This window comes from Streptomyces sp. CA-294286 (assembly GCF_050947155.1).
Lineage (GTDB): Bacteria > Actinomycetota > Actinomycetes > Streptomycetales > Streptomycetaceae > Streptomyces.
In genome coordinates this window covers 510,762-565,314 of sequence record NZ_CP192004.1, presented here as the reverse complement: position 1 = coordinate 565,314, position 54,553 = coordinate 510,762, and the positions used below count along the sequence as shown (strand labels likewise).

Sequence of the window (54,553 nt, the reverse complement as noted above, 5' to 3'; positions counted from 1 at the left end):
CGCCCGGGTGCAGCCTCCGGCCGACGTTGATCACCCGTCATGATGGTCCGCCGAGAAGGCGCGCGCGCCTGGGCGGTCTGGCAAGGAGTGGGCGCGGCGGCTTCCGGCTCCCGGCAACCGGAGGCAGGGATCCGACGTCGGCCGGGCGGCCTCACGCCGCCGCCGATGTTCGGGTCCACTCGCACGTGGCGGGGGCGGTCGTACCGCCGACTCCGGGCCGCAGTGCGGTGGTTGGCCTCGGCCGAAGACGTTTCACGTGAAACGTCAGAAAGGGTGCCGGAGTGCCTCAGACGGGAGGGCGGGGCGAGGACGGTGTGTGCCGTCCTCGCCCCGCCCTCCGGCGCCTGCTCAGTTCCTCAGGCCCTCGCCCAGGTCGGCCTCCGCGTCGTCCGGCACGATGTGCACGGCCGCCTCCTCTGCGGACGCGGCCGCCCCGTCGATGCCGACGTCGTTGGCCAGCATGTCCTTTTCGGCGTCCTCGCGCGCACCCTCGTCCGGTGCCACCAGGCGTCCGGCCCGCCGGTCGCCCACTTCGTCGTCGACGGGCTCGCCCGCTCCGCCCGGCAGGTCGCCGAGGCCGTCGTCGCCCTCGGGGCCGCCCGGGGTGTCGAGCGCGGGATCGGGCACTTCCTGCGCGAGCCGCCCGTCGAGCGACTCGCCCTCCTGCTGCTCCTCCGCCGTGGTGCCGACACGCCCCACGGCGAGCGGCCGCTCGGGCGGCGACCAGCCCTCCTCGTAGGGGTCCGCCTCACGGTCGTTGAGGGTGTCCTCGGGGTCGAGGATGCCGGAGTCCGCCGTCACTTCCTCGGCATCGTCCGGCTGGTAGACGTCGTCTCCCCGCTCGCTGCTCATACGCTCGTTCCTTCCGGGGTCTGCGCGTGCACGTCCGTAACATCCGAAACGTCCGTACGTTGACGTTAGATCCCCGCCTGCCCACGCGCGAGACGGACATACCTCCGGGGTCAGGGTGCGACGGGCAGCTGCCGCTTGTGCTCGGTGAGGCGGTAGCGCTGGACGAGCTTCGTGACGACCTCGTCGCTGACCGGCTTGCCCTCCAGGAAGTCGTCGATCTCGTCGTACGTGACGCCGAGGGCCTCCTCGTCCGGCTTGCCGGGGGCCAGCGTCTCCAGGTCGGCCGTCGGCACCTTGCGCACCAGCTCGGCCGGGGCGCCCAGGGTGTCGGCGAGGGCCCGTACGCGGCGCTTGGTCAGGCCCGTCAGGGGCACGAGGTCGGCGGCGCCGTCGCCGTACTTGGTGAAGAACCCGGTGACCGCCTCCGCCGCGTGGTCGGTGCCGACGACGAGGCCGTCCTGCGCGCCCGCGACCGCGTACTGCGCGATCATCCGCTGCCGGGCCTTGATGTTGCCCTGCACGAAGTCCTGGTGGCTCGCGTCGCGGAAGGCGAGCCCACCGGCGAGGGATGCCTCCAGCGAGGCGTCGCTCGCGGCCTTCACGTCGACGGTCAGCACCCGGTCGGGCTGGATGAAGTCGAGCGCGCGCTGGGCGTCCTTCTCGTCCGCCTGCACGCCGTACGGCAGCCGCATCGCGTAGAAGGTCGCGTCGTGTCCGGCGGCGCGGGCCCGTTCCACGGCGAGCTGACACAGCCGCCCGGCGGCGGTGGAGTCGACGCCGCCGCTGATGCCGAGCACCAGCGCGCGCAGCCCCGTCGTCGTCAGGCGCTCGGCCAGGAAGGCCACCCGCCGCTCGATCTCCTGCTCGGGGTCGAAACTCGCGGGCACCTGGAGGTCCCGCGCGATCTCCTGCTGCACGGTGCTGGACGCCGGGTCGGTCACGACTTGCTCCTCGGGTCGGTCGACGGATACACGATTACTTCGGTACCCGGGTACAGGGGACGAAACCGGAGGCGGACGGGCCTCCGTGCGTCCGACCCTATGCCGCGCGCGGGCCGTACTCGCGGAGGGGCCCCGAGGCCCCGCACCCGTTCCCGCCGCGGCCGGTCCGTGCGAGGGTGGGCGCGTGAATCTGGAGGACCTCGTCCGGTTGCGCCGGGCCCGTGACCTGATGGACCGCAAGTACGCCGAGCCGCTCGACGTCTCCGCGCTGGCGCAGGTCGCGCTGATGTCGACCGGTCATTTCTCCCGGAGCTTCCGCGCCGCGTTCGGGGAGACCCCGTACAGCTATCTGATGACGCGCCGCATCGAACGGGCCAAGGCGCTGCTGCGACGGGGCGACCTGTCGGTGACGGAGGTCTGCTTCGAGGTGGGCTGTACGTCGCTGGGATCGTTCAGCTCACGATTCACCGAACTGGTCGGGATGAGCCCCAGCGTGTACCGGGCACGCGACCACGACGAGGAGGCCGCGCTCCCCGCCTGCGTGGCCAGGATCCACTCGCGACCGGTCAGGAACGGAGAAGCCGGACCGGGCCCCTCGCACCTAACGTGAAGCGCATGGACATCAGCCTCTCGCAAGTCTTCATCGCCGTCGACGACCACGACAAGGCGCTCCCCTTCTACCGCGACGTGCTCGGCCTGGAGGTCCGCAGCGACGTCGGGTACGAGTCCATGCGCTGGGTGACCGTCGGGTCGCCCGCGCAGCCGGACGTGAACATCGTCCTGGAGCCGCCCGTCGCGGATCCGAACGCCTCCCCCGACGACCGGGCCGCCATGTCGGACCTCCTGGCGAGGGGCCTGCTGCGCGGCGTCATCTTCTCCACCGACGACTGCGACGCCACCTTCGAGCAGATCCGCGCCGCGGGCGGCGAGGTGCTCCAGGAGCCGGTCGACCAGCACTACGGCGTCCGCGACTGCGCCTTCCGGGACCCCTGCGGCAACATGATCCGCTTCGCCCAGCCGCTCAAGCGGTAACGCGTCCGCGCGGGCACGTCGCGCCCCGCCGGGACGGGCGGGGCGCGACGCCCGTGTTCCCCGCAGCACGGGGCACGGGGGCGTACGAGGGTCCCTCGGGCCGCCCCGTACGATGCGAGCCGTACCGCAGAGCCGTGTCAGGGGGAACCGCAGATGACCGTGGACGGGGCCACCCCCGCGACCGTACGCGTGTTCATCGCCCTGGCCCCGCCGGACGAGGCGAAGGACGAGCTGGCACGGGAGCTGCGGCCCGCCCGGACCGCGTATCCGGACCTGCGCTGGAACCGCATCGAGGACTGGCACATCACGCTGGCGTTTCTCGGGGAACTGCCGGTCACCACCGTTCCGCTGCTGCGCTGGCCGCTCGGGGACCTGGCGGCGGCGCAAGGTCCCCTGGAGCTGGCGCTGCGCGGCGGCGGGCACTTCGACGAGCGGGTGCTGTGGAGCGGTGTCGGCGGCGACCTGGACGAGCTGCACCGGCTGGCCGACGGGGTGCGCGCGGCGGTGCGGGGCTGCGGCATCGCCTTCGAGAGCCGGCCGCTGCGCCCGCACCTGACCCTGGCCCGCGCCCGCCGCGGCGATGCGGCGCCGGTCGTGGAGACCGCCGACGCCCTGGCGTCCTTCGCGGGCCGCCGGTGGCCGGCGGCCCGCCTGCACCTGGTGGGCAGCAATGTCGGCCGGGGCCCCGGGCCGATCCGCTACCGCGACATCGAGGCGTGGTCGTTCGGCGGCGCCTTTCGCGTGCCGCTCAGCCGCCCTTGACGACCTTGCCCGCGTCGACCTTGTCGCCGGCCGAGTTCTCCGTGACCGTCGGCGGGATCGGCTTGTCCATCCGCAGCGACATCCACAGGAGCTCGGACTGGTCCTTCAGCGGTATGACGCGCTCGGGGTCCTTCGCGTCGTAGTCGATCGGCAGCGTGATCATGTTCATGTCCTTGGAGCCGATGCCGCCCAGACGGTTGCCGAAGGACGCCAGGGACATGACGGAGCCGAGACCGGAGTCGGTGGTGAGGGTCTTCGTCGCCGCGTCCGCGAGGCCGTACAGCTTCTTCGGGTTGAGGACGCCGACGCCCTTGATCTCTTCCATCAGGGCCTTCATGAATGCCTGCTGGAGCTGAATGCGGCCGAGGTCGCTGCTGTCGCCGACGCTCTTTCGCGTGCGCACGAGACCGAGGGCCTGCTCGCCGTCCAGCCGGTGGGTGCCGGCCGCGAGCTTGAGGTGGCTCTTGGGGTCGTCGATCGCCTTGGTGGTGGTGATCGGGACACCGCCGAGCGCGTCGATGAGCGTCTTGAAGCTGCCGAAGTCGACCTCGACGTAGTGGTCCATCCGGAGGCCGGAGAGCTTCTCCGCCGTCTTCACCGCACAGGCGGGCCCGCCCACCTCGTACGCCGTGTTGAACATCTGGCGCTCCGCGGCCGGCCTGATCTTCGACCTGCCCATGCACTGGGGGCGGCTGACCAGGGTGTCGCGCGGGATCGACACGACGCTGGCCTTCTCGTTGCCCGCGTGCACGTGCACGATCATCGCGATGTCGGAGCGCGCGCTGCCCACGTCCTTGCCGTACCGGCCGTTGTCCCCCTGCCGGGAGTCGGAGCCGAGGACGAGGACGTCCATGGACCCGTTGTCGACCTCCGGCGGCCGGTCGGCGCCGAGTTCCGCCTCGATGTCGACGGTCTTGAGGTTGCCGTCGAGCGAGAAGTACACCCAGGCGAAGCCCGCACCCCCCAGGACCAGCAGCGGGAGCAGCACGAAGATCAGGAGGGTCTTGAACCTGCTGCGCGGTCTGCGCTGCCCGCGTCGCCCGCGCGGCGCGCGCCGACTGGCGGCTCGGCCCTCGCCCCTTCCTTCGGCGCTGCCGTCCCCGGGGTGCGCGCCGGGGGAAGGCTGACCGCGGCGCCCGGCGGGCTGCTGTGCGCGCCGTCCGCCACTCTTCTTCCGGCGGCTGCCCGCGGCCCCTATATGGCTGTTCCTGCCCCGCTCGCCCATGTGTGCTCTCTCAGCTCCTCGTGGATGCTCACATACCCCCTGCCGTCGTGGAACGGGGATGGAAATGTCGACAGTTCTCGCACGACTGCGGCCTGACGCTGATGGGTCAGACGTTCGAGCGCGTAGAAGGGTTGTACAACATTCCGTTGCCTCTGTGTAAACGATGAAGATCGGACACAGCACGCAGAAGTCCCCAATTCGGCTTCTCCTGCGGGTCGTTGGACCACCGGGGCGCGGTCAGGAGTGACCGGCGGCACTGCCCGCACCGGCCGCCGCGCAGGCGCACGACCCCGCCCGGCCCACACCGTCGGACCGGTCGCCGCGCGGGCAGGACCGCGTTTCGCACCGCCCGCCGCGCGGGCACACCGTCCCACACCAGCCGCACCACGCGCCGCGCAGGCAGACCGCGCCCCGCCCGCCCACGCATCCCGCACCGCCCGCGCGGGCATCCCGCACCGCCCGCGCGGGCACACCGTCCCGCACGGGCGGCGCTGCCCGCGCTTCCGGACCTCGCGGGCTGCCCGCGCCGCCGGATCGCGCGCACAGGCATGGTCTGCGGCGCGGACGGGCTCAGACGTGCCGGCGAGCCAGCACATAGGCCCGCCGATTCCCCTCGTGGGCGTAGGGGGCGCGCTCCAGCCGCATCTCCACGGCGAACCCGGCCGCTTCGAGCACCTCCGCGATGTGTCCCGGTTCCAGGAGGCGGAATTCGATGTCCACCTCGTGCCCCCACCACTCGTCCAGATGCCGGACTTCCGTCCCGGCCTGGAAGGCGAGGAGCAGCAGCCCGGAGGGCCGAAGCACCCGGGCCGCCTCGTCGAAGGCACGCCGCAGGTCGCCCGGGTCGAGGTGGATGAGCGTGTAGAAGGCGACGGCCGCACCGAACTCGCCGTCCCCGGCCGGCAGTCTCAGCAGGTCCCCCTCCCGGAACTCCACGTCGGGAAACCGCTGTCGCCCGGCCTCCAGCATTCCCGTGGACAGGTCGATCCCGACGGTGCGGGCCCCCTGCCCGGCGAGCCAGGCCGCGACGTGCCCGGGGCCGCAGCCGAGGTCGGCGATCGCGGCGCCGGGCGCGGTCTGTTCCAGGAGTGCGGCGAGCAGCGCCCGGTCGAGGGGCTTGCCGGCGAGCTCGTCGTGCAGACGGGTGGCGTACTCCTCGGCCACGGCGTCGTAGCTGCGGCGCACGGAATCGTGACGTGCATGATCACTCATGCCGTCAGCATGTCATGTGCCGCACAAGAGTCAGAAGCGTTGAATTCTCCCCGCGCGCCCCGGGGTCCGTCACACCGCTCGCTCCCGGCGCAGCCCCGCGTGGGCCTCCAGCAGTGCGAGGTCGGCGGCCGTCGCCCGGAAGACGCCCTGCGGGTGCTGGTTGGCGAGCGCGACGAGAGGGACCGGCTGATCGCACAGGGCGCTCGTCGCATGCGGGTCGAGTGCGACCGCCACCTTCCAGCGGGGCCCGGACTCCCCCGGCAGCTCGTACAGCGCGCTCCGCACCTCGGCCAGCGCGGCGACCTCCCGCACAGGCGTGGCGAAGTAGAACCAGACCCGGTCCCCCGCCTCCATGTAGCGACGGGCGGCCAGGCACAGCTCCCTGTCCGGACGCGTCTCGGAGAGCGCGGACACCCATTCCTTGGTGGCGAGTCCGCCGTCCATCAGGGTCCGCGCCGGCCTCAGACAGTAGATCCAGTTCTGCACGACGGTCACTCGCCTCCTGCGTCGGGGTACGCGGTCGGTACGCACCGCCGGGCATGTACCCCGGAGACACGGTACTCACCGCCGGGGGCCTTCGAGCAGAACGGGGGCGGGCGACGGCACGGACGCCGGGACGTCCTTCCGGTGCCGCCGCCCGGTGGGACGAGGAGGTGCCGGAAGGGACCCCTCGGCGCCGCGCCCGTCACGGAGCGCGGCACTCTCCGTACCTCCGACCGCGACGGAGGTACGCGCCCCGGACCGGACCGCGACGGAGGTACGCGCCCCGGACCGTGACGGAGCGACGCCCCTCCGACCGTTGGCGAGCGATGCACCACCGACCGCCGACGAGGGCGACCTGTCTCCGGCCACCGGCGGGGGCAATGTACCTCCGACCGCTACGGGACGACAGGCCGCCCCGCGGAAGACGGCGAGGGCGACGTGCCCGCCCAGGCCGTACCGGTCCGACGCGCGGCGGCGGCCTGCCTGCCCGGGTTCACCAGGAGGACTTCCTCACCCCCGGCAGGAACCCCGCGTGCGCCTGCTCCCGCAGCCGTACCCGAGAGAGCCCGAACTTGCGCAGGTGGCCGCGCGGGCGGCCGTCCACGCTGTCCCGGTTGCGCACCCGGGTCGCGCTCGCGTCGCGCGGCTGGCGCGCCAGCTCCGCTGCCGCCGAGCGCCGTTGCTCGTCCGTCGCAGAAGGGCTGCGCAGAGTCTTCTTGAGTTCGGCGCGGCGGGCGGCATAGCGCTCGACGATCGCCTTGCGCTTCTCGTTCTGCGCGATCTTGCTCTTCTTCGCCATGTCAGACCTTTCCTCCGCGGGCCCTGATCCGGGCCACCGCCGCTTCGATGCCCATCACGTCGATCGCCTTGATGGCCCTGGCGCTGAGGCTCAGGCGTACGTGCCGCCCCTCACTGGGGAGCCAGTAGCGCTTGTGCTGGATGTTCGGGTCGAAGCGACGCGGGGTGCGCCGGTGGGAGTGGGAAATGTTGTTGCCGAAACCGGGACGGGCTCCGGTCAGCTGGCAGTGCGCGGACACGGGGCTTGCCACCTCTCTTCGGAGAGCTCTCTGGACGGCTCTCTGGACAGCGGGAAACCGTATTGAAAATGGTTCCCGTTTTCAGTATGTTAGCGCCATGGCTCGCAACGAAGTACGCCCGATCATCAAACTCCGCTCCACGGCAGGCACCGGGTTCACCTATGTGACGCGTAAGAACCGCCGCAACGACCCCGACCGGATGGTGCTGCGCAAGTACGACCCGGTGGTCCGGCAGCACGTCGACTTCCGCGAAGAACGCTGACGCCACCCCCGGCGAAGGCCGGGACCGGAGAGAAGCCGCAGGGCCGAAGCACCTGACGCACTCGAAGTACCGACGCACGCGAAGTACCGACGCACGCATAGCGCCCGACGTACTCGGCGCATCCGAAGCACACGCGCGGCAGCACGCGGCGCACCCGAAGAATCAGCAGAACGCGAGGAACCCCATGAAGCCCGGCATCCACCCCGCCTACGGCCCCGTCGTCTTCCGTGACACGGCGGCCGGGCACTCCTTCCTCACCCGCTCCACGGCCACCAGCGACAAGACGGTGGAGTGGGAGGACGGTCACACCTATCCCGTCGTCGACGTCGAGATCTCCTCGGTCAGCCACCCCTTCTACACCGGCACCGCGCGCGTCCTGGACACCGCCGGTCGCGTCGAGCGGTTCGAGCGCCGTTACGGCCGCCGCCCCGAGGCCTCCTGATGCGTCCGGAAGCGGAGGGAGGCGGCAAGGACCGTGGCTCCGCGGCCCGTCCCCTCGCCGTCGTGCTGGTGGGCGGGCTGCACGCCGACGCCCGCCGCGACGCGGTCGAGGGGTTGCTGCGGTCGGTTCCCGCGAGCGTCGCACTGCACCACGACCTCACCGGGGCGGCGGACGGCACGGTACGGCGGACCCTGCGTGACGCCGCGGGCGAGCTGTCCCGCTGGGACCTGCCCCTCGTCAACGACTGCGCCTGCTGCGCCCTGCGCGAGGATCTGATCCCCGAGCTGAGGCGACTGGCCGGGGCCGGACTCACCCGGCTCGCGGTCGTCGAGCTGTGGGACTCGGTCGAGCCCCAGGCCATGGCGGAAGTCGTCGCCCGGCACGGCGGAGGATCCCTCACCCTCACCCATGTCGTCACGGCCGTCGACCCCGCCCTCGTACTGCCGTACCTCGCCAACGGGGACGACCTGGCCGAGGGCGGGCTCGCCGCCGCGCCCACCGACCGGCGCACCGTCGCCGACACGTGGGCACGACAGCTGGAGTACGCGCCCGTTCTGGCACTCGCCGACAGCGCCGACGCCGACGAGGAGGACCGCGCGCTGCTCACGCAGCTTCACCCGACGGCCCGTCAGCTGATGGTTGGCTCAGCGGAGTTGGCGGATGCGGCGTTCGCCGGGTTCGACGTGGACTCGGCGGCGTCGGCGCAGCATCCGGCGTGCGCGCTGCTCCCGCAGGAGGCGGACGAAGCGGGAGTCGGCACCTTCGTGTGGCACCGCCGACGGCCCTTCCACCCGGAGCGTCTCTTCCATGCACTGGAGGACCTGTGCTGTGCCGCCGTACGCAGCCGGGGGCGATTCTGGCTGGCCGACCGGCCCGACACGCTGCTGGCGTGGGACGCCGCCGGGGGCGCGCTAGGCGTGGAGCCGACGGGGCCGTGGCTGGCCACGCTGTCGGACGCCGCCTGGGAGCGGGAGTCGCCGGTGCGCAGGGCCGCCGCGGCGCTGGACTGGCATCCCGAACACGGCGACTGCTGCCAGCACCTCGTGTTCACCTCGCCCGGTCTCGATCGGGAGGCCCTGGAACTGCTGCTGGACTCCTGCCTGCTCACCGACGCCGAGTACGCGGCGGGGCGCCGGGGATGGCAGCGGCTGCCCGCCGCCTTCGACGCGCTGCTCGCGCCGACGGCCTGACGCCCGGCGATCCGACGGAGGGCGACGGACGACGACGGACGGCGACGGACAGGAACGGACGGTGACCGACGGCTCACGGCCGACGGCTCACGGCTGACGACCGGCGGTCCGGCGGCCGAAGGGCCACGGCTGACGCCCGACGGTGCGACCGCTGACGCCCGACGATCCGACGGCTCAAGGCTCACGGTCGGCGGCCCAGGCTCACGGTCGGCGGTCCGACGGCTCAATGCTCACGGTCGGCGGCCGGTGCAGTGTGCCGCGGGGCTCGGCGGCCCGCACGGTACGGGCGTGGTTCAGCCGGTGCCGACCGTCGCCGCTTCGGCGGTGGGGTGCATCGGGAAGATCTGGTCCAGGCCCACCAGGCGCAGGATACGGATGGTGTTGTCGGGCACCGCGGCCAGTGCGATGTCCGCACCGGCGGCCAGTGCGTGGTTGCGGGCGGCGATCAGGGCGGTGATGCCGGTGGAGTCCATGAACTCCAGAGCGGCCAGATCGACGACCAGACGCTGGCCGCTGTGCAGGGCGAGGTCCGCACAGACTTCGCGAAGCCGCCCCGCCGTGTCGTAGTCGAGGTCGCCGGCGATCTCCACGACAGGGCCGGTCGTGGCGTCTCGGCTGGTGATGTTCAGAGCACTCATTCCGGTTCCGGGGTCGTCGTCGCGGTGACAGTGGCGACGGTGGTGGCAGTGGCGGTCGCCGTGGCGACAGTGGCGGTAGTGGCAGACGTTGCGGTGGTGCTTGCGGGTGCACCCAGGGCGAGCAGAGCGGTGTCGTCGTCCAGGCCCGTGCCGAATCCTTCCAGGAGTGCGGTCAGCGCGCCGACCAGGGCCCCGGGTCCGGCGTCGGGGAGGCAGGCGACGAAGTCGCGCAGGGCGTCGTCGCCGTAGAGGGCGCGCTCGGGGCCGGTGCGGGCCTCGGTCAGGCCGTCGGTGTACAGGAGGAGGGTATCGCCGGGGGCGAGGGTGGTGTGCGCGGCGGTGAAGTGCGGCTCGGGCAGGACGCCGACCAGCAGTCCGCCGGGGGTTTCCAGGTACTCGGCCCGGCCGTCCACGCGCCGGATCAGCGCCGGGGGGTGCCCCCCGGAGGCGAGCTGCACGGTGACGTGGCCGGTGTCCGGGTCGGGTTCGACGGTGCCGAAGACGGTGGTGCAGTAGCGGGGGTCGCCGCCGGTGTACCGCTCGTGCAGCACGGTGTTGAGCGTGCTCAGGGCGGCGACCGGGTCGGGGTCGTGCAGAGCGGCGGCGCGCAGCGAGTAGCGGGTCAGCGAGGTGAGCGCCGCCGCCTGGGGGCCCTTGCCGCAGACGTCGCCGAGGAAGAACGCCCAGCGTTTTCCGTCGAGCGGGAACAGGTCGTAGAAGTCGCCGCCGAGGCGCTCGGGCGAAGCCGTGTGGTAGTACGAGGCCGCCTCCAGTCCCGGTACGACGGGCAGGTGGTCGGGCAGCAGGCTCTGCTGGAGCACGCCGAGCGCGTCCTGGAGCCGGGCCCGGTCCGCCTCGGCGTCCCGGCGCGCGGCTTCCGCCTGCCGACGCTCGAACTCGGCCTGCTCGCGGGCGAGTTCGGCCGCCCGGCGGTCCTGCTCGGCGTTCTTCGTGGCCTGTTCCGCCTGTCGGCGGGCCTGCTCCTCCTCCTTGCGCGCCTGCTCGGTCTCCCTGCGCGTCTGCTCCGCCTGCCGGCGGGCCCGCTCCTCCTCCTTGCGCGCCCGCTCTTCCTGCGTACGGGCGTGCTCGGCGGCACTGCGCGCCTCCTCCGCCGCGTTGCGCGCCTCCTCGGCCTCCGCCCGCGCCTGCTCGGCGGCCCGGGTGCTGCGCAGGAGCTCCTCCTCGTACGCACGCCGGTCCCGGGCGTCGGACAGCGTGGTGCGGATCAGCAGGGGCTCGCCCTCGCTGCCGTAGGTGACGACGGACGAGGCCAGGACGGGCATGCGGGTGCCGTCCGTGGCCTTGAGCTCCAGGGCGACACCACTGATCTCGCCCTGCATCCTCAGCACGGGCGCGAAGTGCGTCTCGTGGTAGATCCTGCCGCCCACGGTCAGCAGGTCACTGAAGCGCATACGGCCCACGACCTCCTCCCGTGTCCGGCCGAGCCAGCCGAGCAGGGTGGCGTTCACCTTCGCGATGGTGCCGTCCATCATCGTCGTCAGGTAGCCGCACGGGGCCTGCTCGTACAGGATCTCCGGACTCTCCTCCAGAAGGGCGGGGAAGGCCGCGTCAGCGGTCTCCCCCGCCGGGCGTCCACCGGTGTCGTCGGCCTCGGACCCGCAGGCTCGGCGTATCAACTAAGCGACCCGAGGAAATCGTCCAGCGCCGCGGCGGTCGCCTCCGGCGCGCTGAGCTGCGGGCAGTGCCCGGTGGCCGCCAGGGTCACCAGCCGTGAGCCGGGCACCGCCGCGTGCACGTACGCGCCGACCTCGCGGGGTGCGAGGGCGTCCACGGAGCACTCCAGTACGAGCGTGGGCACCGTCACGCCCTTCAGGTCGTCGCGGGAATCGGAGAGGAACGTGGTGCGGGCGAAGACACGGGCCATGGCGGGATCGGTGGCGCAGAAGCTTCGGGTGAGCTCCGCCCCGAGTTCCGGGCGGTCCGCGTTACCCATGATCACCGGGGCCATGGCGGAGGACCAGCCGAGGTAGTTCGACTCCAGTGACTCCAGCAGTTCGTCGATGTCCGCGGCGTCGAAGCCGCCGCGGTAGCCCGCCGCCTCGTCGTCGATGTAGCACGGGGACGGGCAGACCATGGCCAGTGCGCCGATGCGCCCGGGGACGGACCGGGCCGCCAGGACGCCGACCATGGCGCTGACCGAGTGCCCGACGAACACGGCGTCGCGCAGATCGAGCTCCTCGCAGACCTCCGTGACGTCCGCGGCGTAACCCTCCAGGGAGGAGTAACGACGCGCGTCCCAGGCGGCCGGGTCCGAGCCTCCCGACCCTACGTAGTCGAACAGCACGACCCGGTAGCGGTCGGTGAGGGCGGGCAGGACCAGCCGCCACATGTCCTGGTCGCAGCCGAAGCCGTGCGCGAGGACGACCGCCGGCCCGTCGGGGTGGCCGGTGACCGTGACGTTGTTCCTGCGGCGTACATCCATACGGACCATCCTGCCACTCCTGCCCGGTCCCGCCCTACGGGCGGTCCACGGGGGCCCTGACCAGGGACGCTGTCGTAGTGCTCGGCCGCTGAAAGGACGCGGCGTTGCCCTCCTCCGTACCGCTGACGACGTGTGGCGGCAGTACGCGCTCCGCGCGGAGCAGGACGGCGGCACCGGTCAGGACGGTCAGTGCCAGAACCGTCCACACCTGCCACGGTCCGGCGTCGAGCAGGAAACCCAGCAGCATGGGCGCGAGGGTCCGGCACGCCGACCACGAGAGCTGATGGGTCGCCAGGTACCGCCCTCGCAGCCTCACCGCCATCGTCGACCAGTGGAAACGCGAGCGCCCCGACCTGGACGCGGCACCGATGCTCGTCATCGGGCGGCTCTTCCGGCTCACGGACGCCCTGGACCAACGCCTGCGCCCGCCCTTCCGCGCCGCGGGCCTGGGCGGCGGTGACTTCGACGTACTGGCGGCGCTCCGGCGCTCCGGCGATCCTTACGCGCAGTCGGCGGGCGAACTCAGCCGCACCGTGCTGGTCACCACCGGTGCGATCAGCAAACGGGTGGACCGGCTCCAAACCCGGGGCCTGGTCTTCAGGTCCGTCGCCGAAAGCGACTCCCGTGGACGGCTCATCACCCTCACCTCCGAGGGTGTCGAGCTGACCGACGACCTCATCGCCGCGCACCTGGACAATCAGCGTCGGCTCCTGTCCGGGCTCGGCGCCGACGAGCAGACGCAGCTCGCCGACCTCCTGGCACGGCTCGCGTCGGTACTCCCCGAGGGTGAGGACGGGGGCTAGGCCGACAGGACATCGCCACCGCAGACCGTGTCCGTCCCAGCCGGGGCGGCTCGTCCTGCGCCGGGACCAGCCCCCGTGCGCGCCGTCTGGGACGATGACCCGCATGGACGACGAGGAAATCATCCCCATCCTGTACGTGAAGGACGCCGCGACGGCGGTCGAGTGGTACGGCCGCCTCGGCTTCGCCGAGCAGTGGGTGCACCGCTTCGAACCCGGCTTCCCCGCGTTCGTCGAGGTCGCTCGGGGACGGGTGAAACTGTTCCTGTCGGAGCACGAGGGGGACGCCCGGCCCGACACCCTGATCTACCTGAGGGTGCGTGAGGTCGACGCCGTGGCACGGGAGTTCGGTGTGGACGCGCAGGATCTCCCGTGGGCACGCGAGGTCGAACTGCGCGACCCGGACGGCAACCGGGTGCGGGTCGCGACGCCCACGTCCTGAGCCGTGCGCCGGGCGGCTCCGTGCGCGGGTCACGACTCGGACGCCGTGCGCCAAGCCCGGTGCTCGGAACGCGACGCCCACACCCGCAGCCACCCTCCCGCCGGGCACGGTGCTCGGGCCGAGCACCGTGGCCGCTCGCGTCCTGAGCCTCCACGGCAAGCCCGGTGCTCGGAACGCCACGCCCACGCCGTGAGCCTCCGCACCAAGTCCGGCCCGCGGAACGCGACGCCCACACCCGCAGCCACCCTCCCGCCGGGCACGATGCTCGGGTCGGGTTCGGGGTCGCTCGCGCTTCGTCGTCCGTACGCGGCGACAGCTCCCCGGCCGACGGTTCCCCGGTCGGACGTGGCGAGCGAGCCCTTGCTCAGGGGCCGCCCGACCCCCGTGCTCCGCAGGCCGTCGGCGGAGGTCGCCCCGTCGTCGGTCCGTGTCAGCCCAGTGCGTCGAGCAGTTCGCGTTCGCGTTCCGCGTCGAGGCCCGCGCGGCGGTCCCGGTGCAGGCCCTGGGCGCGTTCCCAGTGGAGGGTGTCGGCCAGCATCTCCGCACGGGGCCGGTGGCGGAGTCCGGCGGCGGCCGCCGCGGCGCCGCTGCGGGCGGCCCAGCCCTCCCAGCCGGGTTCGACCACCCACATCGGCAGGGACCGGGGACCCATGAACTCGGCCACGCCGTGGGCGCGCAACCACGCCGAGTCGGCCGTCACCACCGGGCCGGTGTGTCCGCCGACAGTGCGCGAGACGGCGATCCATTCGCCGAACGGCACGACGGGGCCGACCGCGTTGCAGACGCCGGTGGTGCCCTTCTCCGCCGTGTCGAGCAGCCACGCGGCGAGGTCCCGTACGTCGATCGCCTGGGTCGACAGGTCCGGTTCGTCGGGGACGAGCATCGCTTGCTGCGGGTCGCGTGCGGATCGGGCCACCCAGTAGCCGGAGCGGCCGCTGTGGTCGCCCGGCCCGCCGATCAGGCCGGCGCGGGCGATCAGGAGGCGGTCGCCCACCGCCTGGGCCGCGGCCTCTTCACAGGCGGCCTTCGCCTCGCCGTACGACTCCCTGCCCACCTCGTCCAGTCGGGTCGGCGCGAGGAGCGGATCGGATTCGTCGGCCCCCGGCCGCCCGTGGGAGGCGTAGGCGCTGACGGAGGACACGTAGATCCAGTGCCGGGCCCGCGCGCCCAGGGCGTCGAGGGCTGCGCGGACGAATCCCGGCTGCCACGACACCTCCACGACCGCGTCCCACTCCCGGTCGCGCACCTGGTCGTACGCCGCGGGGTCGCGCCGGTCGGCGGCCACCAGCGTCGCCCCTTCCGCCACCTCGCCGCTCTCACCGCGCGCCAGACACGTCACCCGGTGTCCGCGCCCGATCGCCTGCCGCGACACCTCGCGGCCCACCCACGCCGTCCCACCCAATACCAGGATCTCCATGGCCTCAGGCAATCACCGGCAACGGACGCGCGCCCCCTCTCTTCGCCCTCAGCGGACGCCGCTTCGCCCACGGCGGAAGTGCTTCGCCCACAGAGGACGCGGCTCCGCTCCCCTGCGGGCCCGGCCGGCCGGCCGCCTGGATAGGCTGCCGCCATGACGATCAGGCACAGCGACGACGATCCCCAACTCGCCGTCCGGGCAGCACAGTCCGGGGCCGCGGTCGTCCGCGACATGTACGGTTCCTCCCTCGCCCGGTACGCGAAGGGCGCCGGTGACTTCGCGACTGCGGCGGACGTCGCCGCGGAGCAGGCCATCCTCGACGTGCTGCGCGCCGCACGCCCCGAGGACGCCGTGACCGGCGAGGAGAGCGGAGCGACCGGCGAGGCGGACGCCGGACGCAGATGGCTGGTGGACCCGCTCTGCGGCACGCTGAACTACGCCGTACGCACCCCTTTGGTCGCGGTGAACGTCGCCCTGCGGGTGGGGGCCGGTGTCACGGCAGCCGCCTCGGCCGACCCGTTCTCCGGCGAGGTGTTCTGGACGGACGGCGCTCGCGCGTTCGTCCGGCGGGACGGCAGTGAGGGAAGGAGGAGCAAGGGCGGCAGTGAGGCCACGGACGAGGAGTTGACGCCCTCGGCGGATTCCCGGCTGGTGGACGTCAATCTCGACCCGCCGTTCCCCAACGCCCCGGGCTTCCGTACCGCACAGCTCCTCAACTCCCCCGCTTTCATCGCTGATTACAGGCCGCGCGTGGTCTCCTCCACGATTGCCGTCGCCTGGGTGGCCGCGGGGCGGCGGGCCGCCTACGTCACCGACGGCCACCAGGGCGACAGCGTGCACTTCGCCGCCGGGATCGCCCTGTGCAAGGCGGCGGGATGCGTGGTGACGGGCATTCACGGCCAGCCGGTGGACTCGGGTGCCGGGGGGCTGGTGGTCGCGGCCGACGCGCCGACCCACAGCGCACTTCTCGCCATGATCAGAGCTCAACTCCCCGACAGGCCGTGAGGGTTGACGGCCAAGCGGTTCACGGGGCTGCCGTGACGCTGCCATACGCATGACGTTTGTGATTCCCGGGTGCTTCACTTCCCTGTTCGCACCATCGGGGCGTGACGACGACTCGCAGCACCACGCCGCGCAGTATCCGCAACCACGCGACCGGCCGCCGGACCTTCCTCACCGCCGTGGGCGCCCTGGCCACCACCACCGCCCTCGGCGTCCCCGCCTACGCCTCCGACTCCGCTCGTGACGCCGCCACCGCCGACGAGTACGTCGACGTGCAGCTCCTCAACATCACCGATCTGCACGGGTACTTGCAGGGGCCAACGGGCAGCGACTCCGTCGTCCACGGCAACGGCGGGAAGAAGTACACCGTGGGCGGGGTCGCCGCCATGGGCACGCACCTGGAGCGGCTGCGCGACGGGCGGCGCAACTCGCTGTTCTTCGCGCCCGGCGATCTCTTCTCCGGCTGGGAGTTCGACGCCGCCGCGTTCTCCGACGAGCCGACGATCGAGGCGCTCAACAAGCTCGGGCTGGACTTCGCGACGGCGGGCAACCACGAGTTCGACAAGTCCCCCGCCAACCTGATCCAGCACATGGAACGCGGCCACGCCTACCCGGTGGTGGGCCGCGACACCGGCTTCCGCGACTCCACCGGACGGCGCTTCCGCGGCGCGGACTTCCCGTACTACTCCGCCAACGTGGTGCGGGCGCGGGGCGGTCGCACCGTCCTCCCGCCGTACCACGTCGAATGGGTACGGGGTCCCGGCGGCCGACGCCTGCCGATCGGGTTCATCCATCTCACCGCGGTCGGCAGCGAGTTGTTCCCGAACTCCTTCCACCCCGGGCTCAAGACCCTCGACGACGTGGCGACCGCCGACCGGTACGCGAAGGAACTCAAGCGGCGCGGTGTGCACGCGATCGTGCTGTCGATGCACGACGGCGCGGTCGCGGGCGGCGACTTCAACAGCGGCAGCAACCCGTCCGGGCCCGCCTACGAGCTGGCTCTGAAAGTCTCGCCCGACATCGACGCCATCGTCTGCGGGCACTGGCACACCCGGTTCAACATGATGGTCCCCGACCCGCACGGCAACCCCCGCCCCTTCGTGGAAGCGGGCTTCCACGGGCAGGTCATCAACGAGATCAACCTGCGCCTGGACCCCGGCACGGGCAGGGTGGTGCGCGAGCTGACCGTCTCCACCAGCCACCCCAACACCCGTGACGTCACCCCCCACCCGGACCTCAAGGACATCGCCGACCACTGGGCCGCGAGGGCCGCCGAACGCGAGCGCAGCCCGCTCGGGAAGCAGCGCGGACCCTTCACCCGGACCCGTAACACCGCAGGCCAGAGCACGATGGGTGACCTCGCGGCCGACTGGACGCTGTGGGCTGCGCGCAGAGCCGTCCCCGCGTGGGACGACTCCAACATCCACCGCCACGTCCCCGCTCAGCTCGCGCTCGTCCCCCTGGCGCCGACGGTCGGCCAGTCCTTCGTACGGGGCGACCTGCTGCCGGCGGCGGACGGATCGGTGACCTTCGGGAAGGCGTGGCGGGCCATCGGTTACGGCAGTCCGATCGTCGGCGTGAGGGTGTCGGGGCAACAGCTCCACGACGCCCTCGAACAGCAGTGGTCCACCGGCCCCGAAGGCGAGCTGCGGTTCGCGCCGCTCGCGGTGTCCGGCAACGTCCGCTACTCCTTCGACGCGACGGGCCCGGTCGGCGACCGGGTGGCTCCGGCAGACGTGCTGATCGACGGCGTACCCCTGCGGCTCGACCGGGACTACCGGCTCGCCACCTCCTCGTACACCCTGCTCGGGATGGACGGCTACCCGGCGCTCAGTGCGTACCGCGAGCCCTACCGGCACGAGCGGGACTTCGAGAGCTTCATCGCCTTCGTGCGCGAGCGGCGGGAGTTGACGCCTTCACCGCTGGACCGGGTCAGGCCGAAGAACGTGCACCTGCGGGGCGGGACGGCCAACGCCGGAAAGGTCACCGATCCGCCGGTGCCCCTGCGCGAGGACGGCACCGAGCTGCCGCCCTCGGTCGCCGCCATCGTGACGGCGGGCGGCCCGAGGGCACGCAGGCACGGCGGATTCCGACCGCCCTGCTGACAACTCCGCTTGCGACAGCAGGTGTGGGTGTGGGTGTGGGTGCCGACTTCAGTGCGAGGGGGCGGCGGTGATCACGGCGAACGTGCCCCGGTACTCCGTGCCGTCCTGCGGATGCCAGGGCGCGGTGAGGTGGCCCAGGGTTCCGGCCGGGCGGGGGCCGGATCCCTCCTCGTCCGGGACCAGGGCGCGCACCACGCGCAGAGCGGCGGCCTGAGACGTTCCGACCGTGACGTCGGTACCGTCCGCTCCGTCCCTCACCGTCAGCGGTGCGGCGAGCCCGCCGTCGGGGAGAGCGGAACCGGTGAGGTGCGGGACGACGGTCGGGTCCGGCGTGTCGCTCTCGTTCTGGGCCTGGGGGACGGCACTGCCCTGGAAAAGGGCGAGCAACTGGGCGACGAGAACCGGGTCGTGCGCCCCGTCGTACACCCATCGCGTACCCAGCACCCCGTGCTCGCTCGTACCGATGAGCCCTTGCTCGGCAGCCTCCAGCGGGGCGCCGCGGTAGGTGAGCGGGAGGTGGTACGACACCGGGCGTCCGCCCGAGGTGTCGGTGACCACCATGAACTCCATGCCGACCTCGCCCTGCGGGTCGTCGAGCCGGAACCCGCCGGTCCTGGTCAGCTGCGGAGCGCCGGAGCCTGCGACATACCAGGACTTGCCCGGGAGCCAGCCGGCGAGGAGTTCGACTTTGGTGGGGGACATGGTGGTGCGGTGGATGACAGCCATGACTGATCAACAACGCCCGTCGATGCCGACATTCCCGAGCGGGTGGAGATCTTGCGGGACGTCAGGAACCTGTGCCGCTCGCACTCAGGTACCGGGAGGGTTGCGCGCGCCCGGGTGAGATACGACGCGGGATACGACGCCTTCAGCACGTGGGGTGCGAGAGGCGGGATACGTGGCCCGGTGCATCAAGCCGCACACGAGACGTCGTACATGAGACTCAATACACGATATCGGATACGTGATATACGAAGCACGATACGCGATACGCGGCAGCTCTTTCGCTCTACATGATGCATGAGACACGGCATACGACGACGCAACAACTGCGATGCGCCGTACGCGCCCCTTTGGCAACCTGGGGATCATGAACTCCCCCCTCGACGACCACGACAACTCCCCCACCCCCGGCCTCCTCACCACCCCCCTCACCGCCGACCTCGTACGCGGCGCACTCGATCTGGAGCGCACCGAACACGGCGTCCTGCCGCACCGGCTGCCCGCCCGTGCCCGGAAGCAGATCCCGGACGGACAGCTGGCGATGTCGGAAGCGCAGCCCTCGGGGGTACGGCTGGTGTTCCGTACCCGGGCGACCGTCATCGAGCTGGACGTCCTGCGCACCAGGCTCGTCTACGAGGGCGCCCCGCCGCGCCCCGACGGTGTCTACGACCTGGTCGTCGACGGCCGCCCGGCGGGACGCGCCACCGCGCCCGGCGGCCGCACGCTCGTCGTCGACATGAGGTCCGGGGCCGCGGAGACCCGGCCGGGACCGGTGGGCACGGTGCGGTTCGACGGGCTGCCCGACCGGATGAAGGACGTCGAGATCTGGCTGACGTTCCGTGAGGTGACCGAGCTGGTCGCACTGCGGACGGACGCGCCCGTCGAGCCGGCGGCGGACCACGGGCGTCCGGTGTGGCTGCACCACGGCAGTTCGATCAGCCACGGTTCCGACGCCGAGAGCCCCACCACCACCTGGCCCGCGCTGGCCGCCTCCCTCGGCGGGGCGGAGCTGGTCAACCTGGGCTTCGGCGGCAGCGCCCTGCTGGATCCCTTGACGGCCCGCGCGATGCGGGACACCCCCGCCGACCTGATCAGCGTGAAGATCGGCATCAACCTGGTCAATCTGGACCTGATGCGGCTGCGCGGATTCGGGCCGGCCGTACACGGATTCCTCGACACCATCCGGGACGGGCACCCCACCGCGCCGCTGCTGGTCATCTCGCCGCTCCTGTGCCCCATCCATGAGGACACGCCGGGCCCGGCCGCCCCCGACTTCAGCGAAGCCGCCGAGGGAAAGGTGTCGTTCCGGGCGACGGGCGATCCCTCGGATCCCACTCGTCTCACCCTCACCGTCATCCGCCGTGAGCTCTCCCGCATCGTCGCCGAGCGCGCCGCCGAGGATCCGTACCTCCACCACCTCGACGGCCGCGAACTCTACGGCGAGAAGGACTTCGCCGAACTCCCGCTCCCCGACCAGCTCCACCCCGACGCCGCCGCCCACCGTCGTATCGGCGAACGCTTCGCCGCGCTGGCCTTCGCCGCTGACGGCCCGCTCGCCTCCGCTCCTTCCGGCACACCGGAACGTTGACGGCGTCCGCTCGGGATCCGCGCGGGAGGCCGATTCGATTCGGTAACGGGCGCCCACCCCGTTGCTTGAGCACAGCAACGTTTGCATAGGCTCGGGGCGAAGGACTGGAGCAGGGAAGCCGGTTGCACGCAGCGCACCCGGGAACGACACGGAGGCCGCAAGTGAGCACAGCCGAGGACGGCGGACCCCGTGGTGCCACTACGCGTGCGCTGACCTGGCTGCCGTACGCCGTGATGGCCCTGATCGCCGTCGCCGACGTGGCGGCGGGACCCGCCGTCGGCCTGCTGCCCCTGGTGGCGCTCGGCCCCGCCTTCGCCGGACTCACCGGCGGGCTGCGGCGCACCGCCCTGATCGGGGTGCTCGCGCTCGTCCTGTGCCTCGGGCTCGGCTCGTACAACGACCTCTTCCCCGGCCGGCGCGGTTACACCGCGCTGCTCTCGGTGGCCGGGGTGACGGCGGCCGGGCTGACCGCGGTGGTGCTGCGGCGGCGGCACGAACGGGAGTTGGCAGGGGTGCGGTCGATCGCCGAGGTCGCCCAGCGGGTGCTGCTGCGGCCGGTGCCGCGGACCGCGGGTCCGGTGCGGATAGCCGTCTCGTACACCTCGGCCGTCGCCGAGGCCAGGATCGGCGGCGACCTGTACGAGGTGACGGCGGTGCCGGGTGCGGTACGGCTGATAGTCGGGGACGTCCAGGGCAAGGGACTTGAGGCCGTGGAGACGGCGGCCGACGTCGTGGGGGCGTTCCGGGAGGCCGCGCAGGACGAGGAGGAGCTGACGGGGGTCGGGGCTCGGCTCGCCCGTTCCGTGGACCGGTCGCTGAACGGGGAGAGGTTCGTCACGGCGCTTCTCGTCGAAGTCCGGGACGACGGCACTGCCACGCTCCTCAACTTCGGGCACCCGGCCCCCCTGCGGTTGCGCCTGAACGGTACCGCCGACTTCCTGGAGCCGCCCGAGCACGCGCCGCCGCTCGGACTCGGTCTCCAGGGCGCCGATCTGCCCTGCCCCTACGACGCCGACTTCGCGCTCGGCGACCAACTGCTCATCTACACCGACGGGGTGAGCGAGGCACGCGGCCCCGACGGCGCCTTCTACCCACTGCGCGAACGTGCCCATCTGCTCGGTCACGGCGACCCGGACGACGCACTGGCCGCGCTGCGGGCCGACCTGGGCACGTACACCGACAGCAAGGCCCCGCACGACGACGCGGCGATGATGCTGCTGCGGCGGCGCACGGCGCGCTGAGGTCAGGCGCTGAGGGACGACGGTGTTGAAGGCGGGAGCGCTGCGGACCGGTGGCACCGGAGGGCGCGACGCTGCGGGCCGGGGCAGCGGGAGGGGCGGGGCGCTGCGGGCCGGGACCGCACCCGGAGGGCGGGACGCTGCGGGCCGGGGCACCGCACCCGGGGGGCGGGACGCTGCGGGCCGGGGCACCGCACCCGGGAGGCGGGACGCTGCGGATCAGGGTGACCGGGGGCGGGCGCTGCGGAGGGTTCGCCGCGCTTCTGCGTACCGGGGACCCGGCGGGCTCGGACGAGCGGGCAGGGCAGCGCGCGGGGAGCCCGTCGCCGCCCGCCGACTCGTCGTGGGACAGCCACTGTTCCCCGCGCCGATGACGCCTGACACAGGCGTGGCCCTGTGCAAGGATGCCGTGCGGGGTGCGCCGGTCCATGGTCCCTGGAACGCCGGGAGGCCCGGTCGGCACCGCTTCGCCCGTCCTCCCCACCGCCAGGAGCCGACCACCGTGGACGCCAACGAGACGGCTCTGCCGTGTCCGACGGTCGCCGGAGGGCGGGGCCAGGTCCTGCACCCGCCCGCACCGGCCGGTGAGGTGTCCGGATGACCGCGTCCCGGTGGCGCGCGGGCCGGGCGTACGGTCGTCGCCCTGCCGGTCGTACGCGCCGGACCGCCCGTAACGGCCGCGCCCGCCGCGCCTTCGGTGCGCGCTCTGCCACCCTCCCCGCTGTGCGGGGAGGACTCGCCCCACGAGGTGCCGACGGGCCCCGGCCCGGCGCCGGAACCCGACGCACACTCCCGGCCGGCCGCCCCCGCCCCACCGCCCGCCCAGGCCGTGCCGACGGGCCGCGCTCGGCCGTCACGGGGCCCGCCTCCACCCTCGTCCGGGCCGTCGTGGCCACCGTGCGTGCCGGGCTGCGCCGACTGCTCTGGGGCCCCGCCGCCGGGCACGGACGGCTGCCGCGCTGGCTGTGCCGCGAGGCGTTCGCCGTGGCGCTGCTGTCCACCGCCGCCGTGCTCGGCGCGGGCGCGGCGGCTCCCCTGACCGGCCTCACGGCACTGCACAGTGGGGCCGTGGGCACGGTGTGCGTCGCCGCGACCGTCCTCTATCTCCTCGTCGTCCGGGCCCGCTGGGCGAGCGTGGCGATCGTCGCCACGTTCGGGCTCGCACTCGCCCCGTTCGCCCCGAACACCGCCGTCGACCTGGCCCTCGCCGGACAGGGCGAGCAACGGAGCGCCCTGGTCACCTCCGTCACCCCCGGCCTCGGCACCCCACGCCGTTACTGCACCGTGTCCGGCCCCGACGGCATTCCGCTCGCCCGTCCCATCTGGCGCGGCTGCACCGCCCAGGTCGGGCCCGGCGACCGCATCACCGTGCTCCACGACCCCGAGGGCCGCCTCCCGCCGCGCGGCCTCGACCTCGTCACCTCGCTCACCGAGACCACGGGCCGGGCGGCCGGCTTCGCGGTGGTCACGTTCCTGTCGGTGATCCGCTCCTACAGCGGTACGGCGAGGGTGGCCCTACGGTCGTACGACAGACCGACCACGGGTGCCTGCCCGCCGCGCGCCGAACCGCCGTAGTACGTGGCGCGTGCCTGTCTCGGCGGAGGCGGAAGCGCACCGCGTTGGCACCGCGTCGGCGGCGACGCGATCGCACCGCGCTTTCGGCGAGGGTGGGACCGCACCGCGCTGACGCCACGTCGGCGGGGGCCCGATCGCACCGCGCTGACGCCACGTCGGCAGGGGCGGGGGCAGCAGCGGGATCGCACCGCGCCGGCGCCACTCCCGGCACGGCGGGCGAGCGGCGTGACGGCGACCGGGACGGCCGGGCGCGACCGGAGCCGGTGCCGCGGTCTCCTCAGCGCCTCGCCCGCCGCACCCCGTACACGGCCGCGCCCAGCGCCAGCACCCCGGCCCCCCAGCCGACCGACGCGGCGGGCAGCGTGGCGGCGAGCAGCAGGCAGCCCGCCAGCCCGAGCAGCGGGACCGCGCGCGGCGGCCTGCCCTCGTCGCGGGTGAGGGTGAGGGCCGCCGCGTTGGCGACGGCGTAGTAGGCGAGCACTCCGAACGAGGAGAAGCCGATCGCCCCGCGCACGTCCAGGGTCGCCGCGAGCACGGCGACGACCGCGCCGACCGCCAGCTCGGCCCGCTGCGGCACCTGGTACCGGGGGTGTACGGCGGCCAGGGCGTGCGGCAGGTGCCGGTCGCGGGCCATCGCCAGGGTGGTACGGGAGACCCCGAGGATCAGCGCGAGCAGCGACCCGAGCGCAGCGACGGCCGCCCCCACCCGTACGACCGGCGCCAGCCACTCGACCCCCGCCGCCCGAGCGGCCTCGGCCAACGGGGCTTGGGTACCCGCGAGTTGCTCCGCGCCGAGCACCCCGAGGACGGCGACCGCCACGGCCGCGTACACGACCAGGGTGATACCGAGGGCGAGCGGGACCGCGCGCGGGATGGTCCGTGCGGGGTCGCGTACCTCCTCGCCGAGGGTGGCGATACGGGCATACCCGGCGAACGCGAAGAACAGCAGGCCGGCCGCCTGCGCCACCCCGTACCAGCCGGTGTCCGCACGCCACTCCAGCCGGTCCGCCGCCACGACTCCCGCACCGAAACAGGCGACCACGACGGCGGCCAGCACCGCCAGCACGAGAACCACGATCGTCCGCGTCAGCCAGGCGGACTTCTGGATCCCCGCGCAGTTCACCGCGGTCAGCGCCACCACGGCGGCCACCGCGACCGCGTGCGCCTGCCCCGGCCACACGTACGAGCCGACCGTCAGCGCCATCGCCGCGCACGACGCGGTCTTGCCGACGACGAATCCCCACCCCGCCAAGTACCCCCAGAATTCGCCGAGTCGCTCCCGTCCGTAGACGTACGTTCCCCCGGAGGCCGGATAGCGGGCGGCCAGCCGCGCCGAGGACGTGGCGTTGCAGTACGCGACGACGGCGGCCACGCCGAGTGCGACCAGCAGGCCCGACCCCGCGGCGCCCGCGGCCGGGGCGAGAGCGACGAAGATCCCGGCCCCGAGCATCGCGCCGAGGCCGATCACGACGGCGTCACCGACCCCGAGCCGCCTCCGCAACTGGCCGGCGCCCGCGCTCATCGCGCGACCCGGGGTTCTTCGCGGGCCTGCCGGGCCGGCACGAGGCCGCCCGGGGCCCCGGGGCGGTGGTCGCGGGTGCTGGTGTCTTCGGTGGCCATGCGGTACCCCGGTCGTCGAGCGATGCGTGGTGTCGTGCTGCCGAGGAGGCTATCGGCGTACGGCACGGGTGCGCCGTGCTGCCGAGGAGGCTATCCGCGTACTGCGCGGGCGCGGCAGGCAACCCCCTCGGGAGCGGGAGCGGGACGCCACCTTGATTCACTTGCCGAGGGCAGGGCCGGAACCCGGAGTACGCGGAGCCGACGCGGCTTCTGACGCCGCCGACGCGGCACCCGCGTCGCGCTCCCGTCCGTACGACCCCTTCCCGGGCCGGCCTCCGAGCTCCTGCACCTCCCGCCGCGCAGCCGACAGCATCGGTTCGCTGTCCGACGCGCCGAACTCCACCATCGAACCTCCCCCGCTCCACCCGATACCCGCCCGGTCGGCAGCCTTCCACGAAAGCCACGGGGCCGGAAACAGGATGTATGGTCCCGCATGCTCTCGATACGCCTTGCTCGGGAGCACTGTTGCCCTGGCGCCCTGCCGAAGCGGTGGGGGATGCGTCCGCGGAAAACCCACTGGCTTCCGGGGCGCCCCCTCTGCTTGTATGTGCGCTGCCCCGCCCGGCAGTTGTCAAGGATTGCGAATGCCCGGGTGAGGACTGCGAGAGGACCCGGTCGAGGAGTGCGAGATGCCCGGTTTTTGAGCACGCGCTGACGTCGTAGGTCGTCACCGACCCGTCATCGCGTGCTGCCCCTGTTTCGCCGGTACACCGGTCCTTGGACTTCCGCTCCCCCGACCGGTGAGCCGGTCTGCGGCACAGCGAGCTCTTCCATGCCTCGTTCTGCCGTACAAGGGGTCCCCCGTGTCATCCGCTCCTTCCTCCCCGTTCCGCTCCGCGTCTTTCCGTCGGCTGTGGTGGGGCCAGAGCTTCTCCCAATTCGGTTCCCATGCGGGCCTGTTGCTTCTTCCGCTCCTCGCCGTTCTGGCACTCGACGCCGATGCCGACCACTTGGGGGCGCTGCGTGCCGTGGAGCAGGCCCCGGTCCTGCTGCTCTCCCTCTTCGCCGGTGCGTGGGTGGACCGGCTGCGCCCCCGCGACGTCATGGTGTCGGCGGACGCCGGGCGCGCCCTCGCCCTGGTGTCGGTTGGCGGCGCGTACTGGTTCGGCGTGCTCGGGATGGAGACACTGTTCGTCGTCGCGTTCCTCATGGGCACGCTCACCGTCTTCTTCGACGTGGCGTACCAGTCCTCTCTCGTTCAACTGGTACGACGAGATCAACTCACTGAGGCCAACAGTGCGTTGGAGGGCAGTAGGTCCGTTGCGCAGTTCGGCGGTCCGGCACTCGGCGGAGGGCTGCTTTCGGTTCTCTCCGTGCCGGTCGCCGCGCTCGTGAACGCGGCGTTCTTCGTGCTGTCGTTGCTAGCCCTGCGATCGATCAAGGGTGGCCGACCGGGTGACGAGCAGGGTGGGCAACGTGACGAGCGGGGTCGGCCGCGTGACGGGCGGGGTGGGCCACGTGACGAGCCGGATGGGGCACGTGACGAGCCGGGTGGGCCACGTGACAGGCGGGGTCGGCCGCTCGCACCCGTTCCCGTGCTGCGGCGGATTCGCGACGGGGTGCGGCACGTCGTTGGTGAGGCGTCACTGCGGGCCGTCGCCCTGGCAACGGCACTCTTCCAGTTCTCCTTCGCGGCGCTGATGACCGTCTACCTGGTCTTCCTGCCGCGCGAACTCGGACTCTCCCCGGGGGCCGTGGGACTGGTGCTCGGTGCGCTGGGGCCGGGCGCGGTGGTGGGTTCGCTGCTGGCCGCACGGTTGCCGGGGCGGTACGGCTACGGCCGGGTACTGGTGGGCGCGGCGGTACTGGGCGACGGAATGATGCTGTGCGTGCCTGCCCTGCACGGGAGCGGTGTCGGCACTGTCCTCGCGCTGGCCGGGCTCAACTTCCTGTTCGGCGCACTCGGTCAACTGGTGAACGTCGCCATGATGTCCGTACGGCAGGCGTTGACGCCCGTACGGCTGCAGGGCCGGGTTGTGGCGACGGTCAACTTCGTCGGGATGGGCCTGACTCCGCTCGGTTCGCTGCTCGGCGGATGGCTGGCCGGGCAGTGGGGGCTGCGGACGAGCCTGCTGGTGACGGCCGCATCCCTGGCCCTTTCGCCGCTGTTCATGACGCTGTCTCCGCTGGCCCGCCTGGGCAACGAACTCCCCTCTCGCTCCGAGGGGTCGTAGCCTGCGCCCTACGACTTCCTACCTGAGGCGGATCGAGGCGAGGGGTCCGACGGTCCCCCGCCCGCTCGTTCCCCGTGCGCTCACCGTTCCCCGCGCACTCGGCCACTCCCCTGCGCTCACCTTCCCGTGCGCTCCCCCTCCCATCCGTTCCCCCCTCCCATCCGTCCCCCCTCCCGCGCGTTCCCCCCTCCCTGCGCTCACCACTCCCGTGCCGCGATCAGTTTCTCCACGTCCGCGTCCGCGAAGCCGTACGCGCAGGCCACGAACCAGAAGTCCTCGGCTATCTCCTCCCGGGCGACCGTTTCGATCTGGCTGCCCTCCGCCTCGAACTCGGCTTCCAGATCGTTGAACTGCTCCGTCGCCACCTCCGTGAGCGCGTAGAGAGCCGCGAGGTCGGCGGGCTTCTCCGCCTCGATCCGCGCACACAGTTCCCGCAGGATCGCCCTCCCCTTGTCGAGGACACGGTCCGGGTAGTAGTCCGACCCGTACAGCGCGCGCAGGAACACGCGCTCCTCCACCTGCTGGTTCACGATCGTCGACACAACGGTCCCCTCACTCCTCGTTCTTCCACCCCGGCCACTGGAAGGACCCGATGCACTGATCGTGCACCATGGGTCTGACAATTCCCGGCCCGAGCGCCCGTCAGCACGACAGGCATGATCGAATACCGGCAGCACAGGAATCCGTCGCGAGGCACGACGCGGAGGAAGGCATGCGGAGGAAGACATGTCGAGGGCTTCAGGTCCCCATCCGTTCACGCCCGCTGCCGAGTCGCGCGGCACGGCGCGGACACCCGGCGGATTGATCGTTTTCCTGAACGGCACGTCGAGTTCCGGAAAGTCGAGCATCGCCGGGGAACTCCTCCCGATCCTGGGCGACACCTACTTCTCCATGGCGGTGGACGCCTTCCACGCCATGCGGTCCACTCCGCCGGACCTCTCCCCCGACCAGCTCCGGCGCGTGCTCCTAAGCACCTGGAAGGGCTTCCATCGGGCTGTCGCAGGGATGGCCGCCGGCGGCAACAACGTCGTGGTGGACCACGTCCTGAGCGAACAGTGGCGCTTGTCCGACTGTGTCGACCTGTTCGTCCCGCAGGACGTCGTACTGGTCGGTGTGCACTGCCCCTTGCCCGAACTGGAACGGCGCGAGCAGCAGCGCGGTGACCGTCCGCCCGGTCTGGCCGCCCGCCAGATGACCCGCGTCCATGCCCACGGCCGCTACGACATCGAGGTCGACACCGGCGCCCATGGCCCGCTCGACTGTGCACGGCAGATCAGGGACTTCCTGCCGCACCGCCCGCGGCCCACCGCCTTCGAGCAGTTGCGGAGGGCCGCCGGGGGCGCTCGCGCCGCGCCGAAGACGGTGCCCTAGGCGATCCCGGGTGCGGACGAGCAGCTCCATTGGGGATCCCAGTCCCTCTCAGTCCCTCCACACCACTCAGACCCGCTGTGACCTGCGTCGTTGTGGAAGGACCGAAACAGGGACGCAAGGGACGGGCCCCCGGCACGGGCCTCCCGGACCCGCAACTCAGGGGCTCTCGGGATCAGTTACTCGGACCGATTTGCCCGGTTCGCCCCATCTGATTGCTCTGCCGAGGCCGTCGGCGCCACCTTCTCCCACACCGACACATGCTGGCCGCTCTCGTTCGTGAACGGCTCGCGCCCCCAGCCCTCCCAGCGGTCGCGCAACCGCATCCCGGCGAGCTGGGCCATCAGGTCCAGTTCGGCGGGCCAGACGTACCGGAAGGGGATCGAGCGGTACGAGCCACGGCCGTCGACGACCTCGACGTAGTTCGAACTCATCGCCTGGGTGGCGACGTCGTAGTGGTCGAACGCCCAACGGTTGGCGGTGACCCGGAAGGGCACGGCGGTCTGCCCCGGCGGGAGCAGGCGCAGCTCCGGCACTCCGACCTCGATGACGAAGGTGCCGCCGGGAGCGAGATGGGCGGCGGCGTTGCGGAAGCAGGCGACCTGCTCGGCCTGCGTCGTCAGGTTCATGATCGTGTTGAAGACGAGGTACGCGACGGCGAACCCGCCCCGCCCCGGCACCTCGGTGCTCGCGAAGTCGCCGATCGTCACGTCGATCGCGTCACCGCCCGGCTTGGCCCGCAGCTTCTCCACCATGGCGCGGGACAGGTCGATGCCGTGGACGGGAACGCCGCGGCGGGCGAGCGGGAGGGCGATGCGCCCGGTGCCGATGCCGAATTCGAGCGCCGGGCCACCGGCGGCGAGACCGGCGAGCAGGTCGGCGGCGGGCTCGACCGCCGCCGGGGCGAACACGTCGGACGCGGGATCGTCATAGTTCTCCGCGACCGATGCGCCGAAGTAGCCGTCCTCCGGCGCGTCCGTGACGACGCCGTGCCGCTGCCCTCCGTCCTGCTCCGCGGTCGGGAGTTCTGATGCCGACGGCCCTGTGTCCCGCTCCGTGGTCGAGGGTCCTGATGCCGACGGCCCTGTGTCCGGTTCCGCGTGCGGTTCCTGGGAGGAGTCCATTCACCGGACCGTACTGCGCCCACTGGCCGCACGCATCCACTTTTCGGCGCCCCCGCCCCGCCGCATCCGCACTTCGCTGCGTCCGCTCACTGCGTAGAAGTCACTGCGCAGGAGGTCGCCGCAGCTCGCCGCTCGCCGTTCGGGCGCCGGGGGAGGAGATCCTACGGGTTCGCCCCCGGCTGGTTGAGGGAGCCGAGCGGTTTCACCCGGCCGGCGGCCTTGAAGCCCCAGTCGAGGAGGGCACGGGCCTCGCGGTAGACAGTGAGTCCGTTGCCGCGCTGGGGGTTCAGGACGGCGACGACCAGCGTGCGGTCGCCCCGGCGGGCCGCCGCGAGGAGGGTGTTGCCGGCCTTGCTGGTGTATCCGTTCTTGACACCGATGATGCCGGGGTACCGGCCGATCCCGTTGGCGCCGGTGAGCAGCCGGTTGGTGTTCTGGATCGGATACGCGGCGGTGGCTGTGCCGTCGGCGCGGGTGGCGCTGGGGAAACGGGCGTACGCGGTCGCCGCGTACTTGGCGAACTGTTCGTTCCTCAGCCCGGCCCGGACGATGAGCGCCAGATCGTAGGCGGAGGAGTACTGGCCCTTGGCGTCGTAGCCATCGGCGGTGACGACCTTGGTATTGCGGGCGCCGAGCGCACGGGCCTTGGCCTGCATCTGGCCGACGGTCGACTTCCAGCCGCCGTTCATGGCCGCCAGCACGTGCACGGCATCGTTGCCGGAGCGCAGGAAGGTGCCCCGCCACAGATCGGCCGCCCGGTACGTCCGCCCGGCCGTCACCCCCACCACGCTGCTGCCCTCCCCCACCCCCGCCAGGTCCTTCTTGCTGACCTTGCGCAGACTGTCGCCGGGAACACGGGGCAGGGCGGTGACGGCGAACAACGCCTTGAGCGTACTGGCGGGGGGCAGCCTTCGGTGCGGGTTGTGCGCGGCGAGCACCTCGCCGGTACCGGCGTCCGCGACGATCCAGGCCAGGGCGGAAACGGTGCGGTTGGCCGGGGCCTCGCCGGCGCGCGTGGAATCTTCAGTGGGCCCCGCTGCCGCAGGGGGCACGGGCAGCGCGAGAAGCAGGACGGACGCGGTGATGACGATCCGGCAGGTTGTGCCGCGTGACGCTGAGGTGACGGTCATTCAGCCACGGTAGGGACGATCCGGACGTTCGGCCGACCGGTGATGCGCCACCCGAGTCACCAGGACCGAAAGCAGGTCCGCAAAAGGACCGAACAGGCAGCTTTCCACCGGGTCGAGTTCCGTTAGCCACCCTTCCCCTCCGGGTACGGACGTACGGGTACGGACGCCGTCGGCTCCCCACCGGAATGTACGAGGTCTGATGCACCAGATCCGATACATCAGATCGAGCACGCCGCATACGACAGGCACGCACCTCGGACCGCAGACATCGCGGCGTCATCAGGCACCTCGGACGGCAGCCCCTCGGCATGCAGGAGACCTCTCGGACACGTCAGACCCGGCGTCCGGGAGCGGTCCATGAGGAGGAGAACGTGCCGCTGCTACGGCAGTCCGGAGCGGACGCCGTGATCACCAGCGCGAGCGCGGCATCCGCATCCGACGCCCACAGTCGTCCGACGTTCGGTTGCCGCATTCGAGACCGACAACCACTCCCGACACCGGCTGCCACCTCCGACACCGACAGCCACCCCTGGTGCCGGCGGCACCACATCCGACGCAGGCTCCCCCCACCGCAGCGGCGGGCCAGGACCTCCCGCAGGATGCACCGGGAGGAGGCCCTCCGCCGCGTATCGCGCACGCGGTCACCGCAGCCACTCCGTCACTCCGGGTCGGCGACGACCTCGGTCTCGTAGAAGCAGAAGTGCCCCTTGATTCCCGCCACCTGGGGAAGCGGTTCCGCGTACGACCACACCAGATCGTCCCTTTCGGGCACCGACCAGTACGACGCGTCGCCCTTGAAGGGGCAGTGGGTGGTGGTGTCGGACGGGGTCAGCAGCTCGGTGTGCACGTCGTCGGGCGGTAGGTAGTAGCGGACGGGGAGCCCGGTCTCACGCAGCAGGAGTGGGCGACGGCTCTCCGCGAGGAGTTGGCCGTCACGTACCACCCGTACGTGCGTCGTGCCCTGCTCGACGGTGATCCGGTGACCTACTGGAGGAGGAGTCATATCCGATACAGCGCACCTGACGGATGGATTCTTCCCGAGCGCTGGAAGTACGACGGGGCGGGCCGGCGGTGCCGCTCGGTGCCGCTCGGTGCCGCGAAGCTCCGCGTCCCGCCGGCCGTATTCCTCCTGGACGCCGGGAGGGTGGTCCCCGTCGCCACTCGGACGGATCGGCTGTGGGGCGAAGTGCCTCCGGCTCGGACCGCGATCGTGGCCCGGACCCGAGGTCGGAACCGAACCCGCTGGGCCCGCCCCGTTGTGCCGCGCACAAGGTCTTCACGTCTTCGCGTATTCCCGTCATCCCGTCATCCCGTCGTCCCGTCATCCGTCATCCGTCATCCGTCATCGGGCCCACGGACGGGCCCCCGTGGGCCCGGCGGGAGCGGACCGCGACCGCGCGCCGGCAGCCTCGCGGCGGTGGCCTCGCGGCGGTGGTGGACGCCCGGGGTGTAGCCGTACGCGCGCCGGAACACGTCGATGAACGCGCTCGCGGAAGCCCACCCGCAGCGGTGCGCGACCGCGGTGACCGGGGCCCCCTCGGCCAGCATCCGCAAGGCGTGGAAGAGGCGGAGCTGGGTGCGCCACTGGGGGAAGGTCATGCCCAGTTCGCTGCGGAAGAGGCGGCTGAGGGTGCGTTGACCGGTGTGGGTGCGGGCGCCGAGGTCGGCGAGGGTTCCGGGGTACGCCGGGTCGGCGCGCAGGAGGTCGCAGACGGCGACCAGGCGCGGGTCGGTGGGTGCGGGGAGGTGGACGGGGCGCTGGGGCGAGGCACGGAGCTGGTCCACGAGGACGGCGCGCAGGCGCAGCACCTCCGGGGTGGGCGGACGGTCGTGGCGGGGGGTACGCGTGTACTCCAGGATCAGTTCGCGCAGCAGCGGGCCGACGGTCAGGACGGTGGGTGCGCTCAGGCCGAGGGGGTTCTCGTGCACGGGCAGCCCGAGGGTGTGCATGTCGAGGTGGCCGTGGGCGCGGTGGGAATGGACCGTTCCGGCCGGTACCCACAGGGCGCGTGTGCCCGGAGCGAACCATGTGCCGGCGTCGGTGGTCACCGCCAGGAAGCCGGACGCCGCGTAGACGATCTGGTGGTCGTCGTGCCGGTGGGGGTGGACGCGCTCGCCCGAGACGAGGGGGCGGGTACGGGTGGGCGCGGCAGGCAGGTGGTCGGCTTCCGGAGCGGTCGTCGGAAACGGTGAGGACGGCACGGGGAGTGGGGGCGACGGGGACGGCGCGGGCCGCACGGACGACGGGCCGGAGGGATGGCGCGACGAGGACGGCGGGGCCGGAGCCTCCGGCCGGGGCGAGGGAGCCACCGGTTCCGACACGAGGGGCTCTGCGGCGGGTTGGCGGTTTTTCTGCATCGCCCGGCAATTTATCGGAAGCGCGTCGGGCGGGCCTGATCCGAGGATCGTAAAGTGCTCACGAACAAAGCTGACGTGTCGTCAAACCTCCTTGTCCGCAAGCGGATGCGCCGTCCTCCGCGCGGCCGGTCCGGCAGTGCCCGTGCTCCGCGCGCCCCGCTCGCCCTCCTCGCTCTCGGCCACGCGTGCGTCGACGTATACCAGGGCGCGGTGGCCGCCCTGGTGCCGTTCTTCGTCGCCGAACGGGCCTACACCTACGCCGCGGCTTCGGCGGTCGTCCTCGCCGCGTCGCTCCTGTCGTCCGTCGCGCAGCCGTTGTTCGGCGCACTGACCGACAGGCGGGCGATGCCGTGGCTGCTGCCGGTGAGCACCCTGGTGGGAGGGGTGGGTGTGGCCCTCAGCGGTGTGTTCGACGCGTACGCCCTCACCCTGGCCGCCGTCGCCCTCTCCGGGATCGGGGTCGCCGCCTACCACCCCGAGTCCGCGCGCGTCGCCCGTCTCGCCGGCCGGGGAAGTCACACCGCGATGGGCTGGTACTCCCTCGGTGGCAACCTCGGTTTCGCGACCGCACCCCTGCTGGTGTCCGCCGTCGTCGCGACGGGCGGGCTGCGCGCCTCGCCGCTGCTGGTGGTCCCGGCACTGGCGGGGGCCGCACTGTGCGTGGCGACGGTACGGATGCTCCGTGCCCCCAGGACGAATGGAGGAACGGCCCCCCACCGCCCCTCCGGCAAGGACGACTGGCGTGCCTTCGGCAGGATGTCCGGCGCGGTGATCTGCCGGTCCGCCGTCTTCGTCGGGCTGAGCGCCTTCATCGCCCTGTACGCCCGCGAGCGCACCGGTGGGGGTGAACTCGCGGGGACGTCGGCGTTGTTCACCCTCTACGCGGGCGGCGCGTTCGGCACCGTCGCCGGCGGGTGGCTCGCCACGCGCTTCGGCCGCGTCGCCGTGGTCCGCTCCGCGTACGCCCTGACCGTGCCCGCCGTCGCCGGGGTGGTCCTCGTACCCGGGCCGCTGCTGTACGTGTGCGTGGCGCTGACGTCGGCGGGACTGTACGTGCCGTTCTCGTTGCACGTCACGCTCGGCCAGGACTACCTGCCGCACCGCGTCGGCACCGCGAGCGGCGTCACGCTCGGTCTGACGGTGAGCGTCGGCGGCCTCGCGACCCCGCTGATCGGGGCCGCCGCGGACGCGACGTCCCTCCAAGTGGCCCTCGCCCCGCTGATCGTGCTCCCGGCGGTGGGGTGGCTGCTGGTACGGGGACTGCACGAGCCGGAGGCCGGGCCCGCGGCGGGGGCGGGCATGGCCCAAGCCCACAAGAATCCCTCGAATTCATCACTATGAGTGATGACTCGCACACTTTCCGTCTGCTTCTCTTGGTGCATGACCACTTTCCGTACACGTAGTCGAATCCTGTCCTGCGCAGCCGTCGCCACTCTCCTGGCCACGGCCGCCCCGGTCGCCGCCGCACTCGCACTCACCACTCCCGCCCCTTCCGCGCTCGGCGCACAGGGGGAGGCGGTCACGCCCGCCACCGAGGTCAACCGCTTCTTCAAGGCCTACCGGCACGCCGTGCTGGGCGTCGGCACCCGCACCCCCGAGGCCGTTCGCACGGCGCACCTGACGAAGGAGCTGGACGCCCGCCTCACCGAGTGGGCCGCCCAGAACCACGCCGATCCCGTCCTGCGCGCCCAGAACGTCCCCAAGGACTGGAAGGTGCGCGCCCACTCCACGACAGCCGGCACGTCGACGGTCGTCGTCACGCAGATCTGGGCTGGCGCACCGGACACCCAGGTCCGGTACACGGTCCGTCGCTCCGACCTGAAGATCATCAACCTCACGGACCCGCCAAGGAAACGCTGACGCCCCTCCCGGCCGCGACTCCTCACAGGGACTTGCCCGAGCGCTCCCGCGTCCTGTCGCGGAGGGAACCGGCTCCGAGGGCGTCCTCCTTCGCGCCGTGCGCACAGGCCCCGGGGTCACCCAGGACGGGAGCCGCGCGTCGGCGCCGCGGGCGCAACTGGGCCAGGACGACCGCGGCGAGGGCGAGCAGTGCGCCCAGCAGTTGCAGGGCGGTGAGCTGCTGGCCGAGGACGATCCAGCCGAGCAGGGTGGCGACGAGCGGGCTCAGCAGACCGAGGAAGGTGACCTCGGTCGGGGTGAGCGCCTTGATGCCGCGGAACCACAGGGCATAGGCGAGTGCGGCGCCGATCAGGCCCAGGTAGCCGTACCCGATCAGGTTCTCCCCGGTGTACGAGGACGGCGGTGGGCCCTCGACGAGCAGTGCCACGGGCGTCAGCACCAGGCCGCCCGCCACGAGTTGCCAGCCGGTGGTCGCGAGCAGCGGCGCCGGGGAGGTCCAGCGCTTGCTGAGGACGACGCCGGTCGCCATGACGACCGCGCCTCCAAGGGCCGCGGCGACGCCGACCGCGTCGAGCCGCGCGTCGGCACGCAGGACGAGGAGGGCGACTCCGACGATCCCGACCAGGGCCGCCGCCAGTGTGCGCGGAGCGAGCCGCTGGCCGAGCAGCGGCACGGACAGGCCCGCCACGAGAAGGGGCTGCACGGCGCCGACGGTGGCGGCGACCCCGCCGGGGAGCCGGTAGGCGGCGACGAAGAGCAGGGCGAGGAAGACGCCTATGTTGAGCGTGCCCAGCACCAGCGACTTCCACCACCAACTTCCCTTCGGCAGACGCCTGGTGAGGAGGAGCAGGAGGATCCCGGCGGGGAGGGAGCGCAGCACCGCGGCGAGCAACGGGCGGTCGGGTGGCAGGAGTTCGGTGGTCACGAGGTAGGTGGAGCCCCAGACGGCGGGGGCGAGGGCGGTGAGCAGGACGAGGCCGCAACGGTTCCTTAGCACTAAGACAACATATCTCACCACTAAGAGAACAGCTAGGCTGTCCCCCATGACAAAGAAGGACGCAGCCGAGTCGGACACGACGGCCGACCACGTGGACCGCGTACTGGCCCAGTGGGCCGACCAGCGGCCCGACCTCGACGTTTCGCCGATGTCGGTCATCGGGCGGCTGGCACGACTGAGGTCGCTGATGGACCCGGCGATGAAGAAGACCTTCGCCGGGCACGGTCTCGACCGGGCGTCCTTCGACGTTCTCGCGACCCTGCGCCGCAACGGCCCGGACCACCCCCTCACCCCCGCCGAACTGATGCGCTCCGCGATGGTGACCTCCGGAGCGGTCACCCAGCGCCTGGACCGCCTCCAGGAACGCGGACTGATCTCCCGTACGCCCAGTCCCACGGACGGACGCGTGGTCCACGTCGCCCTGACCGGGGAGGGGCTGGAGCTCATCGAGAGGGCCCTGCCGGACCACCTGGCCACCGAGAGGTCACTGCTGGCCCCCCTCCCGCCCGCCGAACTGGAGCAGCTGGCCGACATCCTGCGGACGCTGCTGGTGGGGCTGGGGGACACCGACTGAGGGGCGGGGGCCCGCGCTCCGGCGCGCGAGCAGGGCGCGACCGCCTTCGTCCGCGAGGCCGGGCGGACGGCCCGCCGCCTGCGGCTCCGCGAGCAGCGGGGCAGAAGCCGCCCGGCGCGGCTTTCACCTCTTCGCAAGGGGTGAGCCGACCACGGGCGGGGCATTCATCCTCCATGAAAATTCATCTGACCAGCGTCTTCGTCGACGACCAGGCCAAGGCCGAGCACTTCTACACCGAGATCCTCGGTTTCGTGAAGAAGCGCGACGTCCCGGTGGGCGGCGAGGACCGGTGGCTGACCGTCGTCTCGCCCGACGAGCCGGACGGCACCGAGCTCCTCCTGGAGCCCGCCGGGCATCCGGCGGTCCGGCCCTACCGCGACGCACTCGTTCAGGACGGCATCCCGCTCGCCCAGTTCGCCGTCGGCGACGTCCGGGCGGAGTTCCAGCGCCTGCGGGAGCTCGGCGTCCGCTTCACCCAGGAACCCGTGGACATGGGACCCGTCACCACCGCCGTCCTCGACGACACCTGCGGCAACCTGATCCAGATCGCGACCATGCCCGAGTAGGCCCGCCCGCGGCCCGGTACACCGGGGCCCCTGCGGTGCCGTCGCGGCAGGCCGCGCCAGGCGGTGGGGAAGCAGGTTCCGCGCGACCGCGGCGTACGACTGGAAATCGTAAATCGAACAGACGTACGCTTCTGGTATGTCTCCTTACGCCTCCCCCTTCCCCGACGACCTCCTCGCTCTCCAGCAGCAGCTCCACGAGGCACAGGTCGACTTCCACACGCTCGCCACCGCGCCCCCCTGGGGCACCGGGTCCGCCGCCGCTTTCACCGAGGAACAGGTGGACCAGGTCGAGGAGCTGTGGGAGCGGATACGGGAGCTGACCATGGCGGTCAACGAACATCCCTACTGGACGTCGGAGCGAGGGCTGCGTGTCGTACGCGGGAGGGACGCGGGGGCCGCGTGACCCTCCGGCACGCCCCCGCTTTTCCCGTTGTCTTTCTCCGTTGTCCCGATCCCCCTGTTCCTGAGGGCATTCCCGGGTACTCGTACCGCACGAGAACGTGAGCGACAGGAAGGGAGTGGGGCACATGTCGATGCGGGCCGTGGGATGGGCGAAGACGTTTCCGATGTCCGGAGGTGTACGGGAGGGCCGACAGTGGACGCGTGAGCACCTGGCGCAACTGCCCTGGTACGAGACCAGCCCGGACACCGCGGACGCCGTCGTCCTCACCGTGTCGGAACTGATCGCCAACGCCCACCTGCACGCGCACAGCGATGCCCAGCTCGTGCTGACCTGGGACAGCCGCTGTGTGCACGTCACCGTGCACGACGACGTCGGCGGCGCACCCCAGCCCGTCCGGCGGCCCCCCTCCCTCGCGGCCACCTCGGGCCGGGGCATCGCCCTCGTGGACGCACTCGCCGACAGTTGGGAGACGCACGAACAGCAGCACGGCAAAGCGGTCACGGCCTGCTTCGTACCCGAGTCGCCCGACGGCGAGAAGCACGCGGGGCACTCGCTGAAGTAGCAGCGGGCACGCGGCGGGGCAGGAGCGGCGGTCGCCGTCGGGGGAGCCGAGCCCGCAGAGCCGAGGCAGGAGCGGCCCGCCGGCCGGTACGGCCATTGCGGCAGGGTGACGTGCACCTCGGGTGATTTCGTACATAAACGCATGTCGGTCGGGTACCGCACCTTGCGGGCACCGGACGTCGGCAGGTACCGGGAGAGGGCCCCCAGCACCGGACCCGAGGGGGCGCACATGAAGAAACCGGGAAGCGCGGAGGAGTCCACGGGGCATCAGCCGTCCTGGTCCACCCGGGTCGCACACTGGTGGCAGCGGGCCTGGTCGTACTCCGGACACGAACGGCACACCGTGCTGCTCATCGCCAAGAGCGCGCTGGCGGCGACGCTGTCCTGGTTCGTCGCGTACGACCTGATGCACGCCAAGTCCCCCGCGTTCGCGCCGTTCTCAGCGGTCCTGACCATGCAGGCGACCGTCTACCGCTCGCTCGTGCAATCGCTGCGGTACGTCGGAGCGGTCGTCGTCGGGGTGGCCGTGCAGGCGGTGCTCGGTCTGTCCGCAGGACCGACGCTGGCGACGTTCGCGCTGGTCGCGGTGATCACACTGGCCGTCGGACGGTGGGCGCCGCTGGGCTCGCAGGGGACCCAGGTCTCCACGGCGGCGTTCTTCGCGTTCTCCACGTACGTCTCCTCCAGCACCGACGGCACGCGACTGGAACAGCTCCAGCAGATCGTGCTGCTGGTGCTGGTCGGCTGTGCCATCGGTACCGCCGTCCACATCCTCGTCGTACCGCCCATGCGCTACCGCAACGCCGAGTACGGCATCCGTTCCCTCGCGCACACCCTGCGCGACCTGCTCGGCGACATGGCTCCCGTCCTGCGCGAGGGCGCCCCCGACGAGGACAGCACCGCTCAGTGGCGGCGACGGGCCGACCGGACCGACGGGCTGATCTCCGGCGCCAGGAGCAGTCTGCGCACCGCCGAGGAGAGCATCCACTTCAACCCCCGCAGCCGCCTGCCCGGCCACCGCGGGCACACCAGTTTCCAGGGGTACGCGGTCGTACTCGAAGCCCTCGTGCGCACCCTGTACCAGACGGCCTCCCTCACCCGCAGCCTCGACCGGTGGCACGGGGAGGAGAGCGGATACGAGTACCTCCCCTTCCTGCGGAGCTACGCGGATTTCCTGGACGCGCTCGAAAAGTGCGCCGCGGTACTGGCCGACCTGGACGAGACCCGGCTGCCCGCGCAGGCGAGGGAACTGTGCCGCCTGGCGGACGAGGCACGGCAGCAGCGGCAGGCGCTGGCGGAGGAGGCAGTGGCGAGGGGGCTGCCACTGACGGACCCCGCGCATCCCTACGGGGAGCTGGTGGTGGAGGCGTCCCGGCTGATGGAGGAGTGCGAGAACTGCTGCGACGCGTTGCAGAGCTGGGCGGAGGACTGAGCCCCGGCAGCGTCCTGCCCACGGCGTGGCCTGGGCGGCGCCACCCCACCACACGGGCGTCGACAGCATCGACTCACCAAACCTCAGTGGGGGCTTGTCAACTTTCTGGTCGGTCCGCTATATAAGAAAGCGAAGGGCATCGCACCCAGTGCGAAGAGAGAAGGAGTGACCTGTGATGCTCATGCGTACCGACGCTTTCCGTGAACTGGACCGGCTCACCCAGCAGTTCTGGGGGACGGCGGCACATCCGGCGGCGATGCCGATGGACGCCTACCGGGCGGGCGAGGAGTTCGTCGTCCACTTCGACCTGCCGGGCATCGACCCCGAGTCCATCGACCTGGACATCGAACGCAACGTCCTCACCGTGAAGGCGGAACGCCGTTCGGCGGCCCCCGAGGGCGCGGAGATGATCGCCTCCGAACGTGCCAACGGCCTGCACACCCGGCAGCTCATCCTCGGTGACACCCTCGATACGGAACGGATCGACGCCTCCTACGAGGCGGGCGTACTGACGCTGCGCCTGCCGGTCTCGGAGAGGGCCAAGCCCCGCAAGATCGCCATCAGCGGCGGCAGCGGCGCCGGGGACCGCCAGATCACCGCATGAGCGGGACGGCGACCATGCACCAGGCGGCGGCTGTGCGTCAGACGCCCGCGCAGCCGCCGTCCAGGCGGGACGACGAGCAGAAGTACGGGCCAGGACCCGTACCGGATCGCGGACGTGTGCAGAGGTACGGGCAGGACGGATACCGGCGGGGAGACCTGGACCCGTCGCCGCCGCGGCGCACCGTCACCTTCGAAGAACTGGTCGAGCGGGTACGGGCCGACGGGCTCTACGACTCCGACCAGCGCGCCGAGGCCGTCACCCGGAGCGTACTGGCCGGGCTCGGCCGTCAGCTGACCGGCGACGAACGCGTCGAGCTGGCCGGGGTCCTGCCGTGGGAGGCGGCGCTGGAGTTCAGCGCGCAGATTCCCGCCGCGCGGCAGCTGACCGGTCTCGGGTTCGTCCAGGAACTCGCCGCCCGCACGGGCAGCGGCCCCGGCCCCGCCCGCTGGGACACCGGCTCCGTCCTGCGGAACGTCGGCGACCTCGCCGGGCCGGAACTCCTGGACCGCGTGCTGGCCCAGCTGCCGGACGGCTACGCCCTGCTGTTCGGCCGGGTACAGCTCGCCCGCCGACCGGCAACGCCACGGCCGGCGGCCTGACCCCCGACGAACACCCCGGGCCGTACCGCCCCTCCGCGGTACGGCCCGCAGTCGCCCTCCGCGGGCCGCGAGGTTTCCCGCGGCGGGCACGGCGGTCACCGCGACGAAGACGCCGACCGAGGGTGAGGACTTGCCGGCGGTCATCGAGCCGGGCTGATCACTCGCACGGGAAGCGTGACGGGCATTCTGCCTCCCCGCGAACCCGGCGGTGCGGCCGTTCTGCCTCCTGCGGCCCCGGCGCGCGGCGGCGCCGTTCCTGACCGGCTGGGCCTGCTCGCGAATCCCATCCGGTTTTCCGGTCCTTCAGTCCCTCGGTCCCTTCACCGGTCCCCTCCGGACGGGGTGTCCTGGCTCTTGGCTTCCGGCATGCCCCCGGATCGCGTGCCACTGTCCACCGATCGGTCGACAGCCGGTTCCGCCCTCGGGTCGCTACTGCTCGCGCCGCTGACGGACGACGATCCGATGTATGACACAGACGCCCATGACGCAGACGGCAGTACGAGTGAGGGGCCTGGCCAAGAGGTACGGCGAAACCGCCGTCGTGGACGGGCTGGACCTGGACATCGGGTACGGCGAGGTGTTCGCGCTGCTCGGGCCCAACGGGGCGGGCAAGACGACCACCGTGGAGATTCTGGAGGGGTACCGGGAGCGTGACGGCGGGGAGGTGGCCGTCCTGGGCGAGGATCCGGGGCGGGCGGGCAGGGCCTGGCGCAGCAGAATCGGGATCGTGACGCAAACCGCTTCCGACGCAACGGAGTTGACGGTACGTGAGGTGGTCCGACACTTCGCGGGCATGTATCCCCGCCGCCGCGACCCCGAGGAAGTCATCGAGCAGGTCGGGCTCGGGGAACTCGCCCGCAGGAGGGTGGGCCGGCTGTCGGGGGGACAACGGCGGCGGGTGGACGTGGCGCTGGGAATCGTCGGCGACCCCGACCTGCTGTTCCTCGACGAGCCGACGACCGGTTTCGATCCTGAAGCACGCGTGCGTTTCTGGGAGTTGATCCGGGCGCTGTCGGCGCAGGGCACGACGATCGTGCTCACCACGCACTATCTGGACGAGGTGGAAGCGCTGGCACATCGGGTCGCGGTGCTGGACCGGGCCGTCGCGTCGCTCGCCCTGAGCTGCGCGGCCCTCTGGTACGTCGGATACGGCAGAGGGCTGATGCGCACGGCCAACGGGGCCGCCGACGACGGGCCGCCCGTCCGCTCCGGGCTGCTCTACCTCGGTGTCCAGCTCGCCCTGTTCACCGTCGCCGTCGCGTTGGCCCCGGCCGCCTCCATCGCCCTCGTCATGATCCTTCCGCAGACGTACTGGACGTTGCGGACGTTGCTCGCGACCGCGGCGGTGGTGGTCTTCGCGCTGGTGCCGCTGTTCGCGGAGGCATTCCGTACCGGTGCGACGGGGCGCAGTCTGGCCAACCAGGGGCCGACGTCCCTGGTGATCATCGCGTTCGCGGTGCTCTGCGGCACCTGGGTGCACCGGATCATCGACCAGAGCAGTGAAAGGGCCGCACTCGTCGAGGAGTTGGCTTCCACGCGCAGCGAACTGGCCGAAGCGTCCCAGCAGGCCGGGGCGGCGGCCGAACGCGAGCGGCTCGCCTCGGAGATCCACGACGCGGTCGCCCAGGGCCTGAGCAGTATCGTGATGCTGGTCCAGGCCACCGGCTCGACCTTGGACCGGCTCACCGAACTCCCCGCCTCGCAGGAGGAGACGGTGGACCGGGCGCGGAGCCAGTTGGACCTCGTCGCGCGTACCGCGCGCGAGAGCCTCGCGGAGGCCGGTGCGCTGGTGGAGGCACTGCGCCCGGCGGCGCTGGACACGGATTCGCTGTCCGAGGCGTTGCGTCGGCTCACCGCCAGGACGGCCGAGGGCACCGGCCTGGATACGTCGTTCGCGCTGCACGGCGCACCGGAGGCGCTCCCGGTGGCCGTCGAGGTGGTCCTCCTGCGGGCGGCCCAGGAAGCGCTGGCCAACGTTCGCAAGCACGCGCAGGCGACGGCGGCCCACGTCACCCTCAGCTATACGGAAGCGAGTGTCTCCGTACGCGTCGAGGACGACGGAAAGGGCCTCGGCCTTCCCTCCGCCACGGCCTCCCCCGGCGGATACGGGCTGGCCGCCATGAGCAGGCGCGTCGAACAGGTGGGCGGAAGCAGGCAGCTCCGCAGCGCACCGGGCACAGGCACGATCCTGCAAGTGGAGGTCCCACGATGAACACGCACTCCCGCCCGACCCCCGCTCCGGCACCGATGATCACGGTCCTGGTCGTCGACGACCATCCCGTCGTCCGGGCGGGTCTGCGCGGGATGCTGGCGAACGAGCCCGGCATCGAGGTCGTCGGCGAGGCGTCCGACGCCGACGAGGCGGTGTCCCTCACGCACGGGCTGAGCCCCGCCGTCGTACTGATGGACCTGCGCATGCCGGGCGGCGGGGTGCAGGCCACCGCCCGGCTGTCCGCAGAGAAGCCGGACAGCCGGGTGCTCGTCCTCACCACCTACGGCACCGACGACCAGATCCTGGCCGCGGTGGAGGCCGGGGCCACGGGTTACCTGCTCAAGCACGCCGACCGTGCCGACCTGCTTCGGGCCATCCGGGCCGCCGCCGCGGGCGAGACGGTCCTCGCCCCGTCCGTCGCCGCCCGTCTCACCCGGCACATACGCACCCCACGGCGCAACGTCCTGTCCGCTCGGGAGGCGGAGGTCCTGCGCCTGGTCGGCCGCGGCCTGAGCAATCCGGCGATCGGTGCCGCCCTGTTCATCAGCGAGTCCACGGTGAAGACCCACCTGCTGCGCATCTTCGGCAAGCTGGAGGTCGACGACCGTACGGCGGCGGTGATGACGGCGGTGCACCGGGGACTGATCACGATCGAGGAGTGAACGCGGCACACCCGCACCGCACGCGTCACCGCTGCACGGCCGGCCTCACACGGAACTCAGGCCGCCAGGTCCGCCTGGGACTGCTCGTGCACGACGTCCGACGCGTCCGACACCCCGGCGTTCGCGGCACGGGCGCAGCAGGTCTGCTCCAGCAGCGAGTCCGCTGCCGCGAGCGCCGCTGCGACCTTGTTCGTCGACGTCGTCACGCACAGGGTGTACGAGACGTCGTCGAGGGCACGCTGGTTCTCCGGGGTCGGGTTCTGGGCGTGGGCGAAGCGTGTTTCCGCGTACCGCGTGAGGAGGGCGCGCAGAACCTTGGGGTCGGGCACCAGCATGCGGGAGTCCCCTTCGTGTCTGTGTAGTTCTCATGGAGTCGTTGTGCTTCTCCGAGTGCCCTGGGACGGATGAGGCAAACGGGCGGTTTTCCGCCAGTGTGGTGCGCGCCCGGGGTCAGTGCGTGGCCAGCATGCCCGTGCGGAGGGTGCCCAGGATGCGGGTCAGGAGGCGGGAGACCTGCATCTGGGAGATGCCGAGCACCTCGCCGATCTCGGCCTGGGTGAGTTCCTGGCCGAACCGCATGGAGAGGATGTGACGGTCCCGCTCGGAGAGGGAGGCGAGGAGCGGAGCGAGGGTGTGCAGGTCCTCGAAGAGTTCCATGCCCGGGTCGCAGGCACCGAAGAAGTCGGCGTAGCTCACGGGGGACTTGGCGCTGTTGTCGTTGCCGGTCTCGGCGGGCAGGTCGAGGGAGCCGGCCGTGTAGCCGTTCGCGGCGACCAGGCCGTCGTTGACCTCGGCCTCGGTGAGTTCGAGGAGTTCGGCGAGCTCGGCGACGGTGGGGTCGCGGTCCAGGACGGTGGCCAACTGCTCCTTGGCCTTCGCCAGTTCCGTACGCAGCTCCTGGAGCCGCCGCGGCACGTGCACGGCCCAGGTCGTGTCGCGGAAGAAGCGCTTGATCTCACCGGTGATGTACGGGATGGCGAAGGAGGTGAACTCGACCTCGCGGGTCAGGTCGAACCGGTCGATCGCCTTGATCAGGCCGATCGTGCCGACCTGGATGATGTCCTCCAGCTCGCCGTTGCCCCGGTTGCGGAAGCGGCGGGCGGCGAACTTCACGAGGGAGAGGTTCATCTCGATGAGGGTGTTGCGCGCGTACTGGTACTCGTGCGTGCCCTCTTCGAGTGCGTTGAGCCTGTCGAGGAAGAGCTTGGAGAGCTGGCGGGCGTCCTTGGGGGCGACGGCGGCGGGGTCGGATATGCGGGGGAGGGTGCCGTCCCCGGTGGCGGCCGTGCCGGTACCGGTGCGGGCCGGGTCCACCACGGACCGCTCGGACACGGGGGCGGGCACGGTCGTACGTACGGGAGCTGACAGCATCGCGGTTCCTCCTCGGGCACACGGTTGCGTACCCACCCGAGCCTTGCCCGGGAACACGCGTTCACTCACTTCGAGCGTGACTGATTTTCGCGGGTCCGCCGACGCGGCTGCTGCTTGACCCTCCGTCAGAGGGACGTGCCGCCCCCGGTGCGGGCGCGGAGAGTGGCGGCGAAGTCTTCGGCGCGGGCCAGCTGGAGGCGCAGGTCCTCGATCTTCCGGGTGGCGGCGCGCTCGTACTCCCCCACCCGCTCCAGAAGCGCCCGCCGCTGGGAGGGGTCGGCCGACTCCTCGGCGTCGAGCAGGTCGGTGGCGTCCAGCAGGTCGCGCATCTCCTCCAGGGTGAAGCCGAGCGGTTTCATCCGTCGGACGACCATGAGACGGGCGACGTCGCTCTCCGTGTAGAGACGGAAGCCGCCGCGGGAACGGGCGGAGGGGACGACCAGGCCGCTCTCCTCGTAGTGCCGGATGGTCCGCAGGGACAGCTCGGTGCGTTCGGCGACCTCGCCGATCTGCATGTGCCGGGCGCCGGCCTCCGCCCTCTCGCCCCGCGCGCCGTCCGCACGCCCGTCGACCGCCGCCGTCCCGGCGTCACTCGCGCCCGTGTCGGCCGTCCTGCCGTCCACGTCGCTCGCCCTGCTGTCCGCCGTGTTGTCCACGCCCGTGGTCCTGGCCCTTCTCGTCCTCGGGACCGCCCTGTCCCGCCGATCTCTACCCTAACGTTAGGGTAGAGTCTCCGGCGTCGGCGGGGCGGTCCCGTCCTTCCCAGGCGTACGGACCGGCGGCGGCCCGTACCGGCCGGGCATCGCACCCTTCGCGTCCCCACCCCCAGACTTCCGGCCCCGCACGGGCCGTGCGCAGGACGCCGACCGGCTCCTGCCCGCCTTCCGCGCACCTCCGGTCCGCCGGACGGGGTGTGCCCGAGTACGACAGGTTCCGCTTCCTTGCCCACTTCGCCCGTTCCCACAGAAACCTCCGGTGCGTGGCTGCGCGCCCGGCGTCCCGACTGGCTGCGCGACCCCAAGGTGTGGCGCACCGAGGTCCTGGCCGGTCTCGTCGTCGCGCTCGCGCTGATCCCGGAGGCCATCTCGTTCTCGATCATCGCCGGAGTGGACCCGGCGATCGGTTTGTTCGCCTCGTTCACGATGGCCGTGGTCATCTCCGTCGTCGGCGGACGCCGCGCGATGATCTCCGCCGCAACAGGTGCCGTCGCCCTCGTCATCGCGCCCCTCAACCGCGACCACGGGCTCGGTCACCTCGTCGCCGCCGTCATCCTGGCCGGCGTGATCCAGATCGCCCTGGGCGCGCTCGGCGTCGCGAAGCTCATGCGGTTCGTGCCGCGGAGCGTGATGGTGGGCTTCGTCAACTCCCTCGCCATTCTGATCTTCATGGCCCAGGTACCCGAGATGCGCGACGTGCCCTGGCCGGTGTATCCGCTGATCCTGGGCGGGTTGCTGCTGATGGTGTTCTTCCCGAAGGTCACCACCGTGGTCCCGGCCCCGCTCGTCTCCATCGTCATCCTCACCGCGATCACCCTGGGCGCCGGTATCGCGGTACCGACCGTGGGCGACAAGGGCGACCTCCCGTCCTCGTTGCCCGTCCCCGGACTGCCGGACGTGCCGTTCACCCTGGAGACCCTCAGCACCATCGCCCCGTACGCGCTCGCGATGGCACTGGTCGGGCTGATGGAGTCGCTGATGACGGCCAAGCTGGTCGACGAGATCACCGACACCCCCTCCTCCAAGACCCGTGAGTCGATCGGTCAGGGCGTCGCCAACGTCGTCACCGGGTTCTTCGGCGGCATGGGCGGCTGCGCCATGATCGGCCAGACCATGATCAACGTGAAGGTGTCCGGCGCCCGCACCCGCCTGTCGACCTTCCTCGCGGGCGCGTTCCTGATGGTGCTGTGCATCGTCTTCGGCCCGATCGTGTCCGACATCCCGATGGCCGCCCTGGTCGCGGTGATGGTGATGGTGGCCTTCGCGACCTTCGACTGGCACTCCGTCGCGCCGAAGACCCTCAAGCGGATGCCCACGGGCGAGATCGCCGTCATGGCCATCACCGTCGCCTGCGTCGTCGCCACCGACAACCTCGCCATCGGCGTCGTCGTCGGCTCGGTCACGGCGATGGTCATCTTCGCCAAGCGTGTCGCGCACCTCGCCGAAGTGGTCCCGCAGCTCGCGCCCGACGGCGACAGCGTCCGCTACACGGTCACCGGCGAGTTGTTCTTCGCCTCCTCCAACGACCTGGTCACCCAGTTCCACTACCAGGACGACCCGGACCTGGTGCTCATCGACCTGTCGGCCGCGCACATCTGGGACGCCTCCTCCGTCGCGGCCCTGGACGCCATCGAGACGAAGTACGCCCAGCGCGGCAAGACCGTGGAGATCATCGGGCTCAACGCCCCCAGCGCCGACCTCCACCGTAGGCTGACGGGGGAACTCTCCGGCCACTGATCCACCCTCCGCGAGGGCGGCGCAACGGAGGGCCGGGGTCCGCCGGGGGGCCGGGGTCCGCCGGGGAGCCGGGGCCTCGGTGAGGGCTGGGCCCCAGAGAGCGCCGGAGCCTCGCGGAGGGCCGGAGCCTCGCGGACCGGATCGAAAACCGCCTCTGCTCCCCCGAACGCACAAGACCCTCCTGGACGCCCACGGCCGTCCTGAACGCCCACGGCCCCCCTGAACGCTCAGGGTCCGCGTGAACGCCCACGTTCCGCCTGAACGCTCAGGGTCCACCTGAGCGCTCAGGGTCCCGTCACCCCGTCGATCCGTTCCCGTACGAGGTCCGCGTGACCGTTGTGCCGGGCGTACTCCTCGATCAGGTGGACCATGATCCAGCGGAGCGACACGGTGTCGCCCCCGGCGATCCCGGCGTCCTCGGCACAGAGCGTGCCGCAGTCGTCCAGGGAGGCACCGGCCACGGACGCACGGCTGCGCGCGACCTCGGCGCGCCAGGCGGCCAGGGCCTCCTGCATGCCGACCGGGGCGTCGTCCCCGTCGAGCGCGAAGCCGCCGTCCGCGGCGCGCACTTCGGCCCGGGGGACGTCCTGCCCTGCGAACACCCCCTGGAACCAGGAGCGTTCGATCCGCGTCAGGTGCCGCACCAGTCCCAGCATCGTCATCGCCGACGGCGCCACGGACGCCAGCCGCGCCTGCGTGTCGTCGAGCCCCGCGCACTTCATGGCCAGGGTGGCGCGGTGGAACTCCAGCCAGGCCCCCAGCATCGTGCGTTCGTCGGCGCGCAGGGGAGGTACGGGACGACCGTCGGGGGTGGTCACCCGCTTGTGGCCGGTCTCCGCCGGGGTCACACTGTCGGGGATGGTTCCGTCCGGGGTCGTGGTCGCCGCGTGCGCGCTCGCGCCGTCCGGGGAAGTACTGTCCGGTGCCGTGTCCATGCCCGTCACCCTCGCACGCCGGCCGATCGACGGGAAGCGGCCACCGGGCCCCGCCGACCACCCCTTTCCGCCACGCGTGGAGGCGTTCGACTGTCCGACGGGCGACTTCGTCGCCGAGCCCGGGGAGGACCGCCGCTTCCGGCCGCCGCGCCCGCCGGACCCGGCGCGACTCCCCGCGTCGCGGGCGCGCGCCGCCTCCTCGGACCGTTGCGGCGGAACCCGTTCGACAGGGCGGGGCCCGCGACCGGTGCGGACCGACCTTGACCCGTCTTCCCGGGCGCGCCTAACCTGCCGTCAATATCCGAAATGGTGAACATTGTTCGATATTTCGAACAATCAGGTGGAGGAGTCACGTTGTCAGCCATACCCGCAACTCCCGCGTCACCCGAAGTCCCCGTGTGGAGCGTCGACCCCCGGACCGGCGAGCGCCGCGAGCAGGTCGCGGCGGAGGCCGACCCGCAGAGCGTCGACGCCGCCGTCCGCAGCGCGCACGACGCGCGCGGCGCGCTCGCGGCCCGGTCCACCCGGTCGGCCTTCCTGCGCACCGCCGCCGAGCTGCTGGAGGAGGCCCGGGAGGATCTCGTCGCGGTCTCGGATGCCGAAACCGCCCTCGGCGCGACCCGGCTCACCGGCGAACTCGCCCGCACCTGCTACCAGTTGAGGGCCTTCGCGGTCGCCGTCGACGAGGGCGCGTTCCTCGACATCATCATCAGCCACCCGGACGCCACGGCCACTCCCCCCATCCCTGACCTGCGCCGCTACAAGGTGCCGCTGGGGGTCGTCGCCGTCTACTCGGCGTCCAATTTCCCGTTCGCGTTCTCCGTCGCGGGCGGCGACACCGCGAGCGCGCTCGCGGCCGGCTGCCCGGTCGTGGTCAAGGCGCACCCCGACCACCCGGCCACCTCCGAGGCCACCGTCGCGGTGCTGCGCCGGGCCGCCGACCGGCACGGCATCCCGGCGGGCGTCGTCGGCCTCGTCCACGGCTTCGGGGCGGGCGTCGCCCTGGTCGAGCATCCGCTGGTGGCCGCCGCCGGTTTCACCGGTTCCGTACGGGGCGGGCGCGCCCTCTTCGACGCGGCGGCGGCCCGGCCGGTACCGATCCCCTTCCACGGTGAACTCGGTTCCCTCAACCCGGTGTTGGTGACGGGAGCAGCCGCCGCCGAGCGCGCCGAGGAGATCGGGGCGGGCCTCGCCGCGTCGATGACGATGGGGGTGGGGCAGTTCTGCGTGAAGCCGGGACTGGTGCTCGCCCCCGCCGACGCGTCGGGCGACCAACTGGTCAAGGCGCTCACCCAGTCCCTGGCGGACGTGGCGCCGGGCGTCATGCTGGACCACCGGATGCGTGACAACTTCGTCGCCGGGCTCGCCGAGCGCGCCGGGCTCCCGGAGGTGGAGGCCCCGGTGAACCCGGGCGGGACCGACACGCACACGGTGGGCGCGGGCGTGCTCACCGTACCCGCGCACAAGCTCGTGGACGGGGCGGGCGGGGCGCACGACCTCCTCCTGGAGGAGTGCTTCGGGCCGGTGACGGTGGTCGTGCGGTACGAGGACCAGGCGCAGGCCGAAGCGGTACTGGACCGTCTGCCGGGCAACCTCACCGCCACCCTGCACGTCTCCGCCGAGGAGGCCGCGACCGGCAGTGCGGCGGACCTCCTGGACCGGCTCACCCCGCTGGCCGGCCGGGTCCTGGTCAACTCCTGGCCCACCGGAGTCGCGGTCGCCCCCGCCCAGCAGCACGGCGGCCCCTACCCGGCGACCACGTCCACCTCCACGTCGGTCGGCCTCACGGCCGCCGAGCGCTGGCTGCGGCCGGTCGCGTACCAGAACACCCCCGAGGCCCTGCTGCCGCCGGAACTGCGCGACGGCAACCCGCTGGGGCTGCCGCGCGTGGTGGACGGCCGCCGGGAGGGCTGAGCCCCCGCACGCCCGCGTCACAACGGGCGTCAACACCTCTTCCTGTCAGAGGTGTTGACGCCCGTTTCTCGAACATGGATCCTCTGCGAGCGAAATCCCGTACGTCGTCCGAGATGTCGAACGAACTGATGGAGCCGCTCATGTCCCCCCGCACGCGCCCCGGAAGAAGATGGGCAGCACTCGGCCTCGGCCTGCTGATGGCCACCAGCTTCGCCGCCGCACCGCCCTCCGCAGTCGCCTCCCCGGACGCCGGTGCCGACGCCGGGCCCGCCCCCGCCGACTACACGCTCGCTCTGGACCGGTCGCGTACCGGACCCGATATCTCGGACAGCATGTACGGCGTCTTCTACGAGGACATCAACCGGGCGGCCGACGGCGGACTGTACGCCGAGCTGGTGCAGAACCGATCCTTCGAGTACGCCCCGGCCGACAACAGGGCGTACACCCCGATGACCGCGTGGGCCCCCGTCGCCGACGGCGGTGCCACGGGCAGCGCCGAGGTCGTGGACGACGCGGGCAGGCTGAACGAGAGGAACCGCAACTACCTGCGGCTGCGCCTCGACGGAGGCACGGGCAGGTACGGGGTGGCCAACTCCGGATACAGCAAGGGCATCTCCGTCCGGAAGGGCGCCTCGTACGAGTTCTCCGTGTGGGCCCGCACCGACCAGCGGGGCGGCACCCCGCTCTCGGTCGGCCTGCGCGACGCCGCCGGCCGGACGCTCGCCGACGCGCGGCGCGTGACCGTACGCGGCGACCGGTGGGCCAAGTACACCGCCCGGTTCACCGCCACCGCCGACAGCACCACCGGGAGGCTCTCCGTCCTGGCCAAGGGCGGCGGCACGGTCGGACTCGACATGGTGTCGCTGTTCCCCCGGGACACCTACAAGAACCGGCCCAACGGGCTGCGCAAGGACCTCGCGGAGAAGATCGCCGCGCTGAAGCCGGGTTTCCTGCGCTTCCCCGGCGGATGCCTGGTGAACACCGGAAGCCACCAGGCATATGAGACACCGGATCTCGAACGCCGGCGTTCGTACCAGTGGAAGGACACCGTCGGCCCCGTCGAGCAGCGTCCGACGAACGCCAACTTCTGGGGCTACAACCAGAGCTACGGCCTCGGATACTACGAGTACTTCCAGTTCGCCGAGGACCTCGGCGCGGCCCCGGTCCCCGTCGTGCCGGCCCTGGTCACCGGCTGCGGCGAGAACAAGGCGACCGACGACCCCGCCCTGCTGAGGCGGCACGTCCAGGACACCCTGGACCTGATCGAGTTCGCGAACGGCCCGGTGTCCTCCCGGTGGGGCGGGCTGCGCGCGAGGATGGGCCACCCCAAGCCGTTCGGGCTCAAGCAGCTCGCCGTCGGCAACGAGGAGAACCTCCCCGACGCGTTCTTCGCCCGCTTCACCGTCTTCCGCGAGGCGATCGAGGCGAAGTACCCGGACATCGAGGTCATCGGCAACTCCGGCCCCGACGACAGCGGACCGGTCTTCGACCGGTCCTGGGAGCTGGCCCGGGACGCGAAGGTGTCCATGGTCGACGAGCACTACTACAACAGCCCGCAGTGGTTCCTGGAGAACAACGACCGCTACGACTCGTACGACCGCAAGGGCCCGAAGGTCTTCCTCGGCGAGTACGCCTCCCTGGACAACCGGTTCCGCAACGCGCTCTCCGAGGCCGCGTTCATGACCGGTCTGGAACGCAACGCCGACGTCGTCGAGCTCGCCAGCTACGCGCCGCTGCTCGCGCACACGGACGCGACGCAGTGGCGGCCGGACATGATCTGGTTCGACAACGAGCGCTCCTGGGGCTCCACCAGCTACGAGGTGCAGAAGCTGTTCATGAACAACACGGGTGACCGCGTCGTGCCCAGCCGCGCCTCCACGACCCCGGCCGTCTCCGGGCCGATCACCGGTGCGGTCGGCCTCTCGACGTGGGCGACCAGCGCCGCGTACGACGACGTGCGCGTCACCGGCGCGGACGGAAGGACGCTGCTGAGCGACGACTTCTCCGACGGTGAGGGGAAGTGGACCAAGGCGTCGGACAAGGGTGGCTGGCAGGTCGAGGACGGTGCGTACGTCCAGTCGGACGCGACCGCCGAGGACACCCTCGTCACGGCGGGCGACCCCGCCTGGCAGAACTACGACCTCCAGCTGAAGGCCACCAAGAAGGCCGGCCAGGAGGGCTTCCTCGTCGCCTTCGGCGTCAAGGACACCGGAAACCACTACTGGTGGAACCTGGGCGGCTGGAACAACACCCAGTCGGCCGTGGAGAAGACCGTCGACGGCGGCAAGCAGACACTCCTGGCGAAGCCGACGACCATCGAGACCGGCCGGACGTACGACGTCAAGGTGCAGGTCCGGGGGCGGGACGTGGTGCTGTTCCTGGACGGTGCGGAGTGGGGCCGCTTCACCGACGACAAGGCCGCCGAACCGTTCCGTCAGGTGGTGACGAGGGACGCGCGGACCGGTGAGCTGATCGTCAAGGTCGTCAACGTGCAGGCGACGCCCGCCCGTACGCACGTCGACCTCGGCAGGACTCCCCGGTCACGCACCGCACGGGTGACCACTCTCCAGGGCGCGCCGGACGCGGAGAACACCGCCGACGCACAGCCGATCCGGCCGGCCGAGTCGAAGCTGACGGGCGTCGGGGCGAAGTTCACGTACACGTTCCCGGCTCATTCCGTGACCTTCCTGCGCATCAAGGAGTGAGCGGACGACGACGCCTTCCCGGCCACGGCGCCGGGCGGGCAGGGGGATGAACAAGGGCCCCCGCCGGAGGGGGACTTCCGGCGGGGGCCCGGTCGGGGGCCGGTCACGGCTCGGTGACCGACGGTCCGTCACCCCGCGTGCAGCGAGGACTGCTTGCTGCGCGGGACGGCTCGGGGCGTCAGCGGTAGGTGAGGTCGGAGGGCTGGTAGCGGCAGTGCGTGCCGTCCGGTCCGGTGCCGTTCTGGACGGGTTCCTTGCCGGTGTTGTTTCCGGTGAAGCGCGTACACGGCTTGATCTTCTTCTTGCTGTCGCCGTGGATGCGGACGTTGCGCAGCGAGGCGGAGTCGCCGTAGTTGGCGTTGATGCCGACCAGGGAGTTGCCGGGGCCGCTCACGTCGACGTCGTTGACGATGACCGTCCGCTTGTACTGGGTCTTGCAGTTTCCGCAGGAGCGGACCAGCTTGCCGAAGTCGGACACCTGGAACTTCGAGATGACGAGCTTGCCGGCGCCGTTGAACTGCAGGACCTTGTCGGACGCCTTGCGGGCGCCTCCGCCGTACACGGTGTACACGGCGTTCGCGGACTTGCCCTTGAAAGTGGCCGCGTCCTCGCCCACGTCCTCCCACCAGACGTTCTGGAGGGTGCAGCTGCCCAGGCAGTGCACGCCGTCCGCGGCCGGGGAGCCGATGACGACGTTCTTCAGGACGGCGCCGTCGGCGAGCGTGAAGACCGGGGGCTGCCCCTCCTTCTGGCCGCCGCTGCCGAGTGCGCCCTGGCCGTAGTGGCGCTTGAGCTTGCCGTCGTAGGTGCCGTCCACCTTGATGGTGGCGGGCACGGGCTTGCTGCCGGTGGGCTTCGGCCAGGCGGCCGGGCCCTTGGCGGCGGCCTTGGCGGAGGTCTGGGCGGCGGGGGCCGCCGCCGCGGGGGCCTTCGCCGCGCCCGCGGAGGGGAGGAGCCCGGTGGTGACGAGGGCGCCGGCGGTGAGGGCGCCGACACCCGAGAGGGCGATGACGGCCCGGCGGCGTGCGGTGCGCCGACGGTGTGAGTGGGGAGTTGTCATGCTCCTTGGTTGCCGCCGCGGTGACGGAGGTTGCCGTGCGGGCCGAAGTTTTTTCCGCGGGCCCCTCAGAGCAGTTCTGCGGGTCGCACAACGGGCCCGCGCCGCTCAGCGCGTGGGGTAGAAGTCTCCCCGTACGGTGGCTTTCCTGCCGTTCTGTGCGGTGGTGGACACCGAGTACAGGTCGCCGCCCGCGTCACGGCCGCCCGGGGCGTGCTGGTACTGCCCGGCGGCCATGTGCTCGCCGGCCGGCACGGTACGACCTGGTTTCAGCGTCCAGCGGTAGACCAGGAACGCCGGGGCGCCCCGCTCCTCCCGTACGTCGACGGTGAAGTCGTCGACGGGCAGCGAGATCCAGGCCCCTGTGTTCGTCACGCCGTCGGTCCTGGCGATGCGGAGCTCGACGACGAGCGCGGTGAGGGGCTCGCCCGTCTTGAAGGTGACGTTGCTCTGCGCCCAGAAGTC

At 71.9% G+C, this 54,553-nt stretch carries 55 protein-coding genes and 1 pseudogene (1 of these 56 running past the window's edge); 30 read left to right on the top strand and 26 right to left on the bottom strand.

Annotated features, from left to right (window positions below):
* Positions 1-348: 348 nt before the first annotated feature.
* A complete protein-coding gene (locus tag ACQPZG_RS02490; protein WP_433544086.1) occupies positions 349-852 on the bottom strand; it encodes a DUF5709 domain-containing protein in 504 nt (167 codons plus the stop codon).
* Positions 853-962: 110 nt separating this feature from the next.
* On the bottom strand, positions 963-1,793 hold the full coding sequence (gene nadE / locus ACQPZG_RS02485; protein WP_433544085.1) for an ammonia-dependent NAD(+) synthetase: 831 nt from the start codon (positions 1,791-1,793) through the stop codon (positions 963-965).
* Between the two features lie 184 nt (positions 1,794-1,977).
* On the opposite strand from nadE, the gene ACQPZG_RS02480 reads away from it, so the two are divergent.
* The 3 genes from ACQPZG_RS02480 to thpR all read left to right on the top strand — a co-directional run bounded on the left by ACQPZG_RS02480 (position 1,978) and on the right by thpR (position 3,587).
* Positions 1,978-2,403, top strand: coding sequence for a helix-turn-helix domain-containing protein (locus tag ACQPZG_RS02480; RefSeq protein ID WP_433544084.1), 426 nt, complete (start codon positions 1,978-1,980; stop codon positions 2,401-2,403).
* A gap of 5 nt (positions 2,404-2,408) precedes the next feature.
* The gene (locus tag ACQPZG_RS02475; RefSeq protein WP_433544083.1) at positions 2,409-2,825 is read left to right on the top strand and encodes a VOC family protein; all 417 of its coding nucleotides are present in this window, start codon (positions 2,409-2,411) and stop codon (positions 2,823-2,825) included.
* A 153-nt stretch (positions 2,826-2,978) separates the two neighbouring features.
* Entirely contained in the window at positions 2,979-3,587 is a 609-nt protein-coding gene (thpR, locus tag ACQPZG_RS02470; protein ID WP_433544082.1) for an RNA 2',3'-cyclic phosphodiesterase, read from the top strand.
* Here the strand turns inward: thpR and ACQPZG_RS02465 are convergent.
* The 5 genes from ACQPZG_RS02465 to rpmB form a co-directional block, all read right to left on the bottom strand.
* Positions 3,574-4,575, bottom strand: coding sequence for an LCP family protein (locus ACQPZG_RS02465; protein WP_433544081.1), 1,002 nt, complete (start codon positions 4,573-4,575; stop codon positions 3,574-3,576). The genes thpR and ACQPZG_RS02465 overlap by 14 nt on opposite strands.
* Before the next feature lie 807 nt (positions 4,576-5,382).
* A complete protein-coding gene (locus ACQPZG_RS02460; protein WP_433544080.1) occupies positions 5,383-6,024 on the bottom strand; it encodes a class I SAM-dependent methyltransferase in 642 nt (213 codons plus the stop codon).
* A 69-nt stretch (positions 6,025-6,093) separates the two neighbouring features.
* Complete coding sequence (locus tag ACQPZG_RS02455) at positions 6,094-6,519, bottom strand: hypothetical protein (RefSeq protein ID WP_433544079.1); 426 nt, start codon at positions 6,517-6,519, stop codon at positions 6,094-6,096.
* Positions 6,520-7,000: 481 nt separating this feature from the next.
* The gene (gene rpsN, locus ACQPZG_RS02450; RefSeq protein ID WP_433544078.1) at positions 7,001-7,306 is read right to left on the bottom strand and encodes a 30S ribosomal protein S14; all 306 of its coding nucleotides are present in this window, start codon (positions 7,304-7,306) and stop codon (positions 7,001-7,003) included.
* Position 7,307: 1 nt separating this feature from the next.
* The gene (gene rpmB / locus ACQPZG_RS02445) at positions 7,308-7,544 is read right to left on the bottom strand and encodes a 50S ribosomal protein L28 (protein WP_433544077.1); all 237 of its coding nucleotides are present in this window, start codon (positions 7,542-7,544) and stop codon (positions 7,308-7,310) included.
* A 97-nt stretch (positions 7,545-7,641) separates the two neighbouring features.
* On the opposite strand from rpmB, the gene rpmG reads away from it, so the two are divergent.
* The 3 genes from rpmG (at position 7,642) to ACQPZG_RS02430 (ending at position 9,438) form a co-directional block, all read left to right on the top strand.
* Positions 7,642-7,806, top strand: coding sequence for a 50S ribosomal protein L33 (gene rpmG, locus ACQPZG_RS02440; RefSeq protein WP_433544076.1), 165 nt, complete (start codon positions 7,642-7,644; stop codon positions 7,804-7,806).
* A gap of 184 nt (positions 7,807-7,990) precedes the next feature.
* Positions 7,991-8,248 (top strand): type B 50S ribosomal protein L31, encoded by a 258-nt coding sequence (locus ACQPZG_RS02435; protein WP_433544075.1) that lies wholly within the window; start codon positions 7,991-7,993, stop codon positions 8,246-8,248.
* Positions 8,248-9,438, top strand: a complete 1,191-nt coding sequence (locus ACQPZG_RS02430; RefSeq protein WP_433544074.1) for a CobW family GTP-binding protein — start codon at positions 8,248-8,250, stop codon at positions 9,436-9,438. Before ACQPZG_RS02435 ends, ACQPZG_RS02430 begins: the two co-directional genes overlap by 1 nt.
* 293 nt (positions 9,439-9,731) lie before the next feature.
* Here ACQPZG_RS02430 and ACQPZG_RS02425 read toward each other — a convergent pair whose 3' ends face one another.
* From ACQPZG_RS02425 to ACQPZG_RS02410, 4 genes are read right to left on the bottom strand one after another with little or no spacing between them, the layout of a single operon-like run.
* A complete protein-coding gene (locus ACQPZG_RS02425; protein ID WP_433544073.1) occupies positions 9,732-10,076 on the bottom strand; it encodes an STAS domain-containing protein in 345 nt (114 codons plus the stop codon).
* On the bottom strand, positions 10,073-11,713 hold the full coding sequence (locus ACQPZG_RS02420; RefSeq protein WP_433544072.1) for a PP2C family protein-serine/threonine phosphatase: 1,641 nt from the start codon (positions 11,711-11,713) through the stop codon (positions 10,073-10,075). Before ACQPZG_RS02420 ends, ACQPZG_RS02425 begins: the two co-directional genes overlap by 4 nt.
* Positions 11,710-12,519 (bottom strand): alpha/beta fold hydrolase, encoded by an 810-nt coding sequence (locus ACQPZG_RS02415; RefSeq protein WP_433544612.1) that lies wholly within the window; start codon positions 12,517-12,519, stop codon positions 11,710-11,712. Before ACQPZG_RS02415 ends, ACQPZG_RS02420 begins: the two co-directional genes overlap by 4 nt.
* Before the next feature lie 34 nt (positions 12,520-12,553).
* On the bottom strand, positions 12,554-12,898 hold the full coding sequence (locus ACQPZG_RS02410) for a hypothetical protein (protein WP_433544071.1): 345 nt from the start codon (positions 12,896-12,898) through the stop codon (positions 12,554-12,556).
* On the opposite strand from ACQPZG_RS02410, the gene ACQPZG_RS02405 reads away from it, so the two are divergent.
* Entirely contained in the window at positions 12,888-13,322 is a 435-nt protein-coding gene (locus ACQPZG_RS02405) for a MarR family winged helix-turn-helix transcriptional regulator (protein WP_433544070.1), read from the top strand. The two genes, ACQPZG_RS02410 and ACQPZG_RS02405, sit on opposite strands and share 11 nt — an antisense overlap.
* Before the next feature lie 103 nt (positions 13,323-13,425).
* A complete protein-coding gene (locus ACQPZG_RS02400; RefSeq protein ID WP_433544069.1) occupies positions 13,426-13,761 on the top strand; it encodes a glyoxalase superfamily protein in 336 nt (111 codons plus the stop codon).
* 430 nt (positions 13,762-14,191) lie between these two features.
* Here the strand turns inward: ACQPZG_RS02400 and ACQPZG_RS02395 are convergent, their stop codons facing one another.
* Entirely contained in the window at positions 14,192-15,178 is a 987-nt protein-coding gene (locus ACQPZG_RS02395) for an NAD-dependent epimerase/dehydratase family protein (protein WP_433544068.1), read from the bottom strand.
* Positions 15,179-15,331: 153 nt separating this feature from the next.
* Between ACQPZG_RS02395 and ACQPZG_RS02390 the strand changes: the two genes are divergently transcribed.
* Both ACQPZG_RS02390 and ACQPZG_RS02385 read left to right on the top strand, forming a co-directional pair.
* On the top strand, positions 15,332-16,183 hold the full coding sequence (locus tag ACQPZG_RS02390; RefSeq protein WP_433544067.1) for an inositol monophosphatase family protein: 852 nt from the start codon (positions 15,332-15,334) through the stop codon (positions 16,181-16,183).
* A gap of 101 nt (positions 16,184-16,284) precedes the next feature.
* On the top strand, positions 16,285-18,285 hold the full coding sequence (locus ACQPZG_RS02385; RefSeq protein WP_433544066.1) for a bifunctional metallophosphatase/5'-nucleotidase: 2,001 nt from the start codon (positions 16,285-16,287) through the stop codon (positions 18,283-18,285).
* A gap of 48 nt (positions 18,286-18,333) precedes the next feature.
* Here the strand turns inward: ACQPZG_RS02385 and ACQPZG_RS02380 are convergent, their stop codons facing one another.
* Positions 18,334-19,011, bottom strand: coding sequence for a maltokinase N-terminal cap-like domain-containing protein (locus tag ACQPZG_RS02380; RefSeq protein ID WP_433544065.1), 678 nt, complete (start codon positions 19,009-19,011; stop codon positions 18,334-18,336).
* 364 nt (positions 19,012-19,375) lie between these two features.
* Here ACQPZG_RS02380 and ACQPZG_RS02375 point away from each other — a divergent pair, with 364 nt between their 5' ends.
* The 3 genes from ACQPZG_RS02375 to ACQPZG_RS02365 all read left to right on the top strand — a co-directional run bounded on the left by ACQPZG_RS02375 (position 19,376) and on the right by ACQPZG_RS02365 (position 23,409).
* Positions 19,376-20,596 carry a GDSL-type esterase/lipase family protein gene (locus ACQPZG_RS02375; protein WP_433544064.1) on the top strand — a complete coding sequence of 407 codons (1,221 nt, stop codon included), beginning with the start codon at positions 19,376-19,378 and terminating at the stop codon, positions 20,594-20,596.
* Between the two features lie 233 nt (positions 20,597-20,829).
* A complete protein-coding gene (locus ACQPZG_RS02370; RefSeq protein ID WP_433544611.1) occupies positions 20,830-21,837 on the top strand; it encodes a PP2C family protein-serine/threonine phosphatase in 1,008 nt (335 codons plus the stop codon).
* Positions 21,838-22,722: 885 nt separating this feature from the next.
* A complete protein-coding gene (locus tag ACQPZG_RS02365; RefSeq protein WP_433544063.1) occupies positions 22,723-23,409 on the top strand; it encodes a hypothetical protein in 687 nt (228 codons plus the stop codon).
* 277 nt (positions 23,410-23,686) lie between these two features.
* On the opposite strand, the gene ACQPZG_RS02360 is transcribed toward ACQPZG_RS02365, so the two are convergent.
* Positions 23,687-24,931 (bottom strand): APC family permease, encoded by a 1,245-nt coding sequence (locus ACQPZG_RS02360; protein ID WP_433544062.1) that lies wholly within the window; start codon positions 24,929-24,931, stop codon positions 23,687-23,689.
* A gap of 901 nt (positions 24,932-25,832) precedes the next feature.
* On the opposite strand from ACQPZG_RS02360, the gene ACQPZG_RS02355 reads away from it, so the two are divergent.
* Positions 25,833-27,203 carry an MFS transporter gene (locus ACQPZG_RS02355; protein ID WP_433544061.1) on the top strand — a complete coding sequence of 457 codons (1,371 nt, stop codon included), beginning with the start codon at positions 25,833-25,835 and terminating at the stop codon, positions 27,201-27,203.
* Between the two features lie 197 nt (positions 27,204-27,400).
* Here ACQPZG_RS02355 and ACQPZG_RS02350 read toward each other — a convergent pair whose 3' ends face one another.
* Positions 27,401-27,745 (bottom strand): DUF5713 family protein, encoded by a 345-nt coding sequence (locus tag ACQPZG_RS02350; RefSeq protein WP_433544060.1) that lies wholly within the window; start codon positions 27,743-27,745, stop codon positions 27,401-27,403.
* A gap of 184 nt (positions 27,746-27,929) precedes the next feature.
* Between ACQPZG_RS02350 and ACQPZG_RS02345 the strand changes: the two genes are divergently transcribed.
* The gene (locus ACQPZG_RS02345; RefSeq protein WP_433544059.1) at positions 27,930-28,574 is read left to right on the top strand and encodes a chloramphenicol phosphotransferase CPT family protein; all 645 of its coding nucleotides are present in this window, start codon (positions 27,930-27,932) and stop codon (positions 28,572-28,574) included.
* Between the two features lie 176 nt (positions 28,575-28,750).
* Here the strand turns inward: ACQPZG_RS02345 and ACQPZG_RS02340 are convergent, their stop codons facing one another.
* The 4 genes from ACQPZG_RS02340 to ACQPZG_RS02325 all read right to left on the bottom strand — a co-directional run bounded on the left by ACQPZG_RS02340 (position 28,751) and on the right by ACQPZG_RS02325 (position 33,027).
* A complete protein-coding gene (locus tag ACQPZG_RS02340; protein WP_433544058.1) occupies positions 28,751-29,695 on the bottom strand; it encodes a class I SAM-dependent DNA methyltransferase in 945 nt (314 codons plus the stop codon).
* 161 nt (positions 29,696-29,856) lie between these two features.
* Positions 29,857-30,825 carry a D-alanyl-D-alanine carboxypeptidase family protein gene (locus tag ACQPZG_RS02335; RefSeq protein ID WP_433544057.1) on the bottom strand — a complete coding sequence of 323 codons (969 nt, stop codon included), beginning with the start codon at positions 30,823-30,825 and terminating at the stop codon, positions 29,857-29,859.
* Between the two features lie 658 nt (positions 30,826-31,483).
* Entirely contained in the window at positions 31,484-31,828 is a 345-nt protein-coding gene (locus ACQPZG_RS02330) for a DUF427 domain-containing protein (protein ID WP_433544056.1), read from the bottom strand.
* Positions 31,829-32,160: 332 nt separating this feature from the next.
* Positions 32,161-33,027 carry an AraC family transcriptional regulator gene (locus ACQPZG_RS02325; protein ID WP_433544055.1) on the bottom strand — a complete coding sequence of 289 codons (867 nt, stop codon included), beginning with the start codon at positions 33,025-33,027 and terminating at the stop codon, positions 32,161-32,163.
* A 261-nt stretch (positions 33,028-33,288) separates the two neighbouring features.
* Between ACQPZG_RS02325 and ACQPZG_RS02320 the strand changes: the two genes are divergently transcribed.
* Both ACQPZG_RS02320 and ACQPZG_RS02315 read left to right on the top strand, forming a co-directional pair.
* Positions 33,289-34,524 carry an MFS transporter gene (locus tag ACQPZG_RS02320; RefSeq protein WP_433544610.1) on the top strand — a complete coding sequence of 412 codons (1,236 nt, stop codon included), beginning with the start codon at positions 33,289-33,291 and terminating at the stop codon, positions 34,522-34,524.
* A gap of 39 nt (positions 34,525-34,563) precedes the next feature.
* Entirely contained in the window at positions 34,564-35,043 is a 480-nt protein-coding gene (locus ACQPZG_RS02315) for a hypothetical protein (RefSeq protein ID WP_433544054.1), read from the top strand.
* A gap of 22 nt (positions 35,044-35,065) precedes the next feature.
* Here ACQPZG_RS02315 and ACQPZG_RS02310 read toward each other — a convergent pair whose 3' ends face one another.
* Positions 35,066-36,040, bottom strand: a complete 975-nt coding sequence (locus tag ACQPZG_RS02310) for an EamA family transporter (RefSeq protein WP_433544053.1) — start codon at positions 36,038-36,040, stop codon at positions 35,066-35,068.
* Between the two features lie 46 nt (positions 36,041-36,086).
* Between ACQPZG_RS02310 and ACQPZG_RS02305 the strand changes: the two genes are divergently transcribed.
* From ACQPZG_RS02305 to ACQPZG_RS02260, 10 genes and pseudogenes are all read left to right on the top strand, one after another.
* Positions 36,087-36,614, top strand: a complete 528-nt coding sequence (locus ACQPZG_RS02305; protein WP_433544052.1) for a MarR family winged helix-turn-helix transcriptional regulator — start codon at positions 36,087-36,089, stop codon at positions 36,612-36,614.
* A 173-nt stretch (positions 36,615-36,787) separates the two neighbouring features.
* A complete protein-coding gene (locus tag ACQPZG_RS02300; RefSeq protein WP_433544051.1) occupies positions 36,788-37,180 on the top strand; it encodes a VOC family protein in 393 nt (130 codons plus the stop codon).
* A gap of 136 nt (positions 37,181-37,316) precedes the next feature.
* Entirely contained in the window at positions 37,317-37,583 is a 267-nt protein-coding gene (locus ACQPZG_RS02295) for a hypothetical protein (protein WP_433544050.1), read from the top strand.
* Positions 37,584-37,680: 97 nt separating this feature from the next.
* Entirely contained in the window at positions 37,681-38,145 is a 465-nt protein-coding gene (locus tag ACQPZG_RS02290) for an ATP-binding protein (protein ID WP_433544049.1), read from the top strand.
* A 228-nt stretch (positions 38,146-38,373) separates the two neighbouring features.
* Complete coding sequence (locus tag ACQPZG_RS02285; protein ID WP_433544048.1) at positions 38,374-39,576, top strand: FUSC family protein; 1,203 nt, start codon at positions 38,374-38,376, stop codon at positions 39,574-39,576.
* Positions 39,577-39,751: 175 nt separating this feature from the next.
* Entirely contained in the window at positions 39,752-40,180 is a 429-nt protein-coding gene (locus ACQPZG_RS02280) for an Hsp20/alpha crystallin family protein (RefSeq protein ID WP_433544047.1), read from the top strand.
* Complete coding sequence (locus ACQPZG_RS02275) at positions 40,177-40,779, top strand: DUF2267 domain-containing protein (RefSeq protein ID WP_433544046.1); 603 nt, start codon at positions 40,177-40,179, stop codon at positions 40,777-40,779. Before ACQPZG_RS02280 ends, ACQPZG_RS02275 begins: the two co-directional genes overlap by 4 nt.
* A gap of 481 nt (positions 40,780-41,260) precedes the next feature.
* A pseudogene (locus ACQPZG_RS02270) lies at positions 41,261-41,878 on the top strand (ABC transporter ATP-binding protein); the annotation flags it as partial.
* A 63-nt stretch (positions 41,879-41,941) separates the two neighbouring features.
* Positions 41,942-42,991 carry a sensor histidine kinase gene (locus ACQPZG_RS02265; RefSeq protein ID WP_433544609.1) on the top strand — a complete coding sequence of 350 codons (1,050 nt, stop codon included), beginning with the start codon at positions 41,942-41,944 and terminating at the stop codon, positions 42,989-42,991.
* 35 nt (positions 42,992-43,026) lie between these two features.
* On the top strand, positions 43,027-43,653 hold the full coding sequence (locus ACQPZG_RS02260) for a response regulator (RefSeq protein ID WP_433544608.1): 627 nt from the start codon (positions 43,027-43,029) through the stop codon (positions 43,651-43,653).
* A 56-nt stretch (positions 43,654-43,709) separates the two neighbouring features.
* Here ACQPZG_RS02260 and ACQPZG_RS02255 read toward each other — a convergent pair whose 3' ends face one another.
* From ACQPZG_RS02255 to ACQPZG_RS02245, 3 genes are all read right to left on the bottom strand, one after another.
* Complete coding sequence (locus ACQPZG_RS02255; RefSeq protein ID WP_433544045.1) at positions 43,710-43,988, bottom strand: DUF5133 domain-containing protein; 279 nt, start codon at positions 43,986-43,988, stop codon at positions 43,710-43,712.
* A 115-nt stretch (positions 43,989-44,103) separates the two neighbouring features.
* The gene (locus ACQPZG_RS02250) at positions 44,104-45,024 is read right to left on the bottom strand and encodes a SigB/SigF/SigG family RNA polymerase sigma factor (protein ID WP_433544044.1); all 921 of its coding nucleotides are present in this window, start codon (positions 45,022-45,024) and stop codon (positions 44,104-44,106) included.
* Between the two features lie 125 nt (positions 45,025-45,149).
* Positions 45,150-45,539 carry a MerR family transcriptional regulator gene (locus ACQPZG_RS02245; protein ID WP_433544607.1) on the bottom strand — a complete coding sequence of 130 codons (390 nt, stop codon included), beginning with the start codon at positions 45,537-45,539 and terminating at the stop codon, positions 45,150-45,152.
* A 426-nt stretch (positions 45,540-45,965) separates the two neighbouring features.
* Between ACQPZG_RS02245 and ACQPZG_RS02240 the strand changes: the two genes are divergently transcribed.
* Complete coding sequence (locus ACQPZG_RS02240) at positions 45,966-47,477, top strand: SulP family inorganic anion transporter (RefSeq protein ID WP_433544043.1); 1,512 nt, start codon at positions 45,966-45,968, stop codon at positions 47,475-47,477.
* A 284-nt stretch (positions 47,478-47,761) separates the two neighbouring features.
* Here ACQPZG_RS02240 and ACQPZG_RS02235 read toward each other — a convergent pair whose 3' ends face one another.
* Positions 47,762-48,412 (bottom strand): DinB family protein, encoded by a 651-nt coding sequence (locus tag ACQPZG_RS02235; RefSeq protein WP_433544042.1) that lies wholly within the window; start codon positions 48,410-48,412, stop codon positions 47,762-47,764.
* A 396-nt stretch (positions 48,413-48,808) separates the two neighbouring features.
* On the opposite strand from ACQPZG_RS02235, the gene ACQPZG_RS02230 reads away from it, so the two are divergent.
* Both ACQPZG_RS02230 and ACQPZG_RS02225 read left to right on the top strand, forming a co-directional pair.
* Positions 48,809-50,326 (top strand): aldehyde dehydrogenase (NADP(+)), encoded by a 1,518-nt coding sequence (locus ACQPZG_RS02230; RefSeq protein ID WP_433544606.1) that lies wholly within the window; start codon positions 48,809-48,811, stop codon positions 50,324-50,326.
* A 140-nt stretch (positions 50,327-50,466) separates the two neighbouring features.
* Positions 50,467-53,031: an alpha-L-arabinofuranosidase C-terminal domain-containing protein gene (locus tag ACQPZG_RS02225; protein ID WP_433544041.1), complete on the top strand. Its 2,565-nt coding sequence runs from the start codon at positions 50,467-50,469 to the stop codon at positions 53,029-53,031.
* A gap of 178 nt (positions 53,032-53,209) precedes the next feature.
* Here ACQPZG_RS02225 and ACQPZG_RS02220 read toward each other — a convergent pair whose 3' ends face one another.
* Together ACQPZG_RS02220 and ACQPZG_RS02215 are read right to left on the bottom strand one after the other, a co-directional pair.
* Positions 53,210-54,091: a pectate lyase gene (locus ACQPZG_RS02220; protein ID WP_433544040.1), complete on the bottom strand. Its 882-nt coding sequence runs from the start codon at positions 54,089-54,091 to the stop codon at positions 53,210-53,212.
* A 105-nt stretch (positions 54,092-54,196) separates the two neighbouring features.
* On the bottom strand, positions 54,197-54,553 hold the 3' portion of the coding sequence (locus ACQPZG_RS02215) for a hypothetical protein (protein ID WP_433544039.1). Its footprint extends 795 nt past the window's final position; only the last 357 of its 1,152 coding nucleotides appear in the window; its start codon lies off the right edge, out of view — the gene reads right to left on this strand; its stop codon occupies positions 54,197-54,199.

Bases quoted from the DNA above. Each gene is read 5' to 3' on its own strand.
- ACQPZG_RS02340 (WP_433544058.1), bottom strand. From the start codon at position 29,695: ATGGACTCCTCCCAGGAACCGCACGCGGAACCGGACACAGGGCCGTCG.
- ACQPZG_RS02375 (WP_433544064.1), top strand. From the start codon at position 19,376: ATGAACTCCCCCCTCGACGACCACGACAACTCCCCCACCCCCGGCCTC.
- ACQPZG_RS02245 (WP_433544607.1), bottom strand. From the start codon at position 45,539: ATGCAGATCGGCGAGGTCGCCGAACGCACCGAGCTGTCCCTGCGGACC.
- ACQPZG_RS02410 (WP_433544071.1), bottom strand. From the start codon at position 12,898: ATGACGAGCATCGGTGCCGCGTCCAGGTCGGGGCGCTCGCGTTTCCAC.
- ACQPZG_RS02275 (WP_433544046.1), top strand. From the start codon at position 40,177: ATGAGCGGGACGGCGACCATGCACCAGGCGGCGGCTGTGCGTCAGACG.
- ACQPZG_RS02220 (WP_433544040.1), bottom strand. From the start codon at position 54,091: ATGACAACTCCCCACTCACACCGTCGGCGCACCGCACGCCGCCGGGCC.
- rpsN (WP_433544078.1), bottom strand. From the start codon at position 7,306: ATGGCGAAGAAGAGCAAGATCGCGCAGAACGAGAAGCGCAAGGCGATC.
- ACQPZG_RS02425 (WP_433544073.1), bottom strand. From the start codon at position 10,076: ATGAGTGCTCTGAACATCACCAGCCGAGACGCCACGACCGGCCCTGTC.
- ACQPZG_RS02400 (WP_433544069.1), top strand. From the start codon at position 13,426: ATGGACGACGAGGAAATCATCCCCATCCTGTACGTGAAGGACGCCGCG.
- ACQPZG_RS02345 (WP_433544059.1), top strand. From the start codon at position 27,930: ATGTCGAGGGCTTCAGGTCCCCATCCGTTCACGCCCGCTGCCGAGTCG.
- ACQPZG_RS02225 (WP_433544041.1), top strand. From the start codon at position 50,467: ATGTCCCCCCGCACGCGCCCCGGAAGAAGATGGGCAGCACTCGGCCTC.
- ACQPZG_RS02380 (WP_433544065.1), bottom strand. From the start codon at position 19,011: ATGGCTGTCATCCACCGCACCACCATGTCCCCCACCAAAGTCGAACTC.
- ACQPZG_RS02300 (WP_433544051.1), top strand. From the start codon at position 36,788: ATGAAAATTCATCTGACCAGCGTCTTCGTCGACGACCAGGCCAAGGCC.
- thpR (WP_433544082.1), top strand. From the start codon at position 2,979: ATGACCGTGGACGGGGCCACCCCCGCGACCGTACGCGTGTTCATCGCC.
- ACQPZG_RS02285 (WP_433544048.1), top strand. From the start codon at position 38,374: ATGAAGAAACCGGGAAGCGCGGAGGAGTCCACGGGGCATCAGCCGTCC.
- ACQPZG_RS02370 (WP_433544611.1), top strand. From the start codon at position 20,830: ATGGCCCTGATCGCCGTCGCCGACGTGGCGGCGGGACCCGCCGTCGGC.
- ACQPZG_RS02435 (WP_433544075.1), top strand. From the start codon at position 7,991: ATGAAGCCCGGCATCCACCCCGCCTACGGCCCCGTCGTCTTCCGTGAC.
- ACQPZG_RS02405 (WP_433544070.1), top strand. From the start codon at position 12,888: ATGCTCGTCATCGGGCGGCTCTTCCGGCTCACGGACGCCCTGGACCAA.
- ACQPZG_RS02260 (WP_433544608.1), top strand. From the start codon at position 43,027: ATGATCACGGTCCTGGTCGTCGACGACCATCCCGTCGTCCGGGCGGGT.
- ACQPZG_RS02430 (WP_433544074.1), top strand. From the start codon at position 8,248: ATGCGTCCGGAAGCGGAGGGAGGCGGCAAGGACCGTGGCTCCGCGGCC.
- ACQPZG_RS02360 (WP_433544062.1), bottom strand. From the start codon at position 24,931: ATGAGCGCGGGCGCCGGCCAGTTGCGGAGGCGGCTCGGGGTCGGTGAC.
- ACQPZG_RS02280 (WP_433544047.1), top strand. From the start codon at position 39,752: ATGCTCATGCGTACCGACGCTTTCCGTGAACTGGACCGGCTCACCCAG.
- ACQPZG_RS02490 (WP_433544086.1), bottom strand. From the start codon at position 852: ATGAGCAGCGAGCGGGGAGACGACGTCTACCAGCCGGACGATGCCGAG.
- ACQPZG_RS02335 (WP_433544057.1), bottom strand. From the start codon at position 30,825: ATGACCGTCACCTCAGCGTCACGCGGCACAACCTGCCGGATCGTCATC.
- ACQPZG_RS02295 (WP_433544050.1), top strand. From the start codon at position 37,317: ATGTCTCCTTACGCCTCCCCCTTCCCCGACGACCTCCTCGCTCTCCAG.
- ACQPZG_RS02415 (WP_433544612.1), bottom strand. From the start codon at position 12,519: ATGGATGTACGCCGCAGGAACAACGTCACGGTCACCGGCCACCCCGAC.
- ACQPZG_RS02265 (WP_433544609.1), top strand. From the start codon at position 41,942: ATGCGCACGGCCAACGGGGCCGCCGACGACGGGCCGCCCGTCCGCTCC.
- ACQPZG_RS02235 (WP_433544042.1), bottom strand. From the start codon at position 48,412: ATGGACACGGCACCGGACAGTACTTCCCCGGACGGCGCGAGCGCGCAC.
- ACQPZG_RS02255 (WP_433544045.1), bottom strand. From the start codon at position 43,988: ATGCTGGTGCCCGACCCCAAGGTTCTGCGCGCCCTCCTCACGCGGTAC.
- ACQPZG_RS02475 (WP_433544083.1), top strand. From the start codon at position 2,409: ATGGACATCAGCCTCTCGCAAGTCTTCATCGCCGTCGACGACCACGAC.
- ACQPZG_RS02250 (WP_433544044.1), bottom strand. From the start codon at position 45,024: ATGCTGTCAGCTCCCGTACGTACGACCGTGCCCGCCCCCGTGTCCGAG.
- ACQPZG_RS02320 (WP_433544610.1), top strand. From the start codon at position 33,289: ATGCGCCGTCCTCCGCGCGGCCGGTCCGGCAGTGCCCGTGCTCCGCGC.
- ACQPZG_RS02315 (WP_433544054.1), top strand. From the start codon at position 34,564: ATGACCACTTTCCGTACACGTAGTCGAATCCTGTCCTGCGCAGCCGTC.
- ACQPZG_RS02330 (WP_433544056.1), bottom strand. From the start codon at position 31,828: ATGACTCCTCCTCCAGTAGGTCACCGGATCACCGTCGAGCAGGGCACG.
- ACQPZG_RS02460 (WP_433544080.1), bottom strand. From the start codon at position 6,024: ATGAGTGATCATGCACGTCACGATTCCGTGCGCCGCAGCTACGACGCC.
- ACQPZG_RS02395 (WP_433544068.1), bottom strand. From the start codon at position 15,178: ATGGAGATCCTGGTATTGGGTGGGACGGCGTGGGTGGGCCGCGAGGTG.
- rpmG (WP_433544076.1), top strand. From the start codon at position 7,642: ATGGCTCGCAACGAAGTACGCCCGATCATCAAACTCCGCTCCACGGCA.
- ACQPZG_RS02390 (WP_433544067.1), top strand. From the start codon at position 15,332: ATGACGATCAGGCACAGCGACGACGATCCCCAACTCGCCGTCCGGGCA.
- ACQPZG_RS02305 (WP_433544052.1), top strand. From the start codon at position 36,087: ATGACAAAGAAGGACGCAGCCGAGTCGGACACGACGGCCGACCACGTG.